The organism is Chloroflexota bacterium (assembly GCA_016219275.1).
Taxonomy (GTDB): domain Bacteria; phylum Chloroflexota; class Anaerolineae; order UBA4142; family UBA4142; genus JACRBM01.
Window position 1 is genome coordinate 1 of record JACRBM010000106.1, and the last position, 46,696, is coordinate 46,696.

At 56.6% G+C, this 46,696-nt stretch carries 38 protein-coding genes, 1 tRNA gene, 2 rRNA genes and 1 other RNA gene; 17 read left to right on the forward strand and 25 right to left on the reverse strand.

Annotated elements, in window-relative coordinates; genetic code table 11:
• Positions 1 to 113: 113 nt before the first annotated feature.
• Positions 114 to 689, forward strand: coding sequence for a hypothetical protein (locus HY868_27565; protein ID MBI5305918.1), 576 nt, complete (start codon positions 114 to 116; stop codon positions 687 to 689).
• Between the two features lie 207 nt (positions 690 to 896).
• Here HY868_27565 and HY868_27570 read toward each other — a convergent pair whose 3' ends face one another.
• Positions 897 to 2,582 carry a transposase gene (locus HY868_27570; GenBank protein ID MBI5305919.1) on the reverse strand — a complete coding sequence of 562 codons (1,686 nt, stop codon included), beginning with the start codon at positions 2,580 to 2,582 and terminating at the stop codon, positions 897 to 899.
• 86 nt (positions 2,583 to 2,668) lie between these two features.
• On the opposite strand from HY868_27570, the gene HY868_27575 reads away from it, so the two are divergent.
• The 3 genes from HY868_27575 (at position 2,669) to HY868_27585 (ending at position 10,819) form a co-directional block, all read left to right on the forward strand.
• The gene (locus HY868_27575; protein ID MBI5305920.1) at positions 2,669 to 9,025 is read left to right on the forward strand and encodes a hypothetical protein; all 6,357 of its coding nucleotides are present in this window, start codon (positions 2,669 to 2,671) and stop codon (positions 9,023 to 9,025) included.
• 42 nt (positions 9,026 to 9,067) lie between these two features.
• On the forward strand, positions 9,068 to 10,051 hold the full coding sequence (locus tag HY868_27580; GenBank protein ID MBI5305921.1) for a PD40 domain-containing protein: 984 nt from the start codon (positions 9,068 to 9,070) through the stop codon (positions 10,049 to 10,051).
• 384 nt (positions 10,052 to 10,435) lie between these two features.
• A complete protein-coding gene (locus HY868_27585; GenBank protein ID MBI5305922.1) occupies positions 10,436 to 10,819 on the forward strand; it encodes a hypothetical protein in 384 nt (127 codons plus the stop codon).
• Positions 10,820 to 11,239: 420 nt separating this feature from the next.
• Here the strand turns inward: HY868_27585 and HY868_27590 are convergent, their stop codons facing one another.
• From HY868_27590 to recA, 6 genes are all read right to left on the reverse strand, one after another.
• Positions 11,240 to 12,061, reverse strand: a complete 822-nt coding sequence (locus tag HY868_27590) for a PHP domain-containing protein (GenBank protein ID MBI5305923.1) — start codon at positions 12,059 to 12,061, stop codon at positions 11,240 to 11,242.
• A gap of 63 nt (positions 12,062 to 12,124) precedes the next feature.
• Positions 12,125 to 12,448 carry a stage V sporulation protein S gene (locus HY868_27595; GenBank protein ID MBI5305924.1) on the reverse strand — a complete coding sequence of 108 codons (324 nt, stop codon included), beginning with the start codon at positions 12,446 to 12,448 and terminating at the stop codon, positions 12,125 to 12,127.
• Between the two features lie 251 nt (positions 12,449 to 12,699).
• Positions 12,700 to 14,238: a ribonuclease Y gene (gene rny, locus HY868_27600; GenBank protein MBI5305925.1), complete on the reverse strand. Its 1,539-nt coding sequence runs from the start codon at positions 14,236 to 14,238 to the stop codon at positions 12,700 to 12,702.
• An 88-nt stretch (positions 14,239 to 14,326) separates the two neighbouring features.
• Complete coding sequence (locus HY868_27605; GenBank protein MBI5305926.1) at positions 14,327 to 14,950, reverse strand: RecX family transcriptional regulator; 624 nt, start codon at positions 14,948 to 14,950, stop codon at positions 14,327 to 14,329.
• Positions 14,951 to 15,151: 201 nt separating this feature from the next.
• Positions 15,152 to 15,295 carry a hypothetical protein gene (locus HY868_27610; protein ID MBI5305927.1) on the reverse strand — a complete coding sequence of 48 codons (144 nt, stop codon included), beginning with the start codon at positions 15,293 to 15,295 and terminating at the stop codon, positions 15,152 to 15,154.
• Between the two features lie 151 nt (positions 15,296 to 15,446).
• Positions 15,447 to 16,517 (reverse strand): recombinase RecA, encoded by a 1,071-nt coding sequence (gene recA / locus HY868_27615; GenBank protein MBI5305928.1) that lies wholly within the window; start codon positions 16,515 to 16,517, stop codon positions 15,447 to 15,449.
• A 463-nt stretch (positions 16,518 to 16,980) separates the two neighbouring features.
• On the opposite strand from recA, the gene HY868_27620 reads away from it, so the two are divergent.
• Complete coding sequence (locus HY868_27620; protein MBI5305929.1) at positions 16,981 to 17,454, forward strand: LysM peptidoglycan-binding domain-containing protein; 474 nt, start codon at positions 16,981 to 16,983, stop codon at positions 17,452 to 17,454.
• A gap of 72 nt (positions 17,455 to 17,526) precedes the next feature.
• On the opposite strand, the gene HY868_27625 is transcribed toward HY868_27620, so the two are convergent.
• Positions 17,527 to 18,036 carry a DinB family protein gene (locus HY868_27625; protein MBI5305930.1) on the reverse strand — a complete coding sequence of 170 codons (510 nt, stop codon included), beginning with the start codon at positions 18,034 to 18,036 and terminating at the stop codon, positions 17,527 to 17,529.
• Positions 18,037 to 18,459: 423 nt separating this feature from the next.
• Between HY868_27625 and HY868_27630 the strand changes: the two genes are divergently transcribed.
• From HY868_27630 to HY868_27640, 3 genes are all read left to right on the forward strand, one after another.
• Positions 18,460 to 19,146 (forward strand): hypothetical protein, encoded by a 687-nt coding sequence (locus tag HY868_27630; protein ID MBI5305931.1) that lies wholly within the window; start codon positions 18,460 to 18,462, stop codon positions 19,144 to 19,146.
• A gap of 511 nt (positions 19,147 to 19,657) precedes the next feature.
• Positions 19,658 to 20,953, forward strand: coding sequence for an HD-GYP domain-containing protein (locus tag HY868_27635; GenBank protein MBI5305932.1), 1,296 nt, complete (start codon positions 19,658 to 19,660; stop codon positions 20,951 to 20,953).
• 17 nt (positions 20,954 to 20,970) lie between these two features.
• Positions 20,971 to 21,534: a DUF5317 domain-containing protein gene (locus HY868_27640; GenBank protein MBI5305933.1), complete on the forward strand. Its 564-nt coding sequence runs from the start codon at positions 20,971 to 20,973 to the stop codon at positions 21,532 to 21,534.
• Between the two features lie 182 nt (positions 21,535 to 21,716).
• Here the strand turns inward: HY868_27640 and HY868_27645 are convergent, their stop codons facing one another.
• The 15 genes from HY868_27645 to HY868_27715 all read right to left on the reverse strand — a co-directional run bounded on the left by HY868_27645 (position 21,717) and on the right by HY868_27715 (position 35,649).
• Entirely contained in the window at positions 21,717 to 22,271 is a 555-nt protein-coding gene (locus HY868_27645; protein ID MBI5305934.1) for a 2-oxoacid:acceptor oxidoreductase family protein, read from the reverse strand.
• Between the two features lie 8 nt (positions 22,272 to 22,279).
• Positions 22,280 to 23,035, reverse strand: coding sequence for a 2-oxoglutarate oxidoreductase (locus tag HY868_27650; GenBank protein MBI5305935.1), 756 nt, complete (start codon positions 23,033 to 23,035; stop codon positions 22,280 to 22,282).
• Between the two features lie 11 nt (positions 23,036 to 23,046).
• Positions 23,047 to 24,096, reverse strand: a complete 1,050-nt coding sequence (gene vorB, locus HY868_27655; protein MBI5305936.1) for a 3-methyl-2-oxobutanoate dehydrogenase subunit VorB — start codon at positions 24,094 to 24,096, stop codon at positions 23,047 to 23,049.
• Positions 24,097 to 24,183: 87 nt separating this feature from the next.
• On the reverse strand, positions 24,184 to 24,432 hold the full coding sequence (locus HY868_27660) for a 4Fe-4S dicluster domain-containing protein (protein MBI5305937.1): 249 nt from the start codon (positions 24,430 to 24,432) through the stop codon (positions 24,184 to 24,186).
• A 108-nt stretch (positions 24,433 to 24,540) separates the two neighbouring features.
• Positions 24,541 to 25,830 carry a radical SAM protein gene (locus HY868_27665; GenBank protein MBI5305938.1) on the reverse strand — a complete coding sequence of 430 codons (1,290 nt, stop codon included), beginning with the start codon at positions 25,828 to 25,830 and terminating at the stop codon, positions 24,541 to 24,543.
• Positions 25,831 to 26,049: 219 nt separating this feature from the next.
• Complete coding sequence (locus HY868_27670) at positions 26,050 to 26,628, reverse strand: hypothetical protein (GenBank protein ID MBI5305939.1); 579 nt, start codon at positions 26,626 to 26,628, stop codon at positions 26,050 to 26,052.
• 1 nt (position 26,629) lies between these two features.
• Complete coding sequence (locus HY868_27675) at positions 26,630 to 27,595, reverse strand: asparaginase (protein ID MBI5305940.1); 966 nt, start codon at positions 27,593 to 27,595, stop codon at positions 26,630 to 26,632.
• Between the two features lie 66 nt (positions 27,596 to 27,661).
• Positions 27,662 to 28,645, reverse strand: coding sequence for a dihydrodipicolinate reductase (locus HY868_27680; GenBank protein MBI5305941.1), 984 nt, complete (start codon positions 28,643 to 28,645; stop codon positions 27,662 to 27,664).
• 196 nt (positions 28,646 to 28,841) lie between these two features.
• Positions 28,842 to 29,678: an MBL fold metallo-hydrolase gene (locus tag HY868_27685; GenBank protein ID MBI5305942.1), complete on the reverse strand. Its 837-nt coding sequence runs from the start codon at positions 29,676 to 29,678 to the stop codon at positions 28,842 to 28,844.
• A gap of 252 nt (positions 29,679 to 29,930) precedes the next feature.
• Positions 29,931 to 30,107, reverse strand: a non-coding RNA gene (ssrS, locus tag HY868_27690) — 6S RNA.
• Positions 30,108 to 30,234: 127 nt separating this feature from the next.
• Positions 30,235 to 31,995, reverse strand: a complete 1,761-nt coding sequence (aspS, locus tag HY868_27695) for an aspartate--tRNA ligase (GenBank protein MBI5305943.1) — start codon at positions 31,993 to 31,995, stop codon at positions 30,235 to 30,237.
• A 135-nt stretch (positions 31,996 to 32,130) separates the two neighbouring features.
• A complete protein-coding gene (locus tag HY868_27700) occupies positions 32,131 to 33,300 on the reverse strand; it encodes an MFS transporter (GenBank protein MBI5305944.1) in 1,170 nt (389 codons plus the stop codon).
• A 1-nt stretch (position 33,301) separates the two neighbouring features.
• Complete coding sequence (locus HY868_27705) at positions 33,302 to 34,000, reverse strand: site-2 protease family protein (protein ID MBI5305945.1); 699 nt, start codon at positions 33,998 to 34,000, stop codon at positions 33,302 to 33,304.
• Between the two features lie 75 nt (positions 34,001 to 34,075).
• The gene (locus HY868_27710; protein MBI5305946.1) at positions 34,076 to 34,969 is read right to left on the reverse strand and encodes a DUF922 domain-containing protein; all 894 of its coding nucleotides are present in this window, start codon (positions 34,967 to 34,969) and stop codon (positions 34,076 to 34,078) included.
• Complete coding sequence (locus tag HY868_27715) at positions 34,966 to 35,649, reverse strand: ABC transporter ATP-binding protein (GenBank protein MBI5305947.1); 684 nt, start codon at positions 35,647 to 35,649, stop codon at positions 34,966 to 34,968. The genes HY868_27710 and HY868_27715 overlap by 4 nt, the downstream gene beginning before the upstream one ends.
• An 82-nt stretch (positions 35,650 to 35,731) precedes the next feature.
• On the opposite strand from HY868_27715, the gene HY868_27720 reads away from it, so the two are divergent.
• From HY868_27720 to HY868_27760, 9 genes are all read left to right on the forward strand, one after another.
• Positions 35,732 to 36,496: a segregation/condensation protein A gene (locus HY868_27720; protein ID MBI5305948.1), complete on the forward strand. Its 765-nt coding sequence runs from the start codon at positions 35,732 to 35,734 to the stop codon at positions 36,494 to 36,496.
• A gap of 87 nt (positions 36,497 to 36,583) precedes the next feature.
• Positions 36,584 to 37,657, forward strand: a complete 1,074-nt coding sequence (locus HY868_27725; GenBank protein ID MBI5305949.1) for a hypothetical protein — start codon at positions 36,584 to 36,586, stop codon at positions 37,655 to 37,657.
• Positions 37,658 to 37,766: 109 nt separating this feature from the next.
• Positions 37,767 to 37,837: transfer RNA gene (locus HY868_27730), tRNA-Gln, on the forward strand.
• Positions 37,838 to 37,926: 89 nt separating this feature from the next.
• Positions 37,927 to 40,269: a glycosyltransferase family 39 protein gene (locus tag HY868_27735; protein MBI5305950.1), complete on the forward strand. Its 2,343-nt coding sequence runs from the start codon at positions 37,927 to 37,929 to the stop codon at positions 40,267 to 40,269.
• A gap of 90 nt (positions 40,270 to 40,359) precedes the next feature.
• Entirely contained in the window at positions 40,360 to 41,730 is a 1,371-nt protein-coding gene (glmU, locus tag HY868_27740; protein ID MBI5305951.1) for a bifunctional UDP-N-acetylglucosamine diphosphorylase/glucosamine-1-phosphate N-acetyltransferase GlmU, read from the forward strand.
• 55 nt (positions 41,731 to 41,785) lie between these two features.
• Positions 41,786 to 42,952 (forward strand): HlyC/CorC family transporter, encoded by a 1,167-nt coding sequence (locus tag HY868_27745; protein ID MBI5305952.1) that lies wholly within the window; start codon positions 41,786 to 41,788, stop codon positions 42,950 to 42,952.
• On the forward strand, positions 42,949 to 43,347 hold the full coding sequence (gene cdd, locus HY868_27750) for a cytidine deaminase (protein ID MBI5305953.1): 399 nt from the start codon (positions 42,949 to 42,951) through the stop codon (positions 43,345 to 43,347). Before HY868_27745 ends, cdd begins: the two co-directional genes overlap by 4 nt.
• Positions 43,348 to 43,485: 138 nt before the next feature.
• Positions 43,486 to 44,379, forward strand: coding sequence for an Ig-like domain-containing protein (locus tag HY868_27755; GenBank protein ID MBI5305954.1), 894 nt, complete (start codon positions 43,486 to 43,488; stop codon positions 44,377 to 44,379).
• A gap of 221 nt (positions 44,380 to 44,600) precedes the next feature.
• Positions 44,601 to 45,872 carry a sensor histidine kinase gene (locus HY868_27760; protein MBI5305955.1) on the forward strand — a complete coding sequence of 424 codons (1,272 nt, stop codon included), beginning with the start codon at positions 44,601 to 44,603 and terminating at the stop codon, positions 45,870 to 45,872.
• A 32-nt stretch (positions 45,873 to 45,904) separates the two neighbouring features.
• Here the strand turns inward: HY868_27760 and rrf are convergent.
• Both rrf and HY868_27770 read right to left on the reverse strand, forming a co-directional pair.
• Positions 45,905 to 46,021, reverse strand: a 5S ribosomal RNA gene (gene rrf, locus HY868_27765).
• Positions 46,022 to 46,122: 101 nt separating this feature from the next.
• Positions 46,123 to 46,696 (reverse strand): 23S ribosomal RNA (locus HY868_27770); the annotation flags it as partial.

Consider the following 46,696-nt stretch of genomic DNA (forward strand, 5'->3'; position numbering starts at 1 on the left):
ACCTCGCATAGGATAAACCAAGCATAACGGAAAATTGTTAAAATGCAAGTAGCACTCCGACGCTTCCAAGCGGAACAAAAACGGTATGTTTCAAGAGTCAGAAACTGGCTGCTTTGAACCTTCGTTCATCAGCCCACCCTACTACTACCAGCACGGCAACAATCACGGGAACACCAACACTTACCCGTACCGCCACCATCACCGGCACGGCAACCATCACTGGAACGGCGACGCTTACACGTACCGCCACCGTCACCGGGACGGCGACGATCACGGGAACACAGACGATCACCGCAACCGCGACGGTCACGCGCACCCCTACGATCACCGCGACGAAAAGTATCACGCTTGCGCTTCAAGCCGAGACCGATATTGACGAGACCAAAGACGGCGAATTCAGCGTTGAAAAGGGTGCGCTCGTTGTGAAATTCCCGGCGGGCGCGTTTGCCGCCGCGCACCGCGTTCGTTTTTCGCGCGCAGCCGCGGATTTGGCGTCAATTCCAAACACGGTGAATCAACGCGTGGTGAATCGGTTCACCCTGCGCGCGTTCGAACGCGCCAATTTGGCGAAAGAGACAAGCCAGTTTAAGAAACCGGCAACGATTACAGTCCGCTATGATGACAAGACGATTTATGGGTGGAGTGAGTCGGCTCTGACCTTGGCATACTGGAGAGTGTTGCAGAATTAGGAGCAAGGGGCATTGAGCGGCGTTGAGGAGGCACTTTGCCGCTATGGGGGAACGTTCGAAGGTTTTTACCGTTCAGGCGGACATGCTAACACCCAGGTCAGGTCATCGCGGTTACTCCTTTTTCGTAATTGCATTTCATTGATTACCCTCCTTTGCTCGGTTCACTGGTGATTCATCCTGAACACGTGGTGCGTACGCGCGCGAACTTTACGGACTGATCATTTGAAGGTTCCGTTTCCTGGGTTTGCGCAACCGCATCCATTTTTTTAAATTGTAGCCCACGGCATTCATCTTCGCCTGGAAATCACATTTGACCTTGCCGCGCCGGCGCGCGAACCGCGCGCCGTTGTAGCGCACCAAGGCGGCGATGATGCGTTCGATGCGCGGGCGTTGGCGCAGGTCGAGTTTGAAGGCGTCGGTCGTATTGTAACGTCGCGCTGTTTCGACTTCGCGGCGATAATCGCTGATGAAGACTTGGCGCATTTGCTTCGACCCCGGTTTATGGGTGCGGCATTTTTCCCAGACGGGACAATCGCGGCATTGGAGACCCAGGAAGCGAAAGTTGCGTCCGTCGCCACTGCCGGACGCGTACGCCAGGGCGGTGGTTTGACCGTTGGGACACGTGAGCGTCAGTCGATCTTCAGATAATTGGAATTGGTCCGGGGTATACTTGCCGGTGGACGCGTGGGTAGGTGGCAGAGGCGCGACGAGTTGGGTTTTGCCATTGGTGATGGCGTTGACCTGGGCACGTGTTTTGCCGTTGCCTGCGGCGGTATCGTAAATCAATTTTTCGGGCACCAGGTCGTGGTGTGTGGCTTCGGCTTGCAGGATGTTGGGAATGGCAACGGCATCCGGTTGCGCGCCGGTCTCGGCTTGAACTTCACGGACAAAGTTTTCAGTTGCCGCGATTTGAATGTTGTAGCCGAAATCGGTTTTGGTGCCATCGCCACTATGCACGCGATAGGTGGCTTCGGGGTCGGTAGCACTCCCGAGGCGATACGCGCCTTTGTGCTCGACGGGGCGTTCGGTGACCTGGGGCGTCGCAGGATGTTCGGTGGAGACCACCACCACTTCATCGGCGATCATTTTATCGAGATAGGTGAGCCATTCGAGGACGGGGGTACCCTGCTCGGTCGTCAGGGGCACGGGGTCATCCAGGTGAGCGCGCACGAGGCGCGCGCAGTCCAGCGCGGCACGCACCGTGGTCTGTAACCGTGCGGCGCGTTCAGTGGCGGTGAGATGAAACTCGTCTCGTTCGTCTTTCGCGCCGAAGAGCGCGGCTTCGTCGAATTGAGCGCGCACGGCGGCTTCACGTGCGGCATCGATTTTGCGGAGAGTCCCCAGCAAGCGTTGACAGGTATGGCGTAGCAATTGGACCAAGGGTTCTTTGGCGGCGTTGGCGCGTAACGCATAGGTGTCCCCAACCTGAGCTTGCCGGCGTTCGTCGGGAAAGGCTACGTCAATTTGGCGCAGGGTTTCATCGAAAATGGTGCGGTGCTGTTTGAAGCATACCCAGAGTTCAAAGCGTTCGAGGGTGCTGTGGTCGGGCCCTTCGGCGGAGATGGGATAGCCCACGAACCATTTGACGACGAGGTTGAAGCGGATGTGCCACTCGAGGTCGCGCAACGACCAATCGTAGAGATATTTGACCAGTAAGGCGCGTACGAGGCGCGCGACCGGATGAGCAGGTGGTGCCCCAGGTCCGGTCGTGTGATGATAGATCGCGCAGGCGGCTTCAAGCGGCGTGAAGTTCAGATACTCGCCGAGTTTGACGAGCAGATGATCGGGGTCGCGCTTGAGTAGGATGAGGTAAGTTTGGTCGCTTAACCAGAGCAGTAAGGCGTCGAAGTAAAGATGAAAAACAGCCAGCGCAAAATCGGGTATAATAGCCATGGTGGTCTCTTTTGTGCATATGGTTGTTGGGTGGTACCACAATCATTGCACATTTCGAGACCACTTTCAAGTTTCCGCTGGCTCAAATGACAGAATTCTGCAACACTCTCTACTGGGATGTGAAACTCAAACGGTGGATTGCCCTGCCCAGTGTGGTGGACACCAAGAACAAGACCGTCACCGCGCAGACCGCTCACTTTACCGATTTTGGCTTGACTTCGCTAAAGGATATTCAGACATACTTACCCAAGTGGGAAAGCGCGGAACCGAATCTCTTTTTAGGCGCGTCTTCGTACAGTTATCCACTCGAATTACCGCCGGGACGCAATGGGCTTGCGCCCAGATTGGGACTGAGCTATTCCAGTTCCGCCGTAGAAATGATGAGTGATACTTCGCAGGCATCTTTCGTCGGAGCGGGTTGGTCCTTCTCGACAAATTACATCGGGCGAAACACGGTCAATACCTACGATGTGGCAGACGATCTATTCATGCTCGTCTTGAATGGCGCAGGGTACGAACTCGTGCGCGACCAGTCTGACACGACCTTGTATCACACGTGGAATAAGCAGTACTGGCGCGTCAATTTCGACTCGACGAATGATCGCTGGACGATTATTACTGAAGATGGAACGCAATATCAGTTTGGTTATTCTGCGAACAGTCGCGGCGTGGAGATTTTAATTGCGCGCACCGCAGATGGCTACCCGGCTTTTGACACTCCCGTCACCTATCAGTGGGCGCTGGAGAAGATCATTGATACACACAACAATGAGGTGGTCTACTCCTATAAGCACGAAACGGCGCAGGGAGTATGTAGCGGTTCAGGAGTCCAGCGTGCGTATGATCTGGCATTGTATCCAGAGTTTATCAAATACAACAAAGCAACGTCCGGCACGTATCTGACCGAGGTACAATTATTCTATTTGTCCCGAACCGATTATGGGTATCGCCAGCCGCCCCTCAATCAATGCGCCGCGCCACTCCAACAATCTAAATTAGACCATGTGGACATCAAGACAACAGATAACGGTATGCAGTTGGTGCGCCGTTATGCGTTCACTTACGATTACACGACCTTCCCCGGCGTGTGGCATCAGCCGACGAATTCGATGGGGCGGCTGACGCTCAAGCAAATCGTGCAGTACGATAATGCCGGCGTGTTGGCATTACCGGCGACCACGTTTACGTACAACAGTAACCGGTTGGAACAGGTCAACAACGGTATCGGCGGGACAGTGGCACTCACGTACAACGATATCAATTTCAGCGAGCCGGTTGCGATACGCGGCGCGTATAGTTGGGATTTTCGTGGGTGCGCCGCGGCGAACGGGCTGGGTTGTTCGAGTGATTGGAATGTCGGTACCGCGAGTGTCCAGATGGGCACGTGGGGCGATGGCTTGAGCGCGATGTACATTTCCACATCGGGCGTGCAGTATGCCGTGGTGTACGCGGCTCATTTTATTCCCGCGACCTACTATCGTTTCCAAACGGAAATTCATACCGAGGGTCGTGTCAAGATAACCGCCTTCGATGGCGTTTCGGAGATGCTCTTGAGCGATTGGCATTGGGGCGGTGGTGGTGGCGGTATCTTCAAGACCTCGCCTTCCGCGAGTACCCTGCAATTCCGCATCTATGTGGAAAACAACACAGCCGCGCTGCCGTTGGCATGGCTCGATCTCTTCCCCACGTACCACCGCGTCGCCAGCCGAACGGTGGGCGATGGGCAAGGCGGCAACGCGACGTATGGCTACACCAACGAAGGTCAGGCATTGAACGTTCCGCCGTACACCAGCATCACAGCAAATCCACGCGCGCCGCTCGCCTCGCAACTTCGCGGGCACTCGAAAGTGACGGTGACAGATCCAACTGGCGCGAAGGTGGAAAACTATTTCGGGCAGGACGACATCCGAGCCGGGCGCGTGCTCACGGTGACGCAGATGGACGGGAGCAACAACAAGTACACGCGCGTGCAGAACTCGTACGCGTCTATTCCGATCAATGTTGCCCAAATCGCGTTGGGCGACCGCTCCGATTTTGTCTATCTCACTCAAACGATTCGCGAAACGTTTGACGGGCAGACGACACCTGTTACGACCAAGACCACGTACGCGTACGATGGTTATGGGAATCTGAATCAACAAGACGAGTACAACTCAGATAATACGCTGTATCGGCGTACTCTTCGAACCTACTACCCGAACTCCGGTACCTGGATGGTGGACCGCCTCGCAACAGAACAGGTACAAAACAGCATCGGTGAAACCAGTTCTAGGACGAGTTACTATTACGACAATAGCACCTATCCGCACGATCTGACGCGCGTGCTGGTGAATCCAAGCAGTACTTTTACAATTACCCAAACCACCAACGTGTATGACACCTACGGCAATCTCAAGAACACAACCGACGCGTTAGGTCGTACAAACATCATCACGTACGAGACGACCTATAACATGTTCCCGACCCAGGTCGCGAATGCGATGACGCCGACACCACACGTCACGACGAACACGTACAACTATCGCTTTGGCAAAGTGGCGACGACGACCGACCCGAATGGCGCGAAAACTTCGTACACCTACGATACTTTTGGGCGAACGCACGAGATTCGTAACCCGTTGGAACATGATTCACAGGGTCAACCGGTTTATGCCGCGACCGCAAAGTACACCTATAACCTCGGCAGTCCGCGCTCGAAGATCACGGTTGAAGTCCGGAGCGACCTTGGCGGAAACGCTAGTCCGTCATATCAATCCGCATGGTGGTTCTTCGACGGCATGGGACGTGTGATTCAACAGCAATCGCAGGGATTGAATGGCAACACGATTTTTGCGAACACCGCGTACACAACAACGGGGCAGGTCTGGCGCACGTCGAATCCGTACACCCTGACCGTCGCCGGTGGCGCCTATCAAACACCGGATTGGGGCAAACCCGCGACCGTGCGCGTGTACGATCCGATCGGGCGCGTCACAACGACAATCAACCCCGACACCACGTCCCAAACGATCAATTACAGCAAGTGGACGACAACACTCATTGATGCAAACGGACATCAAAAGCGGACGCTAGCCGATGCATTTGGTCGGACGATTCAGGTCAATGAGTTTAACCTGGGCGCAACGTACACGACGACATATCAGTACGACACATTGAACCGCCTTCGCTTTGTAACGGATAACTTCAACAACCAAACGGAAATGCGGTACGATTGGATTGGACGTAAAACGTGGATGAAGGATCCTGATTTGGGCGAATGGTCGTACGGGTACGATGATGTTGGCAACCTGACGCGGCAGACCGATGCGAAGAATCAGACAACCTGTTTCTACTACGATGCGCTCAATCGGCTCAAGGGCAAGAATTATCAGGTGAATAACCCAACTTGTCCGGCTGACCCAGGTACGTATTCGGGCGCAAGCTACACGTACGACGCGGGCACGTACGGCATAGGTCGTCGCACGGGCATGAGCGTTTCTGACGTAGATACAACTTCGTGGGTGTACGATAAACAAGGACGCGTGATCACTCAGACCAACACGATCACCGGGGCACCCGCCACATACGCAACGGGATGGACGTACGATGCAATGAACCGCGCACGCGCGATGACGTATCCCGACGGCGAACAAGTGACGACGACGTACAACACCCAGGGCTTGCCGTCAACGATGGGGAACAACGCTTCGACGTTTAACAACTATGTACGAAGCACGGACTATAGCCCGAGCGGTCAACTGACGACACTGGGTTTCAACAACAACGTGACAACAACGTACGACTACTACGGAGGAAACCTGCGTCTGAAGCAGTTGACAACATCGGGCAACCTACAAAACTTGAAGTATGAATACGACAAAGTTGGTAATGTCGGAGTAATTTCGGACACTGTGCGCGTCGAGACGACCAACTATACCTACGATCATTTGGATCGTTTGCTCACCGCCACGTTGACCGGCGGCGCGAGTCCGTACGCCCAGTCCTGGGGTTACACTCCGATTGGTAACCTTACTAGCAACACCATCACGACAACCTTTGGCATAACGCCTACGACCTATGGTTACAATCCGAGCAACCCCACGCAGAGACCGCACGCGGTTACACACAAGGATGGCGTGCAAAAGTATCAGTACGACGATAATGGCAACATGACCACACGCGGCAATGACACATTCGGCTACGACGGCGAAAATCGCTTGATTACCGCAAACGTCAACAGCATCCTTACTGCCTATCGGTATAATGGCGATGGCACCCGCGTCAAGAGGACGGTTGGCGATATAACGACGTACTACATTGGCAACTGGTATGAGGTAACTGTTAGCACTGCACCCGCCCCTACGCCGACGGCGACGGCGACGCCCACGCGCACACCCACAGCAACGGCAACCCCAACGCGGACATTCACGCCAACCGCCACGCCGACAGCAACGGCAACCCCAACGCGGACATTCACGCCAACCGCCACGCCGACAGCAACGGCAACCCCAACGCGAACATTCACGCCAACCGCCACGCCGACAGCAACGGCAACTCCAACGCAGACGTTCACGCCAACTGCCACGCCGACAGCAACGGCAACTCCAACGCAGACGTTCACGCCAACTGCCACGCCGACAGCAACGGCAACCCCAACGCGGACATTCACACCCACCGCAACGCCGGCTGCGACCAACACGCCAACATCCACACCGACCGCGACGAATACGCCTACGGCAACGCCGACGGCGGTGAACACGCCTACGGCAACGCCAACCTCCACTGCCACACCCCTGGCTGGTTTCAGCGACGACTTTAACCGCGCCGACTCGACAAACCTGGGGGCGAATTGGACAGAACGGAGCGGTGATCTCGCCATCGTTACGCAAACCCTCCGCAATGCCAGCACGGGCGGTGACAACATCGCCACCTATAGTGGCGCAACCTATTCCAACGTTGCCGTGACCGCACGTTTGCAGAACAATGGTACGAACGGCACCACCGCACTGGGAATCCGCCTGGGCAACTATTCGAGTGGTGTGCCGACCAGCGGCTACACGGTGGACATGCAGGATGGCGGCAGTCTGGTGCTTTTCCGCATCAGCGACTGGGCAGAGTTGGGCAGATACACCATCGCGGGATACACGCGTGGGAATTGGGTCACAGTGACGCTCCGTGCGAATGGGACGACGCTGAGTGTGGAGGTGGAGGGAACGACGCGGATCACGGTGACGGACAGTACCTTCACAGGTGGACACATCGGGGTGTGGTCGTGGAACCCGACAACAGTTGGGGAACATTGCTTTGACGATTTCAGTGCGCAACCGCTGAGCGGCGCATTGCGCGAGCGCAAGATTGAGATAGAGGGCATCAAATTTATTGCGGCGCAGGACAGCAGGTTAGGTACAGACAATACTAATTCAATCGGTGCGTTGCAGACGACCACCACGACGACCAAATACTATTACTTTGGCGCACAGCGCGTCGCGATGCAAACGAGTGCAGGTGTCACGTACTTGCACGGCGACCATCTGGGTAGTACGAGCGCGACCAGTGGTGCGCAAACCAGTAAACAGTGGTATTATGCCTATGGTGAGGTACGTACCACTGAAAACACCGTGCCCACCGACTACACCTACACTGGTCAGAAACGTGACAATGAAGCCGGATTACACTATTATGGCGCGAGATATTACGACGCGGCAATTGGACGGTTCACGCAACCTGACACGATTGTGCCGAATCAGTACAACCCGCAATCGTTGAATCGGTACGCGTACACGCTGAACAACCCCGTCAAGTACACGGATCCAACGGGGCATGAATATGAGCCTCTAGCTGATCGACGGGACCACGGTGATTCAAATGGTTCAGAGGTTCCTACTTCAGACGATTCCTACTATTATTCTCCCGAAATCGAAAGGGCATTAGCTTTTGCATCATCAAAATCACCCGTTGCAAAATTTTACGTCGATTACATCAGAAACCATCAGGTTAATTTTCAGTGGGGAGGATATGCGGACATTTTCCCAAATACGTTTGGGGTGACGATAGAGAATACAATCTACATCAACAGCAACTATGCTGATAAAACCAAAGTGATTAGCATTGATTACGCTTCAAAAAGTGCTAATACTATTACTCTGCCAGGTCAAGAGATTCCTCTTGATCTGTTGATACATGAGATCGTTCATGTTGTCCAAAACAATACCAAAGGAACATTGGATATTCCTTACGGTAGCTTGGAACGCGAACGGGAAGCTTTTTCGGTGCAACATGCAGTTTACAACGAGTTGAAAATGAATGTCAGCCCTGGGAGCATGCAATATGATGGTGAAACTAAGGCTACTGTAGGGCCTGGAGGAGTGTACAGACCCGATCATTGGGTTGCTAACGACTATTACAAATGGAGAGACGCGAAGCTAAAAGACACCGGGGGATATTGGTTTTTCCCTTGGAGATAAAACTGGCTTGGGAATGTGCCACAGATTGAGGAGAATAATCGGATGACATTAAAACTTGCTAAACAATCGCATATGGCGGTGCGTGTGCTTGGAATCCTTGTATGCTTATCGCTTTTCTACTTTCTTTCCAAGCAATTGCCTGTTTTGCCACTGTGGTGGCGCTATAGCAATTTGAATTTAGTACTCAGCGGTCTATATCATTATGAAGTTCCACGGTGGTCACCTGATGGCAGTAGAATAATCTTTTATCGCTCAGATTTGTCCGAAGACGCGGTTTTTATGATAGAACCGAATGGACGATCATTAATTCCTGTCAATGTTTCGGGGAGAGATGCTGCATGGCCAGATTGGTCGCCCGATGGAAAGCAGATTGTTTTTGCGTCAAGGAGAAGTGGAAACTATCAAATCTATATTATGAATACGGACGGATCAAACGTCACCCCAATTACTAGGAATTTTGCTTATGCTAATTGTCCTAGATGGTCGCCGGATGGCAAGTGGATTGCATTTTGTGCGCGGTTGACCGAAGCTGATGCTAATCCACAGCTTTATATCATTAGTACAGACGGGAAAAACATGGTTCAGTTAACCGATCTTCCTGTGGTGAGGGTGCAATACTTTGATTGGTCTCCAGATAGCACACAAATCGTCTTTGCAGCAAACACATTGAGGACAGGAACGCCATCTGCTCTCGGAGTTGAGCAGCATCTTTTCGTGATAAACACAAATCAAAGGAGCATACAACAAATCGATAGTGGTGATGACGCGACATATTACCCGACATGGGCACCGGACGGTAAAAAAATTCTATTCACATACTCGGAACATGTTGGCTCATCCCGTAATCTGCCGACTGGATTATATATTATGAATGTCGACGGTACCGGAAGGCGAATGGTATTACCAGCAAATTGTAATCAACCACATTGGTCAGAGCTACGAAATGAAATTGTTTTTGTATGCGGAGTCTGGGGAGCTGGCGAACTCTCTATTTATAGAATGGAAATGCGGGATTTCCTTCCATAATGAAAGTGTAAATTAGGCGGCTACATGAATCTGCGAACATTCTGTCCGTCAAATTCGTTGTTATTTGTTGTCTTCCCTGTTGTGTCTCAAGCATCGCCTTCATATCCAACGCGGAGAACCGCCTGACCCAAACAACGGTTGGCGGCGTGGTGACGCAGTACGTTTACAACGGCGACGGTGCGCGCGTCAAGAAACCGGTGAGCGGCACGCCCACCTACTACGGGGAATTACAACGGACAAGTGCGGAAAGCAACGGACACGGCACATCCCAGGGTTTGTCCGTTTCATTTCGAGGTTGTCGGTTGTTCGCTCTGATCACAAAGGACTTGCCATTCCAGCAAGTCCTTTTTCTAATCGCGGTTTTTTGGCGCGGGCAGGCACTGGTTGTTCATCTCGTGGATTTACCAAGAGACGGCATACAGTGACAACTATGTCGAAACGTCCCAGGGGACCTTGGTGTATGCGAACAACAGGTACCTGGTGCGCGCCAACAAGCCGACTCCTCGCGCGAATGAACCCGTCATCGAGCTGGATGGCATCACCCGATTGGCAGCGTCGAGCAGCTTGATCACCTCAAACGAGACGTGCACGAACTATGGTCTGCCCACGAATATGTTCGGCGACTTGATGACCTGGGGTCCAGTGCAATTGACGATCGGCGTGATACTTGCGGTGTTCGTCGTCGTGTATCTGGCTCACATTATCACACGGGCAACTTCGCACACACGAAAACCTCGGTTCGCATTTCCTTCCGTGTCTTCGGCGTGACGGTCTCGATGGGACTCTGGACGCCGATTAGAATCATGGCTTGGCTGATCGGACTGGCGTTGATCGGTCAAGGGTTGGGATGGTTGCCGCGATGATGCGTCGCGCCTTTATCCTCGCGGTCGTGGTCGTGTGGTCGTGCTGCTGTCGGCGCCGATAGTCAGCGCGGCGAATGTGGTCGTCAATGGCACGTTTGACGACGCGACGAGATGGACTGGAACGGGTACGATTAGGTTTTTATGCGGCTACATCACAGTGTCCTGGGAATGCCGGCAACGAAAATTGTGTGCACCTGTCCAACGGTCAATACCAGCAACAGGTAGTCATTAGGTTCAGGGTTCACATCCCTGGCGGCTCACAATGAAATACCCCGATTGGATCGGGGTATTTCGTTTTTCAAACGCGCAAATCTTTTGGGTCTGGTTATTGCAAACTCGTGGCTTTTGCCTTCAACTTTTCTACTGCGTTCGCCGGCACATCCACTTCCCCGAGCGCGCTCATGTGCCCCATCTTGTTCAAGCCGTGAAAATCGCTGCCCCCCGTCGCGATCAAATCGAACTGCCGCGCCTGTCGCGCCAGTTCGGAACGGGTGGCGTCGTCATACATTCCGTAATGCACTTCTAAACCCAGCAACCCGGCTTTGACGAGCGGCTGAACAAAGTACAGCACATCGCGCGGATGCGCGAGCACGGGCACTCCACCCGCTTCGAGAATTAACGAAACGGCATCCTCCGGCGTCAACTTGAATCGTTCGACGTACGCGGGACCGTTGCGCCCGATGTATTTGTCGAACGCTTCGGCAATCGTCGTCACGCGCCCGGCTTCGAGCAACGCTTGCGCGACGTGCGGTCGTCCCAACGCGGCGTCGCCGGCAATGTCCTTCACCCGGGCGAAGGAAATCGGCGCGCCGAGCGCGGTCAGTTTTTTGACCATTTTTTCCGCGCGCCCGTACCGCCCATCGCGAAATTTTTCGAGCATCGTGAGAAAACGCGCGTTGTGCCAATCCACAAAATAACCGAGCACATGCACTTCGGCTTTTTCGACATCGGCAGATAGTTCGACGCCGGGAACGACTTGGACGCCGACTTGCTTGCCGGTCGTGATGGCGGCGTCGAGACCGGCGACTGAATCGTGATCGGTCAACGCGATCACACCCAGCCCACGATCTCGCGCCAGATGCACCAACGCGTCCGGTGTAAGTTCGCCGTCAGACGCGTTGGAGTGAGTGTGCAGATCAATCCGCAAACTGGAACCTCGGTGATGAAGATGAAATAGGTAGAGACGCCCAATGCGGGCGTCTCTACCCTTTTAGATCGAGGGAGAAGGCGGCGCACTAGGCGCGGGTGGCGGAAGCACCGGCGTAAACGTGCCGCGCACCTCGACCGAGAACTTGATGGCAGTGCGCTCCTCGCCGCTCACGTCCACTTCGACGAAAGTCGGGACGCACCAGATATCCAAACCATCGCGTTCAAGATAGCCGCGCGCAATCGCGATGGCTTTGATCGCTTGATTGACGGCGCCGGCTCCAATTGCCTGGACATCCGCGCGCTTGTGCTCGCGAATGACCCCGGCAATCGCCCCTGCCACGGACGTGGACCGTGACTTGGCAGAGACTTTGATCATGTCTACCATGGATCCCTCCTTTGACGCCTTGATGTCGGAGATCAAGATACGTCTTCGCGCGCTCACGCGACGTCGTGCGGTCCCTCGTCGCGCCGAGGCGCAATCTGTGTTGATTTACGCGATGAAACGGAAAAAGGTCAGACGCACTGTCGGGATCAATTATGCGCCGCCACGTCGCGGCGTAGTGCTATTTTACCACAAATTGCGTCGGTTGCGTCAAGCGTGGGCAATGAGTTTCGCCGACGCAATGGATGGCGTAATTACTTGGCGTACTCGACTGAGCGCGTTTCGCGCACCACCGTCACTTTGATCTGTCCCGGATACTCCAAATTGTCTTCGACCTTGCGCGCGATTTGTTTGCACAGATTGATCGCGCCCAAGTCGTCAATATCTTCGGGCTTGACAATGATACGAATTTCGCGCCCGGCTTGGATTGCGTAGGACTGCTGCACACCGGAAAATGCGTTCGCCATAGATTCGAGCGCCTCGACGCGCTTCAAGTATTGTTCGAGCGACTCACGCCGTGCGCCGGGTCGCGCGCCGCTGATCGCGTCCGCCGCGAGCACGAGCACCGCTTCGAGCGAAGTGGATTCTTCTTCGCCGTGATGCGACGCGATAATGTTGCACACGCGTTCCGGCACACCGTGCTTGCGCGCAATCTCCGCGCCGATCAGCGCGTGCGCGCCGCCGACTTCGTGCGTCACGGCTTTGCCGATGTCGTGCAACAACGCGCCGGCTTTTGCCAAACTCACATCCGCTTTCAATTCCGACGCCATCATGCCCGCCAAGTGCGCGGTCTCGACCGCGTGCGACAACACGTTCTGTCCGTACGACGTGCGGAATTTCAACTGACCGAGCAGCTTGACCACTTCGGGATGCAAACCCGTGATCCCGGCTTCGAGCGCGGCTTGCTCGCCGGCTTCCAGAATCGCCTGGTTGACTTCTTCTTCGGCTTTCTCGACGATTTTTTCGATGCGCCCCGGATGGATGCGTCCGTCGCTAATCAATTTGTTCAGCGCGACGCGCGCGACTTCGCGGCGCACCGGGTTGTGCGACGAGAGAATGACCGCTTCGGGTGTGTCGTCCACGACCAGGTCTACACCGGTCGCGACTTCAATCGCGCGAATGTTGCGCCCCTGGCGACCGATGATGCGCCCCTTCATTTCGTCGTTCGGCAGCGGCACGAGCGCAACGGTCGTCTCGGCGACCTGGTCGGACGCGACGCGTTCGATCGCGGTTGTGATGATTTCACGCGCACGCCGTTCACCTTCCTCGCGCGCGTTTTGTTCGATTTCGCGGATCAACCGCGCGGCGTCTTTGCGCGTGTCTTTTTCCACTTCTTGCAAGAGGATCGCCTTGGCTTCTTCGATGCTCAAGCCGGAGATGCGTTGCAGTTCGGCGAGTTGTTTCGCCTCGTGTTGTTGCAGCGATTCGCGCTGACGATCCAGGTCTTTTTCCTTGCGATCCAATTTCTTTTCGCGCGCTTCCTGCATTTCCTGACGCCGGTCAATCGCTTCGCGGCGATGCCGCAAGCGTTCGTCCTCGCGCTGCAGATCGTTCCGCTTTTTCTTGTTTTCGCTTTCGGCTTCCTCGCGAGATTTCAGCGCTTCGTTTTGCGCTTTGAGGATGATATCTTTCGAATGCGCTTCGGCTTCGGCGAGTTGTTTTTCCGCTTCGGCTTGGCGTTGCTTGATCTGCGTGTTCGCGATGTTGCGCTGAAACCACAGCCCCGCGACGAACGCGCCCACGCCTACGACGACCGCCATGACTAGTCCTAACAATACATCCCAGTTACTCATACCTTCACCTTTATATTCGATTTTGGATTTAGGATTTTCGATTTCCGAATTGGAATCTCTGTTCGCCGGAAGATCGGAAATCAAAAATCTAAGCTTCGCGCGTCTCGTCCCACAAACGTTTCGCCGTTTGCTTGGCAATGTCGTACGAGAATCCGCGGCGGACGAGGAACGCGGAAACTTTTTCAAAAAACTCGCGGCGCTCCAACGCGCGCCAGCGTTGGGCGCGGGTCTCGACCGCGCGATACGCGCCTTCCGTTTCGTCAATCTCGCCGACCGCGTCGGTGATCGCGGCGGCGGACACACCTTTGCGCTTGAGTTCGAAACGCAACGCTCTGCCGCCGCGCGGGCGAAACGTTTCGCGATTCTCGACCCAGTATTGCGCGAACGCGGCGTCGTCGAGCAACTGCGCATCTTTCAGGCGCGTCAGCGTTTCGTCAATCACATCGGCAGGAATTTTCTTTTTCCGCAAATGCTCTTTGACTTCGGCGACGCTGCGCGGACGCGGTTCCAAAAAGCGCAACGCTTTTTCGTGCGCGACTTCGCGCGCCTCCTCGCGCGCCAACACGGCGAGTTGTTCGGGCGTGATCTCTTGCCCCACGCGCAGCGGCGCGGCAAGCAACACGGACAGCCCGAGCGCGAATTCATTGTCCACGTACAGATTGAACCGATTCGAATGTTTGACTTGCGGCTCAAGCGCCGTGATTTGTCCCATTGCCCTGCCATCAAATCGTCACACCGTCGGATGATCGTGCGTTAGCGCGTTTGAACGACGCGCCGATCAGACGCTGCGACTAAACAAAAATCGCCGGGTCGAATGACCACAGCGATTTAGTGACGCGCGCTTACCCGCGCGTGCTCAATGCCAGCGACTTTGCCGATGATTCAGTTGTCGTGCTTGCGCCCGGCTCACCGACTAGGCAAGCCCGCCGCCGACGACGCGCCCCGGTGAAAATGAAATGCACGAATACGGTGGAGACGCAAGAAATGCGCCGCCCCACAAACCCAGACCATCCGTCACCCGACGGTTATGTGTGCCCGTGCCGGTTTCAAAATTCATTTGCGCGTAATTAGAATCAAGCAGACCCGCGAGGACGGGTCAGTCGCATCGCAGTGATGCTGTAGTCCCGGCGCGTCGCGCGAGAACATTTGTGCGTGCCGCGCCATTACAGTGATGCGCTCGCCGCATGGCGAGCGCATCTCGGATCGGTTTATTCTTCGTCTTCCTCGGTTTCTTCTTCGTCTGCCTCATCGTCCGGCTCTTCATCTTTCAGCACAACGGGGACGCCCCCGCCCAAGCCGGATTTTTCGCGAATCAGTTTGTCTAGTTTGGAAACCACTTCGGAATTTTGTTTCAGATACTCGCGTGCGTTCTCGCGTCCTTGTCCCATGCGCGTGCCTTCGAAGGAATAGAACGCGCCTTTCTTGTCAATCAGATTCATGAGCACGCCGAGGTCGAGCAAGTCGCCTTCGCGCGAAATGCCGACGCCGTGCATGATGTCGAACTCGGCTTTGCGGAACGGCGGCGCGACCTTGTTTTTCTTGACGCGCACGCGCGTACGATTGCCGATGACATCTTCGCCGCTCTTGATCGGATCAATTGGGCGCACGTCCAGCCGCACCGACGAATAGAATTTCAACGCCATCCCGCCGGTCGTCGTTTCCGGGTTGCCGAACATGATGCCGATTTTTTGGCGGAGTTGATTCGTAAAGATGACCGCAGTGTTCGACTTTTTGATCGCGCCGGAAAGTTTGCGGAGCGCCTGGCTCATCAAGCGCGCTTGCAGACCGACGTGCGAGTCGCCCATCTCGCCTTCGATCTCGGCGCGCGGCACGAGCGCGGCAACGGAGTCTACGACGACAATGTCCACCGCGCCGGAGCGGACGAGCGCTTCGCAGATTTCGAGCGCCTGCTCGCCGGTGTCCGGTTGCGAGATGAGTAGTTCATCCACATTCACGCCGCACCGCGCGGCGTATTGTGGATCAAGCGCGTGTTCCACATCAATGAACGCCGCCACACCGCCGGTCTTTTGCGCTTCGGCGATGATATGTTGGCAAATCGTCGTCTTGCCGGATGCTTCTGGTCCGTAGATTTCGGTGACGCGTCCGCGCGGAATGCCGCCGATACCTAGTGCAAGGTCGAGCGAAATCGAGCCGGTGGGGATCGAGTCTACTTTGAGACTGGACGTTTCGCCCAGCTTCATCACTGCCCCTTCGCCAAAACGTTTCTTGAGGGTCGCAAGAGTCGTTTCAAGTGATTTTGCTTTGCCGCTGTCTGACATTTTGGTGCTCCTTTTTTTTGAGCGCCCTCGTCCGTGAATGTGGGCAACAGTTTACAACAAGTGATGCCAAAACGCAAGCCCATTTTCCACCGCGGACAGGACGCGATCCGTCATTTGGGTTAGAAAACGTGGCGCTATTATAGCAGAACAAGTGTTCGGTGTCAAGGCAAATACGCCGGGACTATTGATGTGAAACACAATTTAGATTATAATGCAGACGGTTATATAAGAGTGCCGACTCTGGTTTCGCGCGCTGCGCGGTCGAAGCGCCACACTTGCTAAAGGAGAAATGTCAATCCTGGGACGGTGGGCAATGTCAGCCGTACCACGACCGGACAACTAGGCACCATCAGCAGGTTGACCTTTACCAAACGTTAGTCGTGACGATGGGGTACCGACGATTTTACGTCGTGTCAAAAAATCCTGGGGAGAACCTCCCCAAGTTCAAGGAAAAGGAGGAACGATGCGTAAGCTTTTGCTCTTGTCCCTAGTTGCAGTCGCAGTGCTCGTCGTGCTGACGGCGGCAACTCCCAATCCCGCTGGCGCGATGGGACCATCCTATTACGTGGTGCGCCCGGGCGACACGTTGGACGGCATCGCGTGGCGGTACGGTGTGAGCGCATGGTCTATCGCGCGCGCGAACGGCATCTGGAACCCGAACTTGATTTATGTCGGGCAGATGCTGGTGATCTCCGGTTACGCGCCGCATCCCGCGCCGAACCCGTGCCCCTGGCCCGGCGCATGCCCAAACCCATACCCCCGACCGCATCCACAACCGTACGGATGTTCCTACGTGGTGCGCTGGGGTGATACGATGCAAGGCATCGCGTGGCGTTATGGTATGGATGTGTGGACCTTGGCGCGCGCAAACGGCATCTACAACCTCAACTGGATTTACGCCGGTCAGTGGTTGCGCATTCCCAATTGCCGTTGGTAAATTTGGTCGGTCAGAAATTTGAAACCCGTTTTCCGCCGCGCGGCAGAGAACGGGTTTCTTTATTTTCTGGCATCACGCTTTGCGTTTTTCAATATCCGCGCGATGGAACTTGTCATGGATCACGAGAATACGACACATCCCGCGCACCGATAGATTTCCCCACGCCGCGTGCGTCCCGCTTTTTTCGAGTTGCGCCGGCGTCAACGTATCGAGCCATGCGAGTGTGTCGGTGCGCGCGGCATTCAACGCGGTAATGATTTCGTCGAGCGAGTACGCACGCCATTTCTCCGTCATCCACGCGTTGAATTTATCGAGTTGAAATTCGCCGGGATAATCCGGAAAATCGGCGGCGAGTTCCTGCAACTGTACTGGCGCATCTTTTTCCAGCATGAGCTTGGCGAACTTGATATTCACCCATTCCGCCATCGCCACATGCGCGAGAATATCCTTGATTGACCAACCATCGTCGCCAAACGGTTTGCGCATCGTTTCGCGCGGTAGATTGGCGAATGCGTCCAGCAACTTGACGCGTTCTCCATTCAACTTGGCTTTGATTCCGGCAACGTCTTCGGGCGCGGGCATGTTCCCTCCAGAGTGTTTTTCAGATAATGTTCGGCTTGCATTCTACAACGCAAACACCTTGCGCGTCAAAAGCCCTCCTTTTGCCACAGAACCACACACCTACACTGAAAATGTCGGTGTGGCTCTGTAACTAAAGAGATGATCGAGACATCCCTACAATTTGATGTGGGTCAACCTGCCGATGATTTGTCGGCATATTTGGGCAAAATCCCGGCACTGAGACTGCTAATAATTCGTCACTCGCACTGAGAGTTGCGCGCAAATTGCTCATAGACAATATGTAATCTGGATCGTTCAACATCCTTGAGATGCAACCTTAAATTTAGAGATCATATTCCGGTCTGGTAGTCTTGGGCGCAAGCAGCTATGTTAAAATGAGCGGGTGTGGTTCTTTTTCCATTCTTTGCGTCAAGGAGAAGAGGAATGAGCGAATCGGCGTCATCGGAAACTACCAAGCCATCCGCCACAGATATTGACCTGACCCTCTCACAAATCGCCGGGGTCTATGCGGCATGTGCGGTGCTCAATCAGAAACGCGATTTGATCGAAATTCATATCGTCGCTTCTGCGGCGCGCAAACCCAAAAAAATCATCCGCGATATTGAGACCTTGGTGTTTGTCAAACACAAAATCAAAGTGGATTATCGGATGATCAGTCTGGTTCAATTGCCCGATGAAAAATTGCTCCGCATCCCAGTCGCGCGCCCGGAAATTCGCGACGTAACCGAAGAGAATCTAGGTGCTGAAAAACGCATTCGTGTGGAAATCCAGGGCGCCTCACGCATCGTCAGCGGCGAAGCGATTGAAAAAGTGAACAATCCCATGTCGTTTCGCTCGGGCGCCCAGGCGACGATCAATGCCGTCGAGAAACTCGTTGGCAACTATATGGACGTGCGATTGGAAGAGACAGCCACCATGCAAATTGGGAACCGTGAAGTATTGATGGTGATTGTCTCTTGCTTGACCCAGGATCGTGAAGAGACCTTTGTCGGAACAAGTTTCGTGGGCGCCAAGCCGGTGGAATCTGCCGCGCGCGCGACCCTTGATGCGCTCAATCGCCGCATTCACAATTTTACTTTACAAGCGCCTCGTCAGTCCGACGACAGCTAGCTGGACATCGCAACTAGCGTCTGACCGGGGAGTATCAAAGGCACGCCTAGCGTCCTCTAATAATCAGGACTCACCTCCTGATGGGGCAGACAGCCCTTTCTACCCTATCGCGCAAAGACGTCGAGCGCCACTTACGTCTTTGCGCTTTTCTCGTTCTTCTGGTCAGAATCCGGTCAAAATTCCCCGGAAAGGTTGAAATTCTTTGACCGATGTGTTAATATAAGCTCAGTCGGTAAGCTTGGGAGATGAAGCGAAGCGAAGAGGACTCTGGTTTCCAACGACCAAATTTCCAACAGAGAGGAAGTGAGTCCGGGTGAAGTGGCGCATCGCATATGCTTTGCTGACTTTGGCAACTATTGCGAGTATGCTTTTAGCCGTCATGGCTGAGCTCAAGTGGGGCGACTAGATCTGAACTAAGGTCTTCCAGGCTTACCGACGTCCTCCGCGTGGGTGATGTTCTTGTTCCTTGAATAGCATCGACGCGTTTGCCCACGCTTGATTGGATTGCTTTGTGAGTTCTTTGTCCTGGCAAGTCCGTGTCTATATTCTAACTCTCATCGTGTTGATGGCTTGCGCTGTCTCTTTTGCTCTGGTTGATTTCGTTCAGTCTCCCGAATTCGCGATTGCGATCTTTATCGCGGCGGTTGCAATCGCGGCGCTGGACCGATTCCCCATCGTTCGTTTCGGCGATAATGTCGAAATCACCATCTCCAACGCGGTCAAATTTGCCGTCGTTCTTCTGTCTTCCTCATCGGTCGTGGTGCTTTCCACATTCCTCGGCACGCTCTTCGCTGAAATCCCAGCCAAACGCAGCTGGTCCAAAAAGATCTTCAATATTTCGCAAATGACGTTAACATGGATGCTAACTGCCTGGGTCTATTCATTGATTGATCCACCGTCGCGGGAGTTGTTCGCTTCAGTGGAAAATGGGATCATGGTGATGTTAGCCGGCGGAGCATCTTTTATAGTCAATGTGACCCTGGTAAGTATGGTAATTAGTCTTGCCGCACACTTGCCCTTTCCATACTTGGTCACGCAAAACACGCGCCTCGTCATTTGGCAAGAATTGTCCATCATCACCATCGGTATCTTCCTGGCGATCCTGTGGCGTTTTAATCCCTTCAGCGTCGTCCTGGCTGGCGTACTCTTGTTCATTGTGCGCGATTCGTACCGGATCGCGAATCATTTGCGAAATCAAACCCAGGATGCTCTCCGCGCCTTGGTCCGTGTGATAGACGAACGCGATCATCATACGTACAATCACTCTGAAAATGTGTCGAACTATGCACGCGCCATCGCCGAAGCGTTAGGACTAGCGCAAGACGAGATCGAAGTGATTGCCTCCGCGGCATTGCTGCACGATCTAGGCAAAGTAGGTATGGCAGATGATATTTTGTTCAATCCCAAAATGCTAAACCCCGCCGAACGGAAACGCGCGGAACGTCATGCCGAAGTTGGGGCGGTGCTTTTGGAGAAATTTCCACTCTTTGATAAAGGCGCGGTCTTGGTGCGCCACCATCACGAACATTTTGACGGCAAAGGGTATCCGGACGGTTTGGCGGGAGACGCGATTCCAATCGGCTCGCGGATTATTGCCGTCGCCGATGCGTATCAAGCGATGACCGAGGATCGTGCCTATCGCCGCGCGTTATCCGTGGATGACGCGTTGGCGCGACTCGTTGAAGCTTCTAATACGCAGTTTGATCCACGGGTCGTCCAGGTGTTTGCCAAGGTCCTGCGGATCAATGACGAATCAGAGAGAGCAACGCGTGTTGATGCTCCCCAAATAGCAAGTAACTCTGCCTAGCGTTGCCTGGAGACCGAATGATTATTCTTGTCATCCTAGCCATTTCGCTCGTTATCGCCATCGTGCGGGGCGGCAAGTTCAATCAACTCGCCGATATTGATTTACGGTGGCGCGGTATGTTTATCGCGGGCTTCCTTCTACAGGTGTTGATTTTTTCGGATGGGTGGCAAACACGTCCTGAGCTCAACGCATTAACGCGATATGTCTATGTTGGTTCGATGATGCTCGTCTTTGCCGCCGTGGCATATAATTTTCGGATTCCCGGGATGCGTTTTGTCGCCGTCGGGTTAGCGGCGAACCTGTTGGCGATTGTGTTCAACGGCGGCTACATGCCGGCATCACCCGAGGCGCTCACCCTCGCCGGATATTCGGCGATCCCAGGTCGCATCACGAATAATTCGATTGTGATGGACGCGAACACCGCGCTCTATTTCCTCTGCGATATTTTTGCGATCCCCAAAGGATTTATCTTCCCAAACGTTTTCAGTATTGGCGATGTGCTGCTCACCCTGGGCGGGGTTTACCTAATCCAGAAATCACTGGTCAAACCCAAGATGTCGCAAGCGCAGCAAACCAATTAGACCAACCCAGGGATGAGCCAAGCACAACGCTGGCTAGCAGTTTGTCGGAAGACCCACCAGAAACCAGGTTTCTGCGAGAAACCTGGTTTGTGCACTCCCATTGCTTGAAGGAAATCGCCTCTTTGCGAGATTCCTAGAAAAAACGACACCGGCTTTTTGATGCCGGTGTCAGATAACTTATCTCACACGCGCGCGAGCATGTCTTGCGCGAGCGCCGCGCCACGGCGCAGCGCTTGTTTGTTCGCCGGAATCTTATCGCGATGCCGCGCGCTGATGTGCTCTTCCAACACCTGGTCGAGCGTCTCGAATTTCAACACGCCGGTCGCGCCGACGAGCGCGCCGACGAGCACCACGTTCGCCAACTGCGGTGGACCCAGCTTTACCGCTTCGTCGTTCGCTGCGATTTCGATCACGCGAATATCGGTGCGTTGCGATTTCGTCGGAACGATGGACACGTTGACGACGAGGATGCCATCTTTTCGCATCAACGGTTCGAACCGATCGAACGAGGGCGGATTGAGCACAATCGCCGCGCTGGGATGGCGCACGAGCGGCGAACCGATTTCCTCGTCCGAAATGACGACTGTGCAATTCGCGGTGCCGCCGCGCATTTCGGGACCGTAAGACGGAATCCAGGTGACGTGACGATTTTCGGCGAGCGCGCCGTACGCCAGCAACTGCCCCGCAAACAACGCGCCCTGCCCGCCGAATCCAGAGATGATGATTTCGTGAAGCATCGCGACCTCTACCTTAACGCCTTGACCACATCGGCAATTTTGAAATCGCCGAGCGGAAAGTACGGAATCATTTGATTCTTAACGAACTGCAACGCTTCGGTCGGCGTGACGCCCCAGTTCGTCGGACACGACGACAAAATTTCGACCATCGCAAAGCCGGCTTGGTTGAGTTGCACTTGCAACGCGGTCTTGATCGCTTTTTTCGTCTTGTTGATATTCCCAGGATCGTGCACCGAGCGGCGCACTGCGTACGAAACGCCGGGCATCGTCGCCATAATTTCGGTCATACGCAGCGGATACCCTTGCAATTCGACGTCGCGTCCGTTCGGCGACGACGTCGTTTTCATCCCAGGCAAAGTCGTCGGCGCCATTTGTCCGCCGGTCATTCCATAGATCGCGTTGTTCACAAAAAACACGGTGATGTTTTCACCGCGCGCGGCGGCGTGCATAATTTCGCCAGTGCCAATCGCGGCAAGGTCGCCGTCGCCTTGATACGTGAACACGACGCGGTCGGGACGCACACGTTTGATGCCGGTCGCCATCGCCGGCGCGCGCCCGTGCGCCGCTTCGGCAAAGTCAACGTCGAAATAGTTGTAGATGAACACCGAGCAGCCGACCGGCGCGATGCCAATTGTCTTTTCGCGAATTCCCAGTTCGTCAATCGTTTCCGCGATGAGCCGATGGATGACACCGTGCGTACAGCCCGGACAATAGTGCGTCGTCACATCCGTCAACGCGTTGGGATATTGAAAAACCGTTTGCATGTGTTCGTTCATCATCTTTCCACCATCGCTTCGATCTCCGGCAATACTTCATCCGGGAACGGCACGAGTCCGCCCATGCGTCCGAAAAATTTCACCGGCACGCGTTCCGCGACCGCGAGTCGCACGTCCTCGATCATCTGCCCCGCGTTCATCTCGACGACAAGGATCGCGCGCACGCGTTGGGCAATCTCGGTGAGCCGCGCGTACGGGAACGGATACAACGAGATCGGGCGAAACACGCCGGCGCGGATGCCTTTCGCGCGCGCCCATCGCGCGGCGCTCTGCGAGGCGCGTGCCGCCGAACCGAACGCGACCACGACGTACTCGGCATCGTCCATCGAGTACTCGGCAAAACGCACTTCGTTCTTTTCAATCTCGCGTTGCTTGTCCTGCAAATGCACATTGAAGGCGTGCAACGCTTCGGGCTGCAAATGAATCGAACTGATAAAACGATGTGGTCGTCCGCTTGCGCCGGTCAGTTCCCAGCCGCGCTCGCGCTTGGCGACCTCGTGCGGCGGCGGCAATTCGACCGGCTCCATCATCTGTCCGATGTTGCCATCAGCGGCGATGATGACGATGTGACGATATTTTTCCGCGAGGTCGAACGCGCCATAAGTCAGGTCAACCGCTTCTTGCACCGATGCCGGCGCGAGCACGATCGGATGATAGTCGCCATGACCGCCACCCTTGGTCAATTGAAAATAATCGGCTTGCGAGGGCGCGATATTGCCCAAACCCGGTCCGCCGCGCATCATGTCCACAATCACGACCGGCACTTCGGAACCTGCGATGTACGACAAGCCCTCTTGCATCAACGATACGCCGGGACTGGACGACGACGACATCGCGCGCGCGCCCGCGCACGCCGCGCCGTACACCATGTTGATCGCGCCGATTTCGCTTTCGGCTTGCACGAACGCGCGCTTCATCGTCGGCATTTTCTTTGACAAGTACTCGAGCAATTCGGTCTGCGGTGTAATGGGATAACCAAAGTACGCTTCCATCCCCGCGCGCAGCGCGGCTTCGGCAATCGCCTGATTTCCTTCCCAGAGTTCCTTCATCGTTTCTCCATGTGTCGTTACGCAATACGCAATACACAATGCGGAATAATTGTTTTCTGCATATTGCGTATTCTGTTTTCTTTGCGCCTAGACTGGTTGAGCCGCCATTGTCCTGGGTCTCACCTCGCGATACACTGTGATCGCGACATCCGGACAAATCGTCGCGCAGAGCAAACAACCGGTGCATTGCTCGTTGGGATCTACGAGTGCGGCGGGACGATAACCGCGCGCCGAAAAGTGCGTCGCCATGTGAATCAAATCTTTCGGACACACCGTCGTGCAAAGTTCGCACCCCTTGCAACGATTTTCATCTATTTTGATTGTGCCTCGTGCCATTGTTCCTCCGTCAAGTCTGGGGTAAATAGGTAAACGGGTAAACACGTAAACAAGTTTACCTGTTTACCTGTTTCCTTGTCTCCTTGTTTCCATACGCCCCTTGCAGGTTCAGTAAATAAACTCCCGAATATCGTAGAAACTAATTTTTGGCGCGCGGTCGAGATTGCGAAACCGAAAACCCGCGCGCATTTGCGCCATCTGCTGCGCGATCTCGTGAACCGTCAACGGTCGAATGTTCTCCGCGCGCGCGAGCGCCGAGTACACCGAATCGGGATAGTCCACCAACTCGGAAAAATAAATCAGGTCACTCGCGTCGAGCGGCATCGCATTGACCAAGTCAATCGTGTGTTGCACGTGTTGGTCGGCGTACTTGTCGCCGCCCGCGCCGACGAGAATAATCACACTCACTGCAACGCCGCCGGCTTTGAGATGATGCGCCAACTGCACGACCTCGTACGGCGAATTCGGTTTGCCGAGAAAACGCAACAAATCTTCATCGCCGGTTTCCATACCGATGTAGACCCGCCGCAAACCGCGCTCTGCCAATTCGGTGTACTCGCGCGCAGTCTTGCGTCGCGTCGTGAACGCGTCTATGAACGAGTAGATACCCTCAAAGTGAATCGGGCGTTCGACTTCCCATGCTTTGAGCGCCTCGTAATCCAAGCCGCGCGGGTGAATTTCGAAATCGGCGTTGATCGAGTCAAAAATCGGCACGAGTTGCTCGCGCGGAATGATGAGTGCGTTCGCATCGGCGAGGAAAATCGTTTTGCGTAAACTCAACGCGCCGCCGAAAAATGCGCGCACATCGCGGACATGGTGTTTGAACTCGGCGAGCGTCTTGACGCGGAATTTGCGATCGCGATAAAAACTACAGAACGCGCAGTGATTGTACGAGCAACCTTCAGTGGCTTGGAGAACGAGCGCGAGGTATTGGTCGGGCGGGAGAATTGTGATGGGTTTGTAGATGACGTGGAAAATATCGCGGTCGCGTTCGAGCCGCGCGGTGCCGTTCGCGATAATCCGGTCGAGCGCGTCGCGCGCGAGCGCGCCATCCGTGGGTGAGGAATTGTTCGTGACGCGGCTCGCGGGATCGGCAAGCCAACCGCGATACTGTTCGGTCAGCGCGTACACGCGCGTCAACAACTCGCGTGCGTCCGCTTCGGGCAATTCGCGGCGAACGCGATAAGAGAGTCCAGGTTGCGGACCCTCTTGTTTTTCGATCACTCGATTATCCAAACTCCGGCGATAGTTGCGCCCATCCATCCACGCGCCCACGAGGCGACCTTCGTGATCGTAGGTCAGCGTGAGGTCGTCATTGACCATCAGCGTGATTGCCTCGCGGCGCGCGTTGACGATGAGCCGTTGACCGTCCAGAGTAATTAACTCGACGATAGGCATCGTTGCCTCACCGTTTTCAACATACGCCAGTCAAGTACCTGTTTCGTCATAACCGAGTCCAAAAGCGGTCAAAGCGAATTGGGATTCTCTGACTGTCATTTCGAGGAGCGCACTTGGCGACGAGAAATCTCTCCCTTGGCGCGTCAAGAGATTTCTCCTCGCACACGCTTCGCGGCTCGTCGAAATGACATGGCTGAGTAATGATTTTGGATTTGCGATTTATGATTTTCGATTTTTCGACAACGCAATGATTTGCGCGATGACCGCGAGTATGGCGAGAAGTGGCGCGACCGGCAAGAGCGTAACGCTCGACCAGATGAGTGAATCGGTGTGAATCTCCGTGCCTAGTCGAAAATCCACTTTGGTGTCGAGCGACGACGGCAACGCGAGCAGCCACACCAACACGCCCAGCGCGATGAGATTGATCGCGAGCAACGCGACGATTTCGAACGCGACGCGTCCGCGCGATGCGCCCACGCGTAGACGCAGCCGTGCGCCGGCGACGAGCAACGCGACGAGTGCGAACGCGTGCCACACACCCAGGATCGCGCCGACGATCAACACGCCACGCGTCAGGTCTTGCATTTGCATCGTCGCAAACTCAATCGGTATTCGATAGTTCGCGGCGACGACATCGCCGAGCATGAACGCGGACTCGCCGCGCCAAAACGTGTGCCACTCGACGATGCGCCACGCGGAGAATGTGCCGCGCAATTCGAGCCACGGCGCGGCAAAGGTCGCGATGATGCCGATAGCCGTGGCGAGAATCGCCAACTCGCTTGGACGCGTTTTTCGCATTTCAATAATCAACGCGCCAGAATCGTTGCGGGTCGTTCAGCGCGAGCGTCGCCATCAACTTGAGCCGCGCCTTGCGCCCGCTCACGCCATCCGCGAACCAACATCCCAGGTTTGCCAAATCGCGATGCGCGCCGACGTAACCGTACCGATCTATCGTGCGTCCCGCACCGACACGCGACGTGACGACAACCGCGATGTGATCCTGGGTTGCGCGCCCAATCGCCGGCAACCACCACGGCGGCACGCGTCCCCCGCCCAGTGTTTCGAGTACGACACCACGCGCGCCGACCGTTTCGACCAGATACTCGAACAATCCTTCGCTCATGCCCACCGCGAGCGCGAGCAGGTGCACATTCGTTTCGAGCCGCGCGGCGGGAATGAACTCGCGCGGCGCCGGCTTGTGCGCGATAATCACGCCGGCGTAATCCACGCGTCCCAGCGCGCCCCACTCGGGCGATTGGAACGTATCGAGCGCGGTCGTGTGCGTTTTCGTCACCTCGCGCGCGGCGTGGATTTCGTCGTTGAACAACACGAGCACACCCAGGTCGCGTGCAACGTCACTCGCCGCGACCTGGATCGCGGACGCGATGTTCGCGATGCCATCGTAACCCAGTTCCGACGCGGTCCGCATCGCACCGGTGAACACAATCGGTTTGCGCGTGTCAATCGTCACGTCGCACAGGTAAGCGGATTCTTCAAGTGTGTCCGTTCCGTGCGTGACGACGACGCCATCCACCGCGTCGTCCGCGACCAACGCGGCGACGCGACGCGACAAATTCCAAATGTGCTCCAAGGTAAAATGCGCGCTCGGCAAATTGGAAAACTCGACGAACTGCACATCGGCAAAACCGCGCGGCAATCCGGCGAGGAAATCCGCGCCGCCGAGTTGCGGCACCGCGCCGCCCGCCTGCGCGTCCGCACGCATCGCGATGGTGCCACCGGTTGTGAGAACGATAATTCGTTTCATGGAAATTTTCGATTGCCGATTTTCGATTTTCGATTGTCACAAATCGGCATTCGAAAATCGAAAATACTATCCGACCGAGATAATCGGAAGGTCCGCCATCGTCACCAAGCCGGGCGGTGCGGCGACGACGCGACGAATCGAATTCGTCGCAACCGCGGCAGTCGAAAGATCGCCATGCACGCCGGTGATGCGCGAATGCACCGCTGGTCTGCCTTCGAGCCACACCTCGTCCACCGACTCGCCGGCGTCCACACTCATCCGCAAATGCAATTCGATGACGCGCTTGCCATCCTTGATGCCGTAACCGAATTGCTCGACGCCAGTCACGAACCCAGGTTTCACTTCGAAATACTCGGTGCTGATCGGCTGGCGCGCGACGACTGGCTCAATCGTCTCTTCGATCTGGTCGAGTTTCCAGCGCAACGCGCGCGCGATGAGCGCGATGGATTCGGTCAGACCGACATGGCGAATCGCCTTGCCAGCTTTTTGCTTAAATTCTTCCACCGTCATCCCAGCGCCAATTTTTTTCTGCAACGGTTGGCGACGTGTCGAGGCGTCCACCACGCGGCGCACGCGCACACTCGTCACTTCCTGGGACACGCCGGTCAAGAGAATCGGCAGCGTGTCCATCATAAAGCCGGGATTGATGCCGGTGCCGAGCGCCGTCACCTTGAATTTTTTCGCGAGCGCGTCGAGCCGTTTGGCGACCGCGCCCTGCCCCCAGGGCATCGCGAGTTCTTCGCAGGTCGAGACGATGTTGTGCCTCGCGCGAATGATCTGCGCGAGTTGCGGCTCGACGAGTTTGAGCGACGAACTGGTGCAATGCAAAACGACATCCGCTTTTTTGGCGAGCACCTTCGCCGTATCGCTCGACACTTTGAAACCCAGGTCGCGTTCCAAGCCAATGACGCGCCCGGCGTCCTTGCCGACCTTCGCCGGATCCACGTCCACCGCGCCGACGATTTGAAAATCGGGGCGCGCCGCGACGACGCGCGCCAATCCACACCCGATCGGTCCCAAGCCAAAACAAATCACTTTGATCTTTGCCATTGCTTATTCTCCATTTCGATGTTGCGCGCAAATCTCACTGCGCGCAAGTCGAATTATATCCCGTCGCGCCAAAATGTCGAAAAATTAAAATAGGACAAGTTGGCAACTTGTCCTACTCCAACCACTCAATCTTAGCGGCAAGAAAGAATCCAGGTTTCTTCCCTTCGGGGAAACCTGGATTCTGACGATTTGTGAACTATCGGCTCTTCGCAGTCAGCGTTTGGTACACGCGTTGCAAATTACTCCGATGCAATTGCTTGACCAAGCCATCGAGCGCGATGGACGAATACCCGCACGATTCGAGCGAGATTTCGTTGATGAGCCGTTCCTTGGATGTGCGCGTCGCCAATTTCGCCTTGACCTTTTCGTAGATGCAGTCGAGGTACGCCAAACCGGTATCGAGCGTCTCGTCAATTTCGCCCTTGAGCAGAACTTCGCCGTGACCCTGGACGATATTTTCGAGATTCATTTCCTTGATCATCCGCAACGTGGCTTGGAGAACCTCGCGGTCGCCCCAAAAGATGTACGGCAAGGGCATCACCGCGTCGCCGGCGAACAAGATTTTTTCGCCTTCGATGTAAACGCCGATTCCGTCCGGCGAATGACCCGGCAAGGGAATCAAGCGCATCATGCGGTCGCCCAAGTGCAAGGTCAGTTTGTCCTGGAACACGATATTCGGCAAACGCAATGTCACTTCGCCCAGTTCTGGCGTTTGCGCCTTGGCTTCGGCGAGATTCTTTTCGCCGGTCTTGCGGATCACCTCGCGGCATTTTTCGCTCGAAACAATGTCCGCTTCGGCAAAAAGATAATTGCCGTACACGTGATCGGCGTGGTGATGCGTATTGATCACATAGCGAATGCCGCGCTTGGACTCGGCGCGCAAAAAGTCCAGCATCTCGCGCGTCTCGCGCGGGAAGGGCAAGGTGTCAATCACCACCGTGCCTTCGCTCGTCACGATCGCGCCGGCAGTCACTTGGGCGTATGCTTCACTCGTAAAGACGTACACATTTTCCGTCACGCGTTCTTTGCGCATTCTATCTCCGCTCCACTGGTGCGTCCAGGCAAAACGATTTCAACCAACGCACGGGCGTGAGAATAGCACAACGCCAAACGAGTGTCAAGACCCCTAGAGGAATTTTCGATTTTTGATTTTGGATTTTTGATTTGGTGCTGACGTGTTTCCGTTCCGAACGTGCGCCAAAAACAAATTGCGAACAACGGATCAATTCCGCCATTCGCAATTCGCTATTCGCTATTCGCTATTCGCCATCTGCAATAAAGAAACGCAAGCCCCACCGTGCCGTGTGCGATCATAGTTGTGAACCCGCTTTCGCAGGTGGGAACCTACTCTTCGAGTGGTCCGGTCTCCCGAGGGAGTGGGCGCGCTCTCAGCAGAAGCAGTCCCCGATGTACAGGTGTTGGCTCAAACGCCAGAAACGCATCACGAACACAGTAGGGTTGCGCCGATGATGTTAGCACTTTCAAAAACAAAAGTCAAATTGAAATTGTGTACGCATGTGCGACGTGAAACAAAACGCGCGCGCCGAGTTCGCGCGCGCGTCAACGCGTGGCTTAAACTTTCGCGTCACTCACTCGCGCACCGCGATGCCGAGCTCGGCGAGTTGCTCCGGCGCGAGGGCGGACGGCGCGTCGGTCATCAGATCGGTCGCCGCGGCGGTCTTGGGAAACGCGATCACGTCGCGGATGCTCGTCTCATCGCACAGCAACGCGACCAGGCGATCAATGCCTGGGGCGATGCCGCCGTGTGGCGGCGCGCCGTACTCGAACGCGGTGAGCATGTGCCCGAACCGCGCGAACGCGTCCTCGCGCGAGTACTTCAAGATACCCAGGATTTTTTCTTGCACATCGCGGCGATGGATCCGAATGCTGCCGCTCGCCAGTTCGAACCCGTTGCACACTAGGTCATAGCAATCGGCAAGCACCGCCCCAGGATCGGTATCGAGCAGATGAATGTGCGCGGGCTTGGGCGCGGTGAACAAATGATGCGTCGCATCCCAACGCTGCGTCTCGTCGTTCCACTCGAACAGCGGAAAGTCCACGACCCAAGCAAACGCCATCGCGTCCTTGTCCATCAAGTTCAAGCGGCGACCGAGTTCGAGACGCAATGCGCCGAGCGCGGATGCGACGACCTTGGGTTGATCCGCGACAAACAACAATAAATCGCCGGTCTCCGCGTGCAAACGTTCGACGAGCGCGTGCATCTGCGGGTCGCTCAGGAATTTCGCGATGGGCGATTTGATGCCATCGGCGGTCAGCGCGACCGTCGCGAGTCCTTTCGCACCTTTGGCTTTCGCCATCTCGGTCAACTCGTCCATTTGTTTGCGCGTGTAATTCGCGCAACCCGGCACGCGAATGCCCTTAACTTGTCCACCGTTTTGCAACGCGGACGTGAACACTTGAAATTGCGTTTGCGCGGCAATGTCGCCAACGTTCGTCAGTTCCATGCCAAAACGCATGTCAGGTTTGTCGCTGCCGAACCGATCCATCGCTTGGGCAAAGGTCAGGCGCGGGAACGGCGAGAGCAATCGTTTGTGCGGCGTGACCGCGCGCAACATTTCGGTGATGCAACCCTCGACGAGATTTAGCACATCGTCTTGCTCGACAAACGCCATCTCGATATCGAGTTGCGTAAATTCCGGTTGGCGGTCGGCGCGCAAATCTTCATCGCGAAAACAGCGCGCGACTTGATAATAACGATCAAACCCGGCAACCATCAACAACTGCTTGAGTTGTTGCGGCGATTGCGGCAACGCGTAGAACGTGCCCGGCTTGATGCGGCTCGGCACGACGTAATCGCGCGCGCCTTCGGGCGTACTCTTGATCAGGATTGGCGTTTCGATTTCGGTAAAGCCGCGCGCGTCAAGATAATCGCGCATAAACTTGATCGCGCGGTGACGCAACACCAAGTTGTGTTGCAAGCGTTCGTGGCGCAAATCGAGGAAACGATATTTCAGGCGCAGCCCCTCGTCCACGTTTTCTTCGATGTTGATTTGGAACGGCGGCACCTGGGCTGGGTTCAAAATCTCAACGCTCTGTGCGAGGATTTCGATATCGCCGGTCGGCAGGTTGGAATTCTCCTGTCCTGCCGGTCGCGCCTCGACAACGCCAGTCACGCGCACCACAAACTCGGCGCGCAGATCGCTCGCGATGTTATGCGCGTCGCCGGACGCGCTCGGATTGAACACGACCTGGGTCAAGCCAAAATGATCGCGCACGTCAATGAAGATGAGTCCGCCATGATCGCGGCGACGATGCACCCAGCCCGCGAGCGTGACGGTTTGTCCGATGTGTTCGCGACGCAATTCGCCGCACGTGTGTGACTTTAACATGAGTTCGACCTCTGAATGATTTTGTAGATTATACCGGTTTGAGTTCAAAAACTGAAATTTCACCACAGAGAGCACAGAGGTCACTGAGAAAAATTTCGTTGTGTTCTCTGTGCTCTCTGTGGTGAGTAATCATTTTTAGCGTTTGCCCATCCACCCCGCCCATACCGCGCTCGCAAGCATCAGCGCGGCGCACGCGAAGAAAATCGGAGACAAGCCGGTGATGGGCAAGAGCGCGTACGCGGCGAGCGGACCGATCGCACTGCCGAGATCGCCCGCCGTGTGCAGCGCGCCCATATTTTTGCCATAGTGCGCGCGGTCGGACAAATCGCCAATGATCGTCGTCGCGAGCGATTGAATCGCGCCGCTCGTCGCTGAACTGACGATCATCGCGATAAACAACAGCACGAGACCTGGGATGCCAAGCAACGCAATGCCAACCGCGCTGACCGTGAGACTGAACGCGAGAATGCCCCAGCGATTTTTCGCGCGATCCGATAACGCGCCGGCAATCGGCGCGCCGATCAAACTGATGAACGTGCGGCTTGCGAGCAATCCGCCAGTAAGCGTCGCGATGCCGACTGTCGCACCACCCAGGTTTTGTTGCACGACCAAACCCATCGTCGCGGAGAGCACGCCCGCGCCGACCAGGCGATTGACGCCGTGCGCGCAAATCGCCGACCACATCGTCGGGGGAATCGTGAGCCAATCGCGCCACCAACTCGCGTGGCTCGAACGCGCGAGGCGTTGCGCCTGCGTGTGCGGCAAACCGAACGCCGCGGCGAGCGCGCCGAGCGCGGACACGCTCGCGCCGATCCACAACGCGTTGCGATAACCGAACGCGTCGGTCAACACGCCGCCGGTGAACGTGCCGAGCGCGGAGCCGAAAAAGAACCACATCTGGTACGCGCCGACCCAGCGTCCGCGTTCCGCTTCGGGCGCGGCTTCGAGCACGATTGCGTTGCCGCCGACCCAGATGCCCGACCATGCCAAGCCCCACAACAATCGCGCGGCAAGCATCGGCGCGAGCCCGAATGTCAGCGCGTACAGCGCGGTGGATGCGACGCCGATCCACAACGACGCGATAAAAATCGCGTGGCGATCATGCCAGCGATCGTACAGCGAACCGATCACGCCGTTCGTCGCGAGGCGAATGAAACGATTGACGCTGAGAATCAAGCCGACGCTCGCGAGCGCGATGCCGGCATCGGACGTGTGGGTGGGCAGAACGGCGTAGAGCGCGGCGTCGCCCATCAACGAGAGAGCGGTGCCGAGTCCGATTGCCCAGAGTGCAATGAGTGGCTTCACATTACAAGTGGAACGGCGGAGTCATCCCGACGAAGAAACGCCACAGCGCCTCGACCGGCGGAAAGAGTACACGCGCGAGGATGTTCGTTTCCAAAAAACGATCCGACAACACCAAGCCGATCACGAGCGCCAAGCCGATCAACTCGATGCGCGCGATTTGCATGTACCACGAGGTAGGTAAAATAATTTGCCATAGGCGCGAACCATCGAGGGGGTTGATCGGAATGAGATTGAACACCGCGAGCGCGAGACTCAGCCAGGCGATGTACATGACCTGGCGACCGACGGAGTAAAAAATACTTTGATAACCAACCGGCAGAAACGGGAGTTCAAGAATTTTTTCCGGATACAACGAGAGGAGATGAAAACGCAGCGGCATCGCGAGCACGAACGCGAGCAACAGGTTTGAAACAGGACCCGCCGCGGCGACGAGCGCCATGCCGATTTTCGGACCGGGCTTGAGCTTGTCCGCGTTGATGATGACCGGCTTACCCCAGCCCAGACCCACGGTCAAAATCATCGCGACTCCGATCGGTTCGAGATGCGCGAACGGATTGAGCGAGATGCGTCCCGCGTTTTTCGCGGTCGGGTCGCCGAGCCAGTTCGCGATAATCGCGTGGCTCGCTTCATGAATCGTCAACGCGGTGAGCAGCGCGACGATGAGATACACCACTTCAAATCCTAATCCAGCGAAAAGCATAATCCTCCAGTGGGTAGTAATCAGTGGTCAGTAATCTGAAAACTGTTTACTGTTCACTGACCACTGTTCACTATTTCAAGGGAACACCGCGCCTTGCGTCGCGCCGTGATCGGTCTCGACATCGTACTGCACATTCACGCGGTCAATCGCGTCGAGATTTTGCTTGAACAAGTTGTCGAGCGTCGGTCGCATCGTCAAACAAGTTGATTGTGTCGCCAAGTTGCCGAGCGCGCGCTGATATTCGCGCGACCCATTGAGCGCGCGGGTAACGTGTCCCTTTTCGTGCGTGATCGTGTTCGCGATGAACGTGTCCCAGCGCGTCAGCAAATCCGACGCGATGCCTTGCCGCGTCGCGAGCGCGGGCAACGTCATCGTAATCGTAACCGACACATTCGCGCGTTCCAATTCGCAGCCGCGCGCACTGGATTGCCACTGCCAATCCGACGAGACAAACCATTCGGTCATCGCGTAATAACGACTGTTCGGTTCGTGCGGGTCGGCAATCGCTTTGACATCGAGCGCGCGACTCAATTCGTTCGTCGTCTTGCCGGTAACCGAGTACGTGACCACCCGGAATGTGCTCTCGAATGTGACTGGGTTGACGACGCTCGGCGCGGTCGGCGTGGGCACGATGATATTGTACGGATTTGCCGCGAGCGTGGGCGCGCGTGTAGGCAATGCCGCGCGCGTTGGCGATTGAACGCGCGCGGGCGTCGCGGGAACAGTTGGAATGCGAACGACCGGCGTGCTCGTCGGCGCAGGCGTGCGCGTCGCCGTCGGCGGCACGCGCGTCGCGGTGGCAGTCGGTGTTACCGTCGGTGTGCGCGTCGGCGTGGGCGCGAACCACGCGAGTTCGAATGGCGAGTCGAGCGTCGTGCCCAACACCACGACGAACGCGGTACCGGTGAGACAACACGCGATCAACAAAAACGCGATGAACGCGGCGAGTGCGCGGTTCGACAAGTTCATTCACCCTGCTCCGCGATTTTTCCATCGCGCACATGAATCACGCGCCCCGCCGCGCGCGCGAGCGCCTCTTCGTGCGTGACGAGCACGATCGTTTTGCCGGCGCGATTCAACTCGGCGAGCAGTTCGACGACGCGTTGCCCGGTGTCGGTGTCGAGATTGCCGGTCGGTTCGTCCGCGAGCAAAATCGGCGGATCGTTCGCGAGTGCGCGCGCAATCGCGACGCGTTGTTGTTCGCCGCCGGACAACTCGGAGGGCAACTGGGTCGCGCGTTCCGCGAGTCCCACGCGCGCGAGCGCGGCTTGCGCGCGGTCGCGCCGATGATTGCCGAACGTGTTCCGCAGTTCCATCGGCAGCGCGACATTTTCAAGCGCGGTCAAGGTTGGCAAGAGTTGAAAGAACTGGAACACGATGCCGATTTTTTCGCCGCGCCATTTGGCAAGCGCGTTCTCGCCGAGCGCGCTGATCTCGCGTCCATCCACGAAGACGCGCCCCGTATCCGGCTTGTCAATTCCGCTAATGAGATTGAGCATGGTGGACTTGCCGCTACCCGACGGTCCGACAATCGCGACAAACTCACCAGCGTGCAGGTCGAGCGAGACCTCGCGCAGCGCGTACAGTTTGCGCTGTCCCATCGTGTACACGCGCGTCACGTTATCGAGTTGAATAAAAGTGTCTTGCATTCGACCTTAATCCAAGATATAATCATTTGCGATTTTCGATTTGGCAAATCGAAAATCGCAAATCCAAAATCGAAAATCAAACATGCACTCGTTCCGCTTACCCGAATTCGAAGGTCCGCTCGACCTGCTCTTGCAACTGATCGAACGCAACGAGATGGACATTACGCGTGTCTCGCTCGCCGCCGTCACCGATCAGTTTCTCGATATTATCAGCGCGCCCGGCGCCGTCGAGCTGTCGCAACTTGCCGACTATCTCGTCATCGCGGCGAAACTGATCCTGACGAAATCGCGATTGTTGTTGCCGCAACCGGAAGCCGACGCGCCAGTCGCGGAAGAAGACCCCGGCGAGGCGCTCGCGCGGCAACTGCGCGAATATAAAATGTTCAAACAGATCGCCGCGCACCTGCGCGAACGCGAGCAGAAAGGGATGCGTATGTTCGCGCGCCTCGCGCCGCCGCCCAAGCTACCACCGCGCGAGTGGAAGATCGAAGGCGCGAACGCGGACGACCTCGCGCGCGCGTTGCATCGCGCGCTCAAACTGCGCCCCGCGATGCCGCAGGGCACGCTGACCGTACCGCTCGCGGTTTCGATTGACGAACGCATCCACGCGATTCTCAACATGACGGCAGACGGCACGCGCGTCTCGTTCGTGCGTTTGCTCAACGACGCCGCGACGCGCGTCGAAGTGATCGTCACTTTTCTCGCCGTGCTCGAAATGATCAAACGCCGACAAATCAACGCGCGGCAGGATGGCTTGTTCGGCGAAATCGTCCTGGAACGCCGCACCGACACGCCGCCCGTCGAACTCACGACGGAAGAGATTGAAGCGGATTATACCACAGAATAACAATTAGCCACGCCCTTAAGGGCGTGGCTAAAGAGGACCGAAACGAAAACAGTTGACGCATACATTTATCCGCCGCGCGTGCGGCGCGTGTTGACGGCATTGTGGCTAACGCTGCTGATCGTCAATGGAATCGAATATCTCCTCGAATGGACGCGCGCACTCTATACTACGCTGCGAGCGCCGCTCGGTTTGCCGTTCAACCCACTGTTCGATCACACCGAAAAAATCTTGCCGAGTCTGCTCACCGCACACCTGGGTCTGCTCGTCGCGCTCGTCGCGGCGCGCGCACTCGCGTTCCTCGCGTCGCGCGTCACGATTTGGACGCACGGCATTCAGTTCGAATCGCCGCTCGGCGCGCGATTGATTCGCTACGACGCGTTGCGCGCGATTCACTCCATCGAGTTCAAAACAACCGGTCGCTTTGTCGTTTGGGTGGATGCGGCGCAGGGTTTGCCACTCCAAAATTTCCTTGCGAGTTTGCTGATTGGCAAATGGACGCCCGCCGGTTTTCTGCTCACGTCGGATTTGCGCGGGTTTGACGAGGTGGTTGCCACGCTCGTCGCGCGCTTGAAAGAAAAATACGGCGTCGCCGGTTTTGAAACGCGTTTTAGCGAAGACGAACCGTCCACCTTGCTCACGATTCTCACCGCGCCGCGTGCAACACTCAAGGAGCTTGCCGCGACGACGCCGGTCGCGATCACGCCGCGCGATGCGGTGTGGCACAGCGTGTCGAGCGCGTGTGCGCTCGCCTTGCCGCTCGCGGTGGCGGCGTTGATTCACGCGCAGTTGCCGGTCGGCATGTTCGTCGTGCCATTCGTCGCGCTCGTCGAGTTTGCGCTCGCGCCGCTCTATCTCACCGCCGCGCCGCTCGACTCGTTGCGGCGAATTGATTTTGCGGACGCGTGGCGCGTGTATCCGCTGACGCAATTGCCGCGCTGGGGCATCGCGTTCGCGCTGACGTACCTCGTGATTCTGGGGATGCCGTTGTTCGTGTTCGTGATGTGCATCGCGCCCGCCGTTGCGCTAGGATGCTACACCGTGCTCGTCTTTGCGCGTGATTGGTTCGAGGTGCCACTCGCGCAAGCGTGGCTCGCGGTGCTGATGACCGCCATTTGGCAGATCGTCGTCTACGCGTTGTTCGTGACGATGTTGTCCAACTAATCATTGGACATAGATTATCCGAACTATCGAACTATCGCACCATCGCACTAACCAACTGCCAAACTAATTTGCGCGTTCACGCATCCTGTGCTAAAATGCCTCTCGACGTTGGGGCCTGGTGCAGTGGTAGCACATCGGACTTTGGATCCGCTGACGGAAGTTCGAATCTTCCGGCCCCAGTACAGTGAATTGCAGATTGCAGATTGCGGATTGCAGATTGATATTCAATCTGCAATTTGCAATCTCAAATCTGCGATTTTTTTATCGCCATGTTAAATGTCTCCACGCGTGAAAAACTGATCCTCGTCGGCATCCTCGCTCTCGCCGCGTGTTTGCGTTTTTATCGTCTCGACACACTCCCGCCCGGCTTTCAATTCGACCAAGCGTTTTATATGTTCGACGTCTTGCGAATCCTCGAAGGCGAGTTCCACATTTTCTTCACGCAGCCCGGCGGCTCGGAGCCATTGTTCGTCTACCTCGCAACCGCGCCTGCCGCACTCGTCGGCGTCGAAACACCGCTCGCGATCAAGATCACGGCTGGCATCATCGGCATACTCACCGTCGGCGTGGTGTTTGGCGTTGCGCGCACGCTGTTCAATTCGACGCGCATCGGCTTGCTGTCCGCGCTCTTTACCGCGATTTCATTCTGGCACATTTTCTACAATCGCTACGGCGAACGCATCCCGCTGACCGTTCTGCTCGCGACCGTGACGCTTTGGCAATTCTGGCGCGCGCTCACGCGCGCACGTTGGCGCGATTTCGCGCTGACCGGCATTTTCACCGGACTGACGCTCTACACGTACCCGTCCGCGCGCATCGTCCCGGTCGCGATTGTCTTGCTCACCGCGTACGCGATGCTCGCCGAACGCGCACGCGCGCGTGTGTATTTTGTAGGACTCGTCCTTGCCGGCGCAGTTGCCGCAATCGTGTTCGCGCCGCTCGGTTGGCATTACATCGAACGTCCAATTGATTTTTTTTCGCACACGACCGAGGTTTCAATTTTCGTGCCGCACGGCACGGTCAGCGACAACGCGCTGCTCGAACTCGCCAAGAACGCGGTAAAAATTGCCGGAATGTTTTTCGTTGTCGGCGATCCCGGCGTCTTACGTAACCTGCCGTATCGTCCGGTGTTCGATCCGTTCGCCGCGATCCTGTTTGTGATTGGCGTCATCGCGTGGCTGCGCGATTTTTTTGCGCCGCAGGCGCGCCGACGTGCGATATTTCTCGCCGTGTGGCTGGGACTCGCGATTGCATTGTCGCTCGTCAGCGACGACGCGCCGAACAACGGACGCATCATGGTCGGCTCGCCGGTCATTTTGATGTTGCCCGCGTGGGGCGCGTCCGCGCTCTGGGATCGTTTGCGCGCGCCGATTGCGCGGCGCGCGGCGGCGCTCGCGTTCGGCGCGATAGTTTTGATCAGCGCAACGCTAACGACGAACGATTATTTCGTCGTGTTCACCAATTCGCCGGACACGTACCTGGCGTTTGACATGGACAAGGTCGAGACCGCGCAGTGGATCAATCGCGCCGCGTCCGAAACGCAGTTGTATCTCGCGCCGCTGTGGCATCAGAACGGGACGATTTCGTTTCTCACACGTTACGCGGCGGTGACAAGTTTCGAGAGCCGCGACACAGTGGTCATTCCGAGCAACGCGTCCGGCAAGGATGCGCTCTACGCGTTTCCACCGGAACAAGAGCGCAAAGTCCAAACACTCGCGACGCGTCTCGGCGCACTCGGCGCGCGCGAGACCTTGCCGGCGTCGAACGGCGGCGCGCTCTTGTTGCTCTATCGCGTCCCAGCATCGAACTTGCCGGACGCGCGCGATCCGTTCGCCACGCTCGCACGCGCAGGCGATTTCGCGCGACCGCAAACGCGCGCGAACGCGAACTGGGGCAACTTGATCGAATTGATCGGGCACACCGTTTTGCCCGAAGGTCCGGGCGGGCGCAATCTGACCGTCACACTTTTTCTGCGCGCGCTCAATCCGATCCCGGATCAGTACACCTTTTCGATCAAGGTGCGCGACGAAAAAAATCGTACGTGGGGACAGGAAGACAAGTGGGCGGGCACGAACAGTTACGCGACAACTCAGTGGCGCACGGGCGAAATCATCATCGAGAAATTTTATCCTGGGTTGAACGCGTGCGCGCCAGCGGGCATTTATCGCGTCGCCGTCGAAGCGTACAATCCCCGGACGATGCAAGTGCTCGGTGAACCAATCGCGCTTGGCAATTTGAACGCGGGCGCGTCGGAGGGAAATCGGTACGAAGACCTGGAACCGGAACAGACGCTCGATGTTCAAATCGCGCCACAAGCGCGACTGATGGGCTGGACGTTGACGCCGAACGAACTGCGCGCGGGCGACACGTTTGCGTTATCGCTCTTTTGGCGCGGCGCAGGCGATGGCAAACAGGCACAGCGCGCGGTTATTCGCCTGCGCGATGCCGCCCTGCGCGATTTTGTGTTGGCGGACAAAACGGTTACAATCCCAGTCGAAGGACGCGGGCTTTGCGCGTTTTTCGATCTGCAACTCGCGAACGCCGCGCCGGGGCAGGCGACACTGTTTGTGAATGAAGTCAAAGTGGGCAACTTGCAAGTCACAGGTAAATGAGATTGCCCACGAAGGGCACGAAGGGACACGAATATTTTCTTTGTGAGATTGGTGTCCTTGGTGGGCAAATGAAATTTTCAGGAGATACTTATGAATCTCGCCTCAGTCATCCTCGCCGCAGGGCAAGGCACGCGGATGAAATCGAATTTGCCCAAGGTCTTGCATCCCATCGCCGGCAAGCCGATGGTGCAATACGCGCTCGACGCCGCGCGCACACTCGAATGCGCGCATACAATTCTGGTTGTTGGGCACGGCGGCAACCAGGTGCGCGACGCCATCACCAATTACCAATTACCAATCTCCAACCTTCAATTCGTCACACAAACCGAACAGCGCGGCACCGGGCACGCGGTTCTCCAAGCGCGCGACACGTTGCGCGGCAAATCGGACGCGGTGTTCGTCGCCTACGGCGATATGCCGCTCTTGCAAATCGCGACGCTGCGCGAACTCGTCGCGTTGCACGAACGCGCGCGCCCGACGATCACGATGCTCACCGTCGTCTCGCACGACTCGATGGGTTTTGGACGCATCGTGCGCGATGTTGATAAACGCGTCCTGGGAATCGTGGAAGAAAAAGATGCGACGCCGGAACAGTTGGCAATTCGCGAGTTGAACTGCGGCATCTACTGCTTCGACGCGAACTGGTTGTGGGACAATCTCGACGCGTTGAAACCGGCAGGCGCGAAGAACGAATACTATCTCACCGATATGATCGCGCTCGCCGCGCGCGAAAACGAACGCATCGAAACGATTGTGCTCGACGATGTGCGCGAGGTGATCGGCATCAACACGCGCCAACATCTGGCGCAAGCCGAGCGCGTGATGCGCGAACGGATCAACAACGCATTAATGGATGCGGGCGTGACGCTGATTGACCCGGCGACGACGTACATTGACGCGGCAATCGTCATCGGCGCGGACACGATCATCGAACCGAACACGTATCTGCGCGGCAACACACGCGTCGGCGCGAACTGTCGCATCGGACCGAACGCGCTCATTCGCGATTCAGTCATCGGCGATGATTGCGCGATTGGTTCATCGGTGATCGAAGAATCCACACTTGAAGATCAGGTGACAATCGGACCGTTCTGTCATTTGCGTCCACAATCGTACTTGTCGCGACGCGTCCACCTGGGAAATTATGCCGAGGTCAAAAATTCCTGGCTCGGCGAAGGCGTACACATGGGGCATTTTTCGTACGCGGGCGATGCGCGAATCGGTGCGCGCACGAATTACAGCGCGGGCGTGATTACATGCAACTATAACGGCAAGTCCAAAAATCAGACAAGCATTGGCGAAGATGTTTTCCTGGGTAGTGATTCGTTGCTCGTTGCGCCGGTAACGATCGGCGATCGCGCGCGCACGGGCGCGGGCGCGGTCGTTACGAAAGATGTGCCGGCGGATTCGCTCGCGGTGGGGCAACCGGCGCGCGTGATCCGGAAACTCAATGAGCAATGAACAAACGATTCAGATCAAGTTTCTGTCATTGGTAGTTGGTAATTGGTAATTTCAAATGTGGCTTGAATTATTTATCTGGACCGGTTTCGCGATTCTCGCGGCAGGGGCGAGTGTGGTCGAAGCGACCGCGCAAGCCGTGCGCGAGATTCAACCGACCACGAAAACTGCGCGCACCAACCGACTCGAATTCTGGGGCGGTGCTGTTGGCATGGTCGCCACCGCGCTCGACGGGGCGATGGTCGTAGCGATGTTTTTGCCGGTGACGGTGGACATGGGCATACTCGCGCTGGGTGTCGCGATTTCAACCATCGTCGTGATGGCGTTCGGAAATGTCGCGCGCAAGTGGGCGCGCAATCATCTCGACCAACTCGTTCTGCCTTTGTTCGGCGACACCGTACCATTTCTGCCGCTCGCCGAACCGCGCGACGATTCACTGCAAGCCGAAGTCACGCGCGACGAAACCGTCGAGCAAATGGTGGACGCCAGCGAACGCGTCGGCTTGATCGAATCGGACGAGCGGCAGATGATCAGCGGCATTCTGCAACTCGATCAAACGCTCGTGCGCGAGATCATGGTGCCGCGCATTGACGTGATCGCGATCGAAGTGGAAACGTCGCTGTACGACGCGCTCGACGTGATGATTGACGGCGCGCACTCGCGCGTGCCGGTGTACGAGGAAACGATAGATCGCATCGTCGGACTACTTTACGCGAAGGATGTGTTGCGGCTGTTGCGCGACGGCAAGACGGATACGACGTTGCGCGAACTCGCGCGTCCGGCGTACCTCGTGCCGGAATCGAAACGCCTCGATGAACTGTTGCAGGAATTGCAGAAGAACCAAGTCCACATGGCAATCGTCGTGGACGAGTACGGTGGCACCGCCGGCATCGTCACCATCGAGGATGTGCTCGAAGAAATCGTCGGCGAAATCCAGGACGAGTACGACACCGGCGAGCCGCCGCTTGTCGAACGGCTCGGCGAGAACGAAGGCGTGTTCGACGCGCGCGTCAACCTGGACGAAGTGAATGAAATTCTGGGGTTGACTCTGCCGACCGACAACAACACGCTCGGCGGCTTGATCTACCAACGCCTCGAAAAAATGCCCAAGGTTGGCGACCAGGTGCGCGTGGATGATGTGACGATTGCGGTATTGAATGTGCTCGGACGGCGCATCAAAAAAGTGCGCGTCACCAAATCGTTCAACGAACAGGTGGAACCATGAAGGTAGATTTAGAACAGCTGGTCGCGACGGCGCGTGCGGCGCGCTTGAACGCATACGCGCCGTACTCGAATTACGCGGTTGGCGCGGCGGTGTTGACGACATCGGGAAAAATTTTTTCGGGTTGCAACGTCGAGAACGCGGCATATCCGTCCGGCTTATGCGCGGAACGCGTCGCGATTTTCAAAGCCGTGTCCGACGGCGAACGCGTGATTCGCGCGATGGCGGTCGTCACGCAGAACGGCGCGTCACCGTGCGGCGGATGCCGCCAAGTGATTTCCGAATTTGCGGCGGACGACGCGGTAATCGTGCTCGCCGCGCCGCGCGGCAAACGGCGCAAGCGATTCACGATGAAAGAAATTTTACCGATGCGTTTCGGCGCAAAACATCTCACGTAAGTAAAATCCAGGTTTCTTCGAGAAACCTGGATTTTTTTCTGTGCGAGTTTCTTTCCTCACTCTGTTCGAGTGACTTTTGGCACTCGTCGGATTTCGGCGGCGACGGTATGATGTAAACAAAACAGACGAGGTGAAAAAATGAAACGCATCGTATCTCTGCTTGTGCTCGTGAGTAGCGCTCTTGCGCTAGCAGGTTGCGCGACGGAAACACCCGCGCCAGCTCCGCCGCGCGTCACGATCAACGCGCCCGCGAACAATAGCACGTTCGACGCGGGGCAAGATATCGCCGCGCAAGCGGTCGCCGAAGACGCGCAAGGCATCGCGCGCGTCGAGTTGCTCGTGGACGGGCAAACGATCAAGACGGATGCAAGTCCGAACGGCGCGGCGCAAAAATCGTTCGCGACGATGCAAACGTGGAAGGCAACCGGCGCGGGGGTGCACGTGCTCGTCGTGCGCGCGACGAACATGCAAGGCGCAATCGCCGAAGCCGCGGTCAGCGTCAACGTCGTCGAAAAAATCGCGACGCCAACGCCCATGCCGAACGTGGCAAAGCCGATACCGACCAAGGCACCTGTCGTTGCGACGGTCGCGCCAACGCGCGCGGCGACGACGCTTGCCGCCGCGCCAACGTCACTGCCTACCACAACGACAAAACATACGCTCGTCCTCACCGAAGCGCAAATCAACGCGCTCATCAACCGCGCGCTCGCGGCGAGCGTCAACGATTACGTCACCGCGTCGAACGTGAGTTTGCGGAACGGACAAATCACGGTCAAAGGGACGTATAAAGCGACAAACGGCGCGAGTGTGAACGGCACGGTCGTCGTCGCGTTGTCGGCGAGTAACTGCGATGTGAAAGTGGCGGTGCTCCAAGCCCAGGTCGGCGCGTTCGTGATGCCGGACGCGCGCAAAGCGCAAATCAGCGCGAGCATTGACCAGGCGCTCACGTCAACGCTCGCGCAACAGTACGATTATCACTGCGTCGAAACGATCACGATTGCGAATGGCGTGATGACCGTGGTGTATCGTTGAACAACCGGGGAACGCTCCGGCGAACATTCCCAGGGCTGTTGCAAGTCCATTGACAAATCCGGTTGTCATTTCGAGGAGCGTTTTTCGCGACGAGAAATCTCATCCTGGTCGAAGGCGAGAGATTTCTCGCTACGCTCGAAATGACAAATAAAACAACTCTGCAACAGCCGTGCGAGCGTTCCCTACCCCAGGTGACGCCAAATTCATTTTGAGTTACAATCATGGATAAGAAACTCTTGGCGAGATTAAACATGGTCAGCACGATTCGTATTCTGCAATTTCTCATCGGTTTGAAAATCGTCGTCGTGCTCGCGGTGATGGGAATGCTCGGCATTGAAGCCGGGTGGGACATCGCGCTGATTGTCGCGCCGTCGCTCATCGCGACCACGCTCGTCGGCATCGCGGCGTGGCTCAAGCCGCTCGAGCGCGCATTGGGTGCACGCTATTTGCCGCTCTTGCTCGGCATCGCAATGATCGAACAAAACATCGAGTACCTGTATTTCGAAATCGTGCGCCCGTTCCAGACCTATCTCCTGGGTGCGCCGTTCGCGAGTTTTCTCGCGGACACACGGCGCAACGAAATGTTTTTTCTCGTGCTCGTGTTGACGGTGCTCGCGGCATGGCAGTACGGGTTTCGCGGCGCGCTGTGGAGCAGTATCTTTGCCGGCGGTTTGCATTTCGCGATCAGTCTCGCCGCGATCGCGCTCGAGTGGGTGCCGCGCCTGACCGCTGTGTTCATTCCGCTGCAAATCATTTTGCTCGTACTCGTCACGTACATCGTCGGCTTGCTCGTCGAGCAACAACGCGCGCAAGAACGCGAGCTGGAAACCGCGCACCGACAACTGCAACAATTCGCCGCGATGGCGGATCAGTTGGCGCGTTCACGGGAACGCAACCGGATGGCGCGCGATTTGCACGATACGCTCGCGCACTCGCTCGTCGGGCTGATCGTGCAACTTCAAGCCGTGCGCTCGCTCCTGCCGCATCGAACGGACGACGCGTCACGCGAACTCGCGCTGGCGGAACAAGCCGCGCGGACAGGGCTGGACGAAACGCGGTTAGCGATTCGCGATTTGCGCGCGTCGCCGATTGCGTCGCTCGGTTTGCTCGGCGCATTGAAACAAGAAATCGCGGTGTTCGAGCAAGAGAGTGCGGCGACTGTCGCGCTGGATGCCGATGAAGCGTTACCCGGATTGAGCGAAGCGCAAGAAGAAGCGTTGTGGCGAGTCGCGCAAGAGGCGCTCGAAAATATCGCGCGACACGCGAACGCGACGCGTGTCGCCATCGCGTTGCGCGGCGAAGCGAATAGGACCATGTTGACGATTGCGGACGATGGTGAGGGATTCGATCCGCGCGCGGTGCCGGCGAATCATTTCGGCTTGGTTGGGATGCGCGAGCGTGTCGCGCTGATCGGAGGCGAGTTGCGCGTGTCGAGCGCGCCGGGGCAAGGCACGCGCGTCGAATGCCGAGTCAACCAAAACTCGAAGAACTAGAGTGGGGGAACGGAAAATAAAAACAGATTCCCGCCTGGCAATGACTTACTCTCCCAGCGGCGCGTGCCGCCAGTACCATCGGCGCTGGTGGGCTTGACTTCCGGGTTCGGAATGGGACCGGGTATTTCCCCACCGCTCAAATCACCAGAGGAATCTGTTTTTATTTGAAAAGTGTTGTTAAGCAACTGAATAGAGGTAAATGGCTAGGAACGATGTAGTACTGCTAGACTTCAATTCATCAATATCCCGAGAGTAAGCCCTCGCGCATTAGTAGTAGTTCGCTGAAACACTTGGGCTTGCGCCCTTGCGCCTTACACGTCTACCCTATCAAGGTCGTAGTCTACGACCGCGCTTACTTCGTTGACCGAATGGGGGATCTCATCTTGGGGCGTGCTTCCCACTTAGATGCTTTCAGCGGTTATCACTGCCGAACTTGGCTACCCAGCGGTGCCCCTGGCGGGACAACTGGCACACCAGCGGTTCGTCCACTCTGGTCCTCTCGTACTAAGAGCAGCTCCCCTCAAATCCCCTGCGCCCACACTGGATAGAGACCGAACTGTCTCACGACGTTCTGAACCCAGCTCGCGTACCGCTTTAATGGGCGAACAGCCCAACCCTTGGAACCTATTCCAGCTCCAGGATGCGACGAGCCGACATCGAGGTGCCGAGCGAAGCCGTCGATGTGAACTCTTGGGCTTCACCAGCCTGTTATCCCCGGGGTAGCTTTTGTCCGATAAGCCACGACCTTTCCACACAGAGTCGTGGGATCACTAAGCCCGACTTTCGTCTCTGTCCGACTTGTAGGTCTCACAGTCAAGCTCCCT

Excerpts from the sequence above, each read along its gene's own strand:
- HY868_27570 (MBI5305919.1), bottom strand. The coding sequence starts at position 2,582 with ATGGCTATTATACCCGATTTTGCGCTGGCTGTTTTTCATCTTTACTTC.
- HY868_27575 (MBI5305920.1), top strand. The coding sequence starts at position 2,669 with ATGACAGAATTCTGCAACACTCTCTACTGGGATGTGAAACTCAAACGG.
- HY868_27580 (MBI5305921.1), top strand. The coding sequence starts at position 9,068 with ATGACATTAAAACTTGCTAAACAATCGCATATGGCGGTGCGTGTGCTT.
- HY868_27595 (MBI5305924.1), bottom strand. The coding sequence starts at position 12,448 with ATGGTAGACATGATCAAAGTCTCTGCCAAGTCACGGTCCACGTCCGTG.
- rny (MBI5305925.1), bottom strand. The coding sequence starts at position 14,238 with ATGAGTAACTGGGATGTATTGTTAGGACTAGTCATGGCGGTCGTCGTA.
- HY868_27605 (MBI5305926.1), bottom strand. The coding sequence starts at position 14,950 with ATGGGACAAATCACGGCGCTTGAGCCGCAAGTCAAACATTCGAATCGG.
- HY868_27610 (MBI5305927.1), bottom strand. The coding sequence starts at position 15,295 with ATGAATTTTGAAACCGGCACGGGCACACATAACCGTCGGGTGACGGAT.
- recA (MBI5305928.1), bottom strand. The coding sequence starts at position 16,517 with ATGTCAGACAGCGGCAAAGCAAAATCACTTGAAACGACTCTTGCGACC.
- HY868_27620 (MBI5305929.1), top strand. The coding sequence starts at position 16,981 with ATGCGTAAGCTTTTGCTCTTGTCCCTAGTTGCAGTCGCAGTGCTCGTC.
- HY868_27625 (MBI5305930.1), bottom strand. The coding sequence starts at position 18,036 with ATGCCCGCGCCCGAAGACGTTGCCGGAATCAAAGCCAAGTTGAATGGA.
- HY868_27630 (MBI5305931.1), top strand. The coding sequence starts at position 18,460 with ATGAGCGAATCGGCGTCATCGGAAACTACCAAGCCATCCGCCACAGAT.
- HY868_27640 (MBI5305933.1), top strand. The coding sequence starts at position 20,971 with ATGATTATTCTTGTCATCCTAGCCATTTCGCTCGTTATCGCCATCGTG.
- HY868_27645 (MBI5305934.1), bottom strand. The coding sequence starts at position 22,271 with ATGCTTCACGAAATCATCATCTCTGGATTCGGCGGGCAGGGCGCGTTG.
- HY868_27650 (MBI5305935.1), bottom strand. The coding sequence starts at position 23,035 with ATGCAAACGGTTTTTCAATATCCCAACGCGTTGACGGATGTGACGACG.
- vorB (MBI5305936.1), bottom strand. The coding sequence starts at position 24,096 with ATGAAGGAACTCTGGGAAGGAAATCAGGCGATTGCCGAAGCCGCGCTG.
- HY868_27660 (MBI5305937.1), bottom strand. The coding sequence starts at position 24,432 with ATGGCACGAGGCACAATCAAAATAGATGAAAATCGTTGCAAGGGGTGC.
- HY868_27665 (MBI5305938.1), bottom strand. The coding sequence starts at position 25,830 with ATGCCTATCGTCGAGTTAATTACTCTGGACGGTCAACGGCTCATCGTC.
- HY868_27670 (MBI5305939.1), bottom strand. The coding sequence starts at position 26,628 with ATGCGAAAAACGCGTCCAAGCGAGTTGGCGATTCTCGCCACGGCTATC.
- HY868_27675 (MBI5305940.1), bottom strand. The coding sequence starts at position 27,595 with ATGAAACGAATTATCGTTCTCACAACCGGTGGCACCATCGCGATGCGT.
- HY868_27680 (MBI5305941.1), bottom strand. The coding sequence starts at position 28,645 with ATGGCAAAGATCAAAGTGATTTGTTTTGGCTTGGGACCGATCGGGTGT.
- HY868_27685 (MBI5305942.1), bottom strand. The coding sequence starts at position 29,678 with ATGCGCAAAGAACGCGTGACGGAAAATGTGTACGTCTTTACGAGTGAA.
- aspS (MBI5305943.1), bottom strand. The coding sequence starts at position 31,995 with ATGTTAAAGTCACACACGTGCGGCGAATTGCGTCGCGAACACATCGGA.
- HY868_27705 (MBI5305945.1), bottom strand. The coding sequence starts at position 34,000 with ATGCTTTTCGCTGGATTAGGATTTGAAGTGGTGTATCTCATCGTCGCG.
- HY868_27710 (MBI5305946.1), bottom strand. The coding sequence starts at position 34,969 with ATGAACTTGTCGAACCGCGCACTCGCCGCGTTCATCGCGTTTTTGTTG.
- HY868_27715 (MBI5305947.1), bottom strand. The coding sequence starts at position 35,649 with ATGCAAGACACTTTTATTCAACTCGATAACGTGACGCGCGTGTACACG.
- HY868_27720 (MBI5305948.1), top strand. The coding sequence starts at position 35,732 with ATGCACTCGTTCCGCTTACCCGAATTCGAAGGTCCGCTCGACCTGCTC.
- HY868_27735 (MBI5305950.1), top strand. The coding sequence starts at position 37,927 with ATGTTAAATGTCTCCACGCGTGAAAAACTGATCCTCGTCGGCATCCTC.
- glmU (MBI5305951.1), top strand. The coding sequence starts at position 40,360 with ATGAATCTCGCCTCAGTCATCCTCGCCGCAGGGCAAGGCACGCGGATG.
- HY868_27745 (MBI5305952.1), top strand. The coding sequence starts at position 41,786 with ATGTGGCTTGAATTATTTATCTGGACCGGTTTCGCGATTCTCGCGGCA.
- cdd (MBI5305953.1), top strand. The coding sequence starts at position 42,949 with ATGAAGGTAGATTTAGAACAGCTGGTCGCGACGGCGCGTGCGGCGCGC.
- HY868_27755 (MBI5305954.1), top strand. The coding sequence starts at position 43,486 with ATGAAACGCATCGTATCTCTGCTTGTGCTCGTGAGTAGCGCTCTTGCG.
- HY868_27760 (MBI5305955.1), top strand. The coding sequence starts at position 44,601 with ATGGATAAGAAACTCTTGGCGAGATTAAACATGGTCAGCACGATTCGT.